The organism is Pseudomonas sp. AP3_22 TE3818, assembly GCF_053628995.1.
Genome location: NZ_JBRJHL010000001.1, coordinates 6,225,256 through 6,282,926, shown reverse-complemented (window position 1 = coordinate 6,282,926; position 57,671 = coordinate 6,225,256). Strand labels below are relative to the sequence as shown.

48 protein-coding genes and 2 pseudogenes (1 of these 50 running past the window's edge) are annotated in these 57,671 nt (G+C 61.1%); 30 read left to right on the top strand and 20 right to left on the bottom strand.

The window, feature by feature from the left end; all coding sequences use genetic code 11:
- Nucleotides 1–135: 135 nt before the first annotated feature.
- Entirely contained in the window at nucleotides 136–1,590 is a 1,455-nt protein-coding gene (thiI, locus tag AB7M25_RS28510) for a tRNA uracil 4-sulfurtransferase ThiI (protein WP_102702599.1), read from the top strand.
- 139 nt (nucleotides 1,591–1,729) lie between these two features.
- Entirely contained in the window at nucleotides 1,730–3,550 is a 1,821-nt protein-coding gene (typA, locus tag AB7M25_RS28505) for a translational GTPase TypA (RefSeq protein ID WP_007970631.1), read from the top strand.
- A gap of 218 nt (nucleotides 3,551–3,768) precedes the next feature.
- On the opposite strand, the gene AB7M25_RS28500 is transcribed toward typA, so the two are convergent.
- Entirely contained in the window at nucleotides 3,769–4,206 is a 438-nt protein-coding gene (locus AB7M25_RS28500; protein ID WP_007970630.1) for a YkgJ family cysteine cluster protein, read from the bottom strand.
- A gap of 256 nt (nucleotides 4,207–4,462) precedes the next feature.
- Here AB7M25_RS28500 and AB7M25_RS28495 point away from each other — a divergent pair, with 256 nt between their 5' ends.
- From AB7M25_RS28495 to AB7M25_RS28475, 5 genes are all read left to right on the top strand, one after another.
- Complete coding sequence (locus tag AB7M25_RS28495) at nucleotides 4,463–6,913, top strand: glycogen/starch/alpha-glucan phosphorylase (RefSeq protein ID WP_429387919.1); 2,451 nt, start codon at nucleotides 4,463–4,465, stop codon at nucleotides 6,911–6,913.
- 269 nt (nucleotides 6,914–7,182) lie between these two features.
- Nucleotides 7,183–10,389, top strand: a complete 3,207-nt coding sequence (locus tag AB7M25_RS28490; RefSeq protein WP_454238277.1) for a DUF2339 domain-containing protein — start codon at nucleotides 7,183–7,185, stop codon at nucleotides 10,387–10,389.
- Nucleotides 10,386–11,759: a DUF3999 domain-containing protein gene (locus AB7M25_RS28485; protein WP_454238276.1), complete on the top strand. Its 1,374-nt coding sequence runs from the start codon at nucleotides 10,386–10,388 to the stop codon at nucleotides 11,757–11,759. Before AB7M25_RS28490 ends, AB7M25_RS28485 begins: the two co-directional genes overlap by 4 nt.
- Nucleotides 11,760–12,035: 276 nt before the next feature.
- Entirely contained in the window at nucleotides 12,036–13,046 is a 1,011-nt protein-coding gene (locus AB7M25_RS28480; protein ID WP_057397179.1) for a class 1 fructose-bisphosphatase, read from the top strand.
- 3 nt (nucleotides 13,047–13,049) lie between these two features.
- On the top strand, nucleotides 13,050–13,652 hold the full coding sequence (locus tag AB7M25_RS28475) for a DUF924 family protein (protein WP_429387912.1): 603 nt from the start codon (nucleotides 13,050–13,052) through the stop codon (nucleotides 13,650–13,652).
- Nucleotides 13,653–13,749: 97 nt separating this feature from the next.
- On the opposite strand, the gene AB7M25_RS28470 is transcribed toward AB7M25_RS28475, so the two are convergent.
- Together AB7M25_RS28470 and AB7M25_RS28465 are read right to left on the bottom strand one after the other, a co-directional pair.
- Nucleotides 13,750–14,514, bottom strand: coding sequence for a methyl-accepting chemotaxis protein (locus AB7M25_RS28470; protein WP_371317842.1), 765 nt, complete (start codon nucleotides 14,512–14,514; stop codon nucleotides 13,750–13,752).
- A gap of 93 nt (nucleotides 14,515–14,607) precedes the next feature.
- A pseudogene (locus tag AB7M25_RS28465) lies at nucleotides 14,608–15,630 on the bottom strand (HAMP domain-containing protein); the annotation flags it as partial.
- Between the two features lie 297 nt (nucleotides 15,631–15,927).
- Between AB7M25_RS28465 and AB7M25_RS28460 the strand changes: the two are divergent.
- Nucleotides 15,928–16,182: a hypothetical protein gene (locus tag AB7M25_RS28460; RefSeq protein WP_007975531.1), complete on the top strand. Its 255-nt coding sequence runs from the start codon at nucleotides 15,928–15,930 to the stop codon at nucleotides 16,180–16,182.
- 30 nt (nucleotides 16,183–16,212) lie between these two features.
- Nucleotides 16,213–16,782, top strand: coding sequence for a lipocalin family protein (locus tag AB7M25_RS28455; RefSeq protein WP_429387910.1), 570 nt, complete (start codon nucleotides 16,213–16,215; stop codon nucleotides 16,780–16,782).
- Nucleotides 16,783–16,893: 111 nt separating this feature from the next.
- On the opposite strand, the gene AB7M25_RS28450 is transcribed toward AB7M25_RS28455, so the two are convergent.
- On the bottom strand, nucleotides 16,894–18,258 hold the full coding sequence (locus AB7M25_RS28450; protein WP_454238275.1) for a formimidoylglutamate deiminase: 1,365 nt from the start codon (nucleotides 18,256–18,258) through the stop codon (nucleotides 16,894–16,896).
- Between the two features lie 146 nt (nucleotides 18,259–18,404).
- Between AB7M25_RS28450 and hutC the strand changes: the two genes are divergently transcribed.
- The 18 genes from hutC (at nucleotide 18,405) to mdoH (ending at nucleotide 41,631) form a co-directional block, all read left to right on the top strand.
- A complete protein-coding gene (gene hutC / locus AB7M25_RS28445) occupies nucleotides 18,405–19,115 on the top strand; it encodes a histidine utilization repressor (protein WP_162135916.1) in 711 nt (236 codons plus the stop codon).
- Nucleotides 19,116–19,125: 10 nt separating this feature from the next.
- On the top strand, nucleotides 19,126–19,695 hold the full coding sequence (locus tag AB7M25_RS28440; RefSeq protein WP_454238274.1) for a HutD/Ves family protein: 570 nt from the start codon (nucleotides 19,126–19,128) through the stop codon (nucleotides 19,693–19,695).
- A 492-nt stretch (nucleotides 19,696–20,187) separates the two neighbouring features.
- A complete protein-coding gene (gene hutU / locus AB7M25_RS28435) occupies nucleotides 20,188–21,855 on the top strand; it encodes a urocanate hydratase (RefSeq protein ID WP_454238273.1) in 1,668 nt (555 codons plus the stop codon).
- A 151-nt stretch (nucleotides 21,856–22,006) separates the two neighbouring features.
- Complete coding sequence (locus AB7M25_RS28430) at nucleotides 22,007–23,476, top strand: purine-cytosine permease family protein (protein WP_429382807.1); 1,470 nt, start codon at nucleotides 22,007–22,009, stop codon at nucleotides 23,474–23,476.
- 69 nt (nucleotides 23,477–23,545) lie between these two features.
- Nucleotides 23,546–24,514 carry an ABC transporter substrate-binding protein gene (locus AB7M25_RS28425; protein ID WP_104451133.1) on the top strand — a complete coding sequence of 323 codons (969 nt, stop codon included), beginning with the start codon at nucleotides 23,546–23,548 and terminating at the stop codon, nucleotides 24,512–24,514.
- 70 nt (nucleotides 24,515–24,584) lie between these two features.
- Entirely contained in the window at nucleotides 24,585–25,436 is an 852-nt protein-coding gene (locus AB7M25_RS28420) for an ABC transporter permease (RefSeq protein WP_103396924.1), read from the top strand.
- Nucleotides 25,433–26,263, top strand: a complete 831-nt coding sequence (locus AB7M25_RS28415; RefSeq protein ID WP_007975542.1) for a quaternary amine ABC transporter ATP-binding protein — start codon at nucleotides 25,433–25,435, stop codon at nucleotides 26,261–26,263. The genes AB7M25_RS28420 and AB7M25_RS28415 overlap by 4 nt, the downstream gene beginning before the upstream one ends.
- A 167-nt stretch (nucleotides 26,264–26,430) precedes the next feature.
- Nucleotides 26,431–27,954 (top strand): histidine ammonia-lyase, encoded by a 1,524-nt coding sequence (hutH, locus tag AB7M25_RS28410; protein ID WP_429382804.1) that lies wholly within the window; start codon nucleotides 26,431–26,433, stop codon nucleotides 27,952–27,954.
- A 119-nt stretch (nucleotides 27,955–28,073) separates the two neighbouring features.
- Nucleotides 28,074–29,606 carry a histidine ammonia-lyase gene (gene hutH / locus AB7M25_RS28405; protein WP_218475800.1) on the top strand — a complete coding sequence of 511 codons (1,533 nt, stop codon included), beginning with the start codon at nucleotides 28,074–28,076 and terminating at the stop codon, nucleotides 29,604–29,606.
- 109 nt (nucleotides 29,607–29,715) lie between these two features.
- On the top strand, nucleotides 29,716–31,125 hold the full coding sequence (locus tag AB7M25_RS28400; RefSeq protein ID WP_429382800.1) for an amino acid permease: 1,410 nt from the start codon (nucleotides 29,716–29,718) through the stop codon (nucleotides 31,123–31,125).
- Between the two features lie 17 nt (nucleotides 31,126–31,142).
- Nucleotides 31,143–32,348, top strand: a complete 1,206-nt coding sequence (gene hutI / locus AB7M25_RS28395) for an imidazolonepropionase (protein WP_454238272.1) — start codon at nucleotides 31,143–31,145, stop codon at nucleotides 32,346–32,348.
- A gap of 10 nt (nucleotides 32,349–32,358) precedes the next feature.
- Entirely contained in the window at nucleotides 32,359–33,162 is an 804-nt protein-coding gene (gene hutG / locus AB7M25_RS28390) for an N-formylglutamate deformylase (RefSeq protein WP_429517904.1), read from the top strand.
- A gap of 254 nt (nucleotides 33,163–33,416) precedes the next feature.
- Complete coding sequence (locus AB7M25_RS28385) at nucleotides 33,417–34,364, top strand: choline ABC transporter substrate-binding protein (protein ID WP_454238271.1); 948 nt, start codon at nucleotides 33,417–33,419, stop codon at nucleotides 34,362–34,364.
- A 152-nt stretch (nucleotides 34,365–34,516) separates the two neighbouring features.
- On the top strand, nucleotides 34,517–35,422 hold the full coding sequence (locus tag AB7M25_RS28380; protein ID WP_454238270.1) for an alpha/beta hydrolase: 906 nt from the start codon (nucleotides 34,517–34,519) through the stop codon (nucleotides 35,420–35,422).
- Nucleotides 35,423–35,526: 104 nt separating this feature from the next.
- A complete protein-coding gene (gene pip, locus AB7M25_RS28375; RefSeq protein WP_217836944.1) occupies nucleotides 35,527–36,498 on the top strand; it encodes a prolyl aminopeptidase in 972 nt (323 codons plus the stop codon).
- Nucleotides 36,495–36,932 (top strand): D-aminoacyl-tRNA deacylase, encoded by a 438-nt coding sequence (gene dtd / locus AB7M25_RS28370; RefSeq protein WP_015093112.1) that lies wholly within the window; start codon nucleotides 36,495–36,497, stop codon nucleotides 36,930–36,932. Before pip ends, dtd begins: the two co-directional genes overlap by 4 nt.
- A 321-nt stretch (nucleotides 36,933–37,253) precedes the next feature.
- A complete protein-coding gene (locus AB7M25_RS28365) occupies nucleotides 37,254–39,068 on the top strand; it encodes a glucan biosynthesis protein G (protein WP_429382792.1) in 1,815 nt (604 codons plus the stop codon).
- Nucleotides 39,061–41,631, top strand: coding sequence for a glucans biosynthesis glucosyltransferase MdoH (gene mdoH, locus AB7M25_RS28360; RefSeq protein ID WP_104451122.1), 2,571 nt, complete (start codon nucleotides 39,061–39,063; stop codon nucleotides 41,629–41,631). Before AB7M25_RS28365 ends, mdoH begins: the two co-directional genes overlap by 8 nt.
- 213 nt (nucleotides 41,632–41,844) lie before the next feature.
- Here mdoH and AB7M25_RS28355 read toward each other — a convergent pair whose 3' ends face one another.
- From AB7M25_RS28355 to ubiE, 11 genes and pseudogenes are all read right to left on the bottom strand, one after another.
- A complete protein-coding gene (locus AB7M25_RS28355) occupies nucleotides 41,845–42,558 on the bottom strand; it encodes a methyl-accepting chemotaxis protein (protein ID WP_429382822.1) in 714 nt (237 codons plus the stop codon).
- A gap of 141 nt (nucleotides 42,559–42,699) precedes the next feature.
- A pseudogene (locus AB7M25_RS28350) lies at nucleotides 42,700–43,761 on the bottom strand (methyl-accepting chemotaxis protein); the annotation flags it as partial.
- Between the two features lie 205 nt (nucleotides 43,762–43,966).
- Complete coding sequence (locus tag AB7M25_RS28345; protein WP_015093117.1) at nucleotides 43,967–44,674, bottom strand: 16S rRNA (uracil(1498)-N(3))-methyltransferase; 708 nt, start codon at nucleotides 44,672–44,674, stop codon at nucleotides 43,967–43,969.
- Nucleotides 44,671–45,465: a twin-arginine translocase subunit TatC gene (gene tatC / locus AB7M25_RS28340; protein ID WP_057712372.1), complete on the bottom strand. Its 795-nt coding sequence runs from the start codon at nucleotides 45,463–45,465 to the stop codon at nucleotides 44,671–44,673. Before tatC ends, AB7M25_RS28345 begins: the two co-directional genes overlap by 4 nt.
- Nucleotides 45,462–45,902 (bottom strand): Sec-independent protein translocase protein TatB, encoded by a 441-nt coding sequence (gene tatB, locus AB7M25_RS28335; RefSeq protein ID WP_429382790.1) that lies wholly within the window; start codon nucleotides 45,900–45,902, stop codon nucleotides 45,462–45,464. Before tatB ends, tatC begins: the two co-directional genes overlap by 4 nt.
- A 10-nt stretch (nucleotides 45,903–45,912) precedes the next feature.
- Nucleotides 45,913–46,185: a twin-arginine translocase TatA/TatE family subunit gene (locus tag AB7M25_RS28330; protein WP_102698555.1), complete on the bottom strand. Its 273-nt coding sequence runs from the start codon at nucleotides 46,183–46,185 to the stop codon at nucleotides 45,913–45,915.
- Nucleotides 46,186–46,210: 25 nt separating this feature from the next.
- Nucleotides 46,211–46,543, bottom strand: coding sequence for a phosphoribosyl-ATP diphosphatase (locus AB7M25_RS28325; protein ID WP_007975564.1), 333 nt, complete (start codon nucleotides 46,541–46,543; stop codon nucleotides 46,211–46,213).
- Complete coding sequence (hisI, locus tag AB7M25_RS28320) at nucleotides 46,536–46,937, bottom strand: phosphoribosyl-AMP cyclohydrolase (RefSeq protein WP_108230768.1); 402 nt, start codon at nucleotides 46,935–46,937, stop codon at nucleotides 46,536–46,538. Before hisI ends, AB7M25_RS28325 begins: the two co-directional genes overlap by 8 nt.
- 80 nt (nucleotides 46,938–47,017) lie before the next feature.
- Complete coding sequence (gene ubiB / locus AB7M25_RS28315) at nucleotides 47,018–48,622, bottom strand: ubiquinone biosynthesis regulatory protein kinase UbiB (RefSeq protein WP_454238269.1); 1,605 nt, start codon at nucleotides 48,620–48,622, stop codon at nucleotides 47,018–47,020.
- The gene (locus AB7M25_RS28310; RefSeq protein ID WP_429382784.1) at nucleotides 48,619–49,242 is read right to left on the bottom strand and encodes a ubiquinone biosynthesis accessory factor UbiJ; all 624 of its coding nucleotides are present in this window, start codon (nucleotides 49,240–49,242) and stop codon (nucleotides 48,619–48,621) included. Before AB7M25_RS28310 ends, ubiB begins: the two co-directional genes overlap by 4 nt.
- Entirely contained in the window at nucleotides 49,242–50,012 is a 771-nt protein-coding gene (gene ubiE, locus AB7M25_RS28305) for a bifunctional demethylmenaquinone methyltransferase/2-methoxy-6-polyprenyl-1,4-benzoquinol methylase UbiE (protein WP_007975568.1), read from the bottom strand. The genes AB7M25_RS28310 and ubiE overlap by 1 nt, the downstream gene beginning before the upstream one ends.
- A gap of 155 nt (nucleotides 50,013–50,167) precedes the next feature.
- Here ubiE and AB7M25_RS28300 point away from each other — a divergent pair, with 155 nt between their 5' ends.
- The 3 genes from AB7M25_RS28300 to AB7M25_RS28290 all read left to right on the top strand — a co-directional run bounded on the left by AB7M25_RS28300 (nucleotide 50,168) and on the right by AB7M25_RS28290 (nucleotide 51,975).
- Nucleotides 50,168–50,443: a polyhydroxyalkanoic acid system family protein gene (locus AB7M25_RS28300; protein ID WP_429382780.1), complete on the top strand. Its 276-nt coding sequence runs from the start codon at nucleotides 50,168–50,170 to the stop codon at nucleotides 50,441–50,443.
- Nucleotides 50,444–50,687: 244 nt separating this feature from the next.
- Nucleotides 50,688–51,110, top strand: coding sequence for a phasin family protein (locus AB7M25_RS28295; protein WP_007975571.1), 423 nt, complete (start codon nucleotides 50,688–50,690; stop codon nucleotides 51,108–51,110).
- A 10-nt stretch (nucleotides 51,111–51,120) separates the two neighbouring features.
- Entirely contained in the window at nucleotides 51,121–51,975 is an 855-nt protein-coding gene (locus AB7M25_RS28290) for a phasin family protein (protein WP_429382775.1), read from the top strand.
- 186 nt (nucleotides 51,976–52,161) lie between these two features.
- Here AB7M25_RS28290 and AB7M25_RS28285 read toward each other — a convergent pair whose 3' ends face one another.
- From AB7M25_RS28285 to AB7M25_RS28265, 5 genes are all read right to left on the bottom strand, one after another.
- Nucleotides 52,162–52,782: a TetR/AcrR family transcriptional regulator gene (locus AB7M25_RS28285; protein ID WP_429382772.1), complete on the bottom strand. Its 621-nt coding sequence runs from the start codon at nucleotides 52,780–52,782 to the stop codon at nucleotides 52,162–52,164.
- 59 nt (nucleotides 52,783–52,841) lie between these two features.
- Nucleotides 52,842–54,524, bottom strand: coding sequence for a class II poly(R)-hydroxyalkanoic acid synthase (gene phaC, locus AB7M25_RS28280; RefSeq protein ID WP_454238268.1), 1,683 nt, complete (start codon nucleotides 54,522–54,524; stop codon nucleotides 52,842–52,844).
- Nucleotides 54,525–54,639: 115 nt separating this feature from the next.
- Nucleotides 54,640–55,494, bottom strand: coding sequence for a poly(3-hydroxyalkanoate) depolymerase (gene phaZ, locus AB7M25_RS28275; RefSeq protein ID WP_007975576.1), 855 nt, complete (start codon nucleotides 55,492–55,494; stop codon nucleotides 54,640–54,642).
- Between the two features lie 228 nt (nucleotides 55,495–55,722).
- Nucleotides 55,723–57,402, bottom strand: a complete 1,680-nt coding sequence (gene phaC / locus AB7M25_RS28270) for a class II poly(R)-hydroxyalkanoic acid synthase (RefSeq protein ID WP_429382767.1) — start codon at nucleotides 57,400–57,402, stop codon at nucleotides 55,723–55,725.
- Nucleotides 57,403–57,660: 258 nt separating this feature from the next.
- Nucleotides 57,661–57,671: the end of a gamma-butyrobetaine hydroxylase-like domain-containing protein gene (locus AB7M25_RS28265; protein WP_007999201.1), read on the bottom strand. Its footprint extends 367 nt past the window's final position; 11 of the gene's 378 nt are visible here — the last part of the coding sequence; the start codon falls outside the window, past its right edge; its stop codon occupies nucleotides 57,661–57,663.

Here is a 57,671-nt window from a genome sequence, read left to right as displayed (position 1 = left end):
ATGTGGCGTCAAAATGAATAAATGACCCGTTTTGGTGCGCGCAAAACCTTCTGCACATTAACTGGTTAAACCTTGAGCAATTTCCGCTATAATCCGCGCCCCCCTTTTTCGGCAGGCCCTGCGCGCGCTGTTTCCATGAAATTAATCGTAAAAGTCTTCCCCGAGATCACCATCAAGAGCCGCCCGGTACGGATGCGTTTCATCCGCCAATTGGCCAAGAACATCCGTGCCGTGCTCCGCGATCTGGACCCGGCCGTGGTGGTGAACGGCGTGTGGGACAACCTCGAGCTGGAAACCCGCGTCAGCGACCCCAAGGCCCTGAAGGAGATGGGCGAGCGCCTGAGCTGCATGCCGGGCGTCGCGCACTTCCTGCAGATCGACGAGTACCCGCTGGGTGATTTCGACGACATCGTTGAAAAGTGCAAGCAGCACTATGGCGATGCACTGGCCGGCAAGATTTTCTCGGTGCGTTGCAAGCGTGCCGGCAAGCACCCGTTCAGCTCGATCGATGTCGAGAAATATGTCGGCAGCCAGTTGCGCCGTCAGTGTGGTGCCGCCGGGATCGACCTGAAAAAGCCTGAAATCGAAGTCCGCATCGAAGTTCGCGACCAACGGTTGTTCGTGATCCACAGCCAGCACAACGGCATCGGCGGATATCCGCTGGGCGCCCTGGAGCAGACGCTGGTGCTGATGTCCGGTGGCTTCGACTCCACCGTGGCGGCCTACCAGATCATGCGCCGCGGCCTGATGGCGCATTTCTGCTTCTTCAACCTGGGCGGACGTGCCCACGAACTGGGCGTCATGGAAGTCGCGCATTTCATCTGGAAGAAGTACGGCAGCTCCCAACGCGTGCTATTTGTCAGTGTGCCGTTCGAGGAAGTGCTGGGCGAAATTCTCGGCAAAGTCGATAACAGTCATATGGGCGTAGTATTGAAGCGTATGATGTTGCGCGCTTCGTCCCAAATTGCCGATCGACTGCACATCGAGGCCCTCGTCACCGGTGAGGCGATCTCCCAGGTGTCGAGCCAGACGCTGCCAAACCTGTCAGTGATCGATTGCGTGACCGACAAACTGGTCTTGCGCCCGCTGATCGCCAGCCACAAGCAAGACATCATCGACACGGCCAACGAGATCGGCACCGCCGATTTCGCCCGGCACATGCCGGAGTACTGCGGGGTCATTTCGGTCAATCCGAAGACCGCCGCCAAGCGCTACCGTGTCGAGCACGAAGAGAAAGAATTCGATATGGCGGTGCTCGAGCGTGCGCTCGAAAACGCCAAGCTGGTGCCGATCGATCGCGTGATCGACGAATTGGGCCAGGACTTGCAGATTGAAGAAGTCAGCGAAGCGCTGGCCGGTCAGATCGTCATCGACATCCGTCACCCGGACGCCGCTGAAGACGACCCGCTGGAACTCGCTGGCATCGAGGTACAAACGATGCCGTTTTATGCAGTGAACGCTCGTTTCAAGGAACTGGACCCTACTCGCCAGTACCTGCTGTATTGCGACAAAGGCGTGATGAGTCGCCTGCATGCCCACCATTTGCTCAGTGAGGGGCATGCCAATGTGCGCGTTTATCGACCGAGCTAAGTGCCCGGGGCTGTTTGCCTGTGGCCTGCGTCACCGGCCCCCCGACGCCACCGTCAAGCTGTAACGGCTTTCACGGACGCTACTGTTAATCGCTGCCAAGACTTGTCAGCACACCGAATCCTCTGATCGAGATACACAAGTGATCGAAAATCTACGCAACATCGCCATCATTGCCCACGTTGACCATGGTAAAACCACCCTGGTAGACAAACTCCTGCGTCAATCCGGCACCCTGGAGCGCAACGAGCTCAACGACGAGCGCGTGATGGACTCCAACGACCAGGAAAAAGAGCGCGGTATTACCATTCTGGCGAAAAACACCGCCATCAACTGGAACGGCTACCACATCAACATCGTGGACACCCCGGGCCACGCCGACTTCGGCGGCGAAGTTGAACGCGTAATGTCGATGGTCGACTCCGTTCTGCTGCTGGTTGACGCTCAAGACGGCCCTATGCCGCAAACCCGTTTCGTGACCAAGAAGGCTTTCGAAGCCGGCCTGCGTCCAATCGTGTGCATCAACAAGGTTGACCGTCCAGGCGCGCGTCCGGACTGGGTTCTGGACCAGATCTTCGACCTGTTCGACAACCTGGGCGCCACCGAAGAACAGCTGGACTTCAAAGTCGTCTACGCCTCGGCCCTGAACGGTATTGCCGGTCTGGACCACACCGAAATGGCTGAAGACATGACCCCGCTGTACCAGTCGATCGTCGACAACGTACCTGCGCCGAAAGTCGACCGTGACGGTCCGTTCCAGATGCAGATCTCCGCACTGGACTACAACAGCTTCCTGGGTGTTATCGGCGTTGGCCGTATCGCTCGCGGTCGCGTCAAGCCGAACACCCCGGTTGTGGCTATCGGCGCCGACGGCAAGAAGCGTAACGGTCGTATCCTGAAGCTGATGGGTCACCACGGTCTGCACCGTGTAGACGTTGAAGAAGCTGCCGCAGGCGACATCGTGTGCATCAGCGGTATGGACTCGCTGTTCATCTCCGACACCCTGTGCCACCCGGACACCGTAGAAGCGATGAAGCCGTTGACCGTCGACGAGCCAACCGTTTCCATGACCTTCCAGGTAAACGACTCGCCATTCTGCGGTAAAGAAGGCAAGTTCGTGACGTCCCGTAACATCAAGGAACGTCTGGACAAAGAGCTGCTGTACAACGTTGCACTGCGCGTTGAAGAAGGCGACTCGGCTGACAAGTTCAAGGTTTCCGGCCGTGGCGAACTGCACCTCTCGGTACTGATCGAAACCATGCGTCGCGAAGGCTTCGAAATGGCTGTAGGCCGTCCGGAAGTGATCATCCGTCTGGTTGACGGCGTGAAGCACGAACCGTTCGAAAACGTCACCATCGACCTGCCGGAAGAATCCCAGGGCAAGGTGATGGAAGAGATGGGCCTGCGTAAGGGCGACCTGACCAACATGGTGCCGGATGGCAAGGGCCGTGTACGTCTGGAATACAACATCCCTGCTCGTGGTCTGATCGGTTTCCGTAACCAGTTCCTGACCCTGACCAACGGCGCTGGCATCCTGACCTCGATCTTCGACCGTTACGACGTGATGAAGTCCGGCGACATGTCCGGCCGTCAGAACGGCGTTCTGGTTTCGGTTGAAACCGGCAAGGCACTGACCTACTCCCTGGAAACCCTGCAGGCGCGTGGCAAGCTGTTCGTAGAACACGGTCAGGAAATCTACAACGGTCAGATCGTTGGTCTGAACAGCCGTGACAACGACCTGGGCGTGAACCCTACCAAGGGCAAGAAGCTCGACAACATGCGTGCTTCGGGTAAAGACGAAACCATCGCCCTGGTTCCACCTGTTCGCTTCACCCTGGAACAGGCTCTGGAATTCATCCAGGACGACGAGTTGTGCGAAGTGACGCCTAAGTCCATCCGTCTTCGCAAGAAGATCCTGGACGAAAGCGAGCGTACCCGCGCTGCCAAGAAAGCCAAGGCATAAGATTTAGCCCCGGCTGAACAAAAACGCCCCCGGTCGAAAGGCCGGGGGCGTTTTTGTTTGTCTGGGATTTGTGTGGTGGTTTTAAGGGCCTCTTCGCGGGCAAGCCCGCTCCCACAGGGTTTTGTGTCGTACATGAAATTTGTGTACGACAACAATCACTGTGGGAGCTGGCTTGCCAGCGATGGCGGCCTATCTGTCGCCAAATAAATCAGGAACTATCAGAACCGCTCGATCGACCGAGAATTCCGCTCGCGCTCCACTTCCTTGGGCTTGTACGCGCAATACCCCGGCCGCGGGCCGATTTTCGGGTGGTTGCGGCAAGTATCCGGGCGCTTATCATAAATAGTGCACAGACGGCTCTTACGATCCAGGTACAGGCAATCGTTGTTGCTCATGCGCTGGAGGGTGAAGATTCCCGACTTCTGGTTGAAGCGTTCGACCAGACCTTCCTTTTGCAGGCGCTTGGCGATGTTCTTCGGTGGATCGCCCAGCTCGAACTCGTCGACCACGCCGATACGGATCAGGTCCTTGATCTTGACCTCGACGGGCAGGGTGCAGCAGCTGGACATGCACGAGCCGCACATCGGGGCAGAGTACTTGGCCCAGGTATCGAGGCGGTCGATCTCGGCGGCAGCGATCAGGTTCGGCTTCATCATCGTTTGTTACCAGCGTGTGCATCAGGGCGCGCGATCATACCGGGACTGGTGGATTTTTGAACAACCTTTCGCCAGTTTTTTTCGCAGGCGGTGCAAACAACGGGAAAAACGGCACGAGCCCTGCATTCATTCAGGCACCTGACAACGCAATGTCAATCCAGCTCGTCTTCAAAGGAAAAACTGCCGAACCAGAGCCTCTACCGCCTGTCAGACCGTCTAGGCTCAGACAACTCCAAGCTCGCTCGAGGTCCTATCGATGACTCAAGAACCACTTGTTCGCGAAGCAGAGGTGGCCGCATTCCGCGACGCCGTCTTGACCAAGCTCACTTATGCAGTGGGCAAAGACCCGGATCACGCCTTCGACCATGACTGGTTCGAAGCCATTGCCCTGGCCGCGCGGGATCACATGGTCGAGCACTGGATGGACCATACGCGGCAGATCTACCGCAAAGGCCAGAAGCGCGTTTATTACCTTTCCCTCGAATTCCTCATCGGCCGGCTGCTGTTCGACAGCCTGAGCAACCTCGGCCTGCTCGACGTGGCGCGCGAAGCCCTGACCGAACTCGGCGTGGACCTTGAGCGCATCCGTCTGCTGGAACCTGATGCGGCCCTGGGCAACGGCGGCCTCGGGCGTCTGGCGGCGTGTTTCCTGGAAAGCATGTCGACCCTCGGCATCGCCGGTCATGGCTACGGCATCCGCTATGAACACGGGTTGTTCCGCCAGGCGATTGTCGACGGCTGGCAGCAGGAGCAGACCGAACACTGGCTGGATTTCGGTAACCCGTGGGAGTTCGAGCGGCCGGAAGTGGTCTACACCATCGGTTTCGGCGGCAGTGTCGAGACCCTGACCGACGACTCCGGCAAATCCCGGCAAGTCTGGTCCCCGGCGGAAACCGTGCGGGCGATTGCCTACGACACGCCGGTGGTCGGCTGGCGCGGGGCGAGCGTCAACACATTGCGCCTGTGGCGCGCCCGCGCCATGGAAGATCTGCACCTGGAGCGTTTCAACGCCGGCGACCACCTGGGCGCCGTGGCCGAAGTGGCCCGGGCCGAGAGTATCTCCCGGGTGCTGTACCCGGCGGACAGCACCGAGGCCGGCCAGGAGTTGCGCCTGCGCCAGGAGTACTTCTTCGTCGCCGCCTCGTTGCAGGACCTGCTGCGCCGCCATCGCAACATGCACACTTCGGTGCTGACCCTTGGCGATCACGCCTCGATCCAGCTCAACGACACTCACCCCTCGATTGCCGTGGCTGAACTGATGCGGCAACTGGTCGACGTCTATGACGTGGCGTGGGATGCGGCGTGGCAGGTCACCGTCGACACGCTGTCCTACACTAACCACACCTTGCTGCCCGAAGCGCTGGAAACCTGGCCGGTCGGCTTGATGGAACGCATGTTGCCGCGGCACATGCAGATCATTTACCTGATCAACGCCCACCACATCGACTCCCTGCGGGCCAAAGGCATCCATGACTTCGACGTGCTGCGCGCGGTGTCGCTGATCGAGGAAGACAACGGTCGTCGGGTGCGCATGGGCAACCTGGCGTTTCTCGGCTCCCACAGCGTCAACGGCGTGTCCGGTTTGCACACGCAACTGATGCGCAAGACGGTGTTCTCCGAACTGCACAAGCTGTACCCGGAGCGAATCAACAACAAGACCAATGGCATTACCTTCCGCCGCTGGCTGTACCAGGCCAACCCCGAGCTGACCTCGATGCTGGTCGATGCCCTGGGCCCCGAGGTGCTGGACAACCCGGAAGAGCGTTTGCTCGCCCTCGAGCCGTTTGCCGAGAAAAGCGCGTTCCGCAAGGCGTTCGCCGAGCAACGCCTGCACAGCAAAAAAGCCCTGGCGTACCTGATTCATGAGCGGCTGGGTGTCGCGGTCAACCCGGCGGCGATGTTCGACGTGCAGGTCAAGCGGATCCATGAATACAAACGCCAGTTGCTCAACCTGATGCACACCGTGGCGTTGTACCAGGCGATCCGCGCCGAACCTGAAATCGACTGGGTACCACGGGTGAAAATCTTCGCCGGTAAGGCCGCCGCGAGTTATCACCAGGCCAAACTGATCATCAAGCTGACCAACGACATCGCCCGGGTGGTGAACAACGACCCCACCGTGCGCGGCTTGCTCAAAGTGGTGTTCCTGCCCAACTACAACGTCAGCCTGGCGGAGAGCATCATTCCGGCGGCGGATTTGTCCGAGCAGATTTCCACCGCCGGTTTCGAAGCGTCGGGCACCAGCAACATGAAGTTCGGCCTCAACGGCGCGCTGACCATCGGCACCCTGGACGGGGCCAACGTGGAAATGTGCGACCGCATCGGTGCCGAGCACATGTTCATCTTCGGCCTCAGCGCGCAGCAGGTGGAGGCGCGCAAGCAGAACCATGAGTTCAGTGCCGTACCGGACATCGCCGCGTCCCATCGCCTGAACGATGTGCTGCAAGCGATTCGTGGCGGGGTGTTCTCGCCGGATGATCCGTCGCGTTACACCGGCTTGATCGATTCGCTGGTGGATTACGACCGCTTCCTGGTCTGCGCCGACTTCGATTCCTACTGGCACGCGCAGATGCGCGTCGAAGCCCATTGGCACGATTCGAAGGAGTGGTGGCGTTCAGCGGTGTTGAACACGGCGCGGATGGGCTGGTTCTCGTCGGACCGGACCATTCGCGAGTACGCCACGGAAATCTGGAAGGCGCTGGAGTAGTTTTACGCCCGTATTGCCGGGCTTGGTCGATATACTAAGCGTCATCTTCATCCCTTGTGGGAGCGGGCTTGCTCGCGAAGGGGACATCACATTCACCATTGATAGTGAATGTCAGTCCGCTTTCGCGAGCAAGCTCGCTCCCACATTGGGTTTGTGGTGCAGATGTAATCTGCTCTCACACTGGATTCCGGGTGTCTGGCCACTAGACTGAACCAGACGCTGTACCACCCGGATTTGCCCCGCGATGGGGCCGCTTAGGGATATCAACCATGCAATGGATGTTCATGCTGATCGGGCTGGTGCTCGGCTGGGTACTCGACGAGTCATTCAGTGATGCGCTGCTGGGCGCACTACTCGGATTGGGTATCGGCCAGGCGATTGGCATTGCGCGTTTGGAATCTAGAGCGGTAGAACAGCAGCGCCTGCTGGAACAGGCGCAGATAGCGCTGCATGCGTTCGAGCAACGGTTGGCGGCGCTCGAAGCGTCAGGCGTCAAGGCGCCGCAAACCCGCGAACCGCTTGTATCGCCTGAAACCATCCTTGATGAAGCACCTGCCGCAGCCACGGAATTGATCTGGGAATTGCCGCCAGAGCTCGAACCGATCGCCGCAGCGGCCAGCGAAACCAGTCCTCCACAGGCCGTCGACGCCTGGAAGCCCGAGCCGATCGCTCGCGCAGCACAACCACCTGCCCCCCCGCGTGGCCCGAACCTCATTGACCGCGCCATCAGCCGCGCCCGCGCCTGGCTGTTCGGCGGCAATACCGTGTTGCGGGTTGGCGTGGTGCTGCTGTTCCTCGGCCTGGCCTTTCTGCTGCGCTACGCCACCGAAGGCATGGTAGTGCCGATTGAGTTGCGCTATGCAGGTGTTGCGGCGGCAGCATTGGGTTTGCTTGGGCTGGGTTGGTGGTTGAGAACCCGCAACAGCAGTTATGCGTTGATCCTGCAAGGCGCCGGGATCGCCGTGTTGTACCTGACGGTGTTTGCCGCGATGCGCCTGCATCCGCTGCTTGATCCCTCGGCGGCGTTTGGCCTGCTGGTGGCGGTGACGGTCTGTTCGGCGATTCTCGCCATTGCCCAGGATTCCCTGGGGCTGGCCGCCGCGGCCGCACTGGGCGGATTCGCCGCGCCCATCCTGGCCTCCACCGGCGCCGGCAGCCATGTCGCACTGTTCAGCTACTTTACCCTGCTCAACGCCGGCATCTTCGCCATCGCCTGGTTCAAGGCCTGGCGGCTGTTGAATGTCATCGGCTTCACCGGCACCTTCGGCATCGGATTCGCCTGGGGCCTGCGCTCCTACTCGCCGGAGCTGTTGTGGAGCACCGAGCCGTTCCTGATTTTGTTTTTCCTGATGTACGTGGCCATTGGTCTGCTGTTCGCCCGGCGCCGATTGATGGAGATGGGCGATACCCCCGCAGACGGCAGTCGCGAAGCACTGCTGCGCTGGTCGGCGCGCAAGGGTGACTACGTCGACGGCACGCTGCTGTTCGGCCCGCCACTGGCGGGTTTCGGCCTGCAGTTCGCGCTGGTGCAGCATCTGGAATTCGCTGCTGCATTCAGTGCCTTGGCGCTGGGCCTGATTTACATGGGGCTTGCCCGTTGGCTGATGGCCGGGCGCACGCTGTTGTTGGGAGAAACCTGCCTGGCCCTGGGCGTGATCTTCGCCAGCCTGGCGATACCGCTGGGGCTCGACGCGCGCTGGACGACGGCGGCATGGGCGGTGGAAGGCGCGGGGATCTTCTGGCTCGGTCTGCGCCAACAAAGGCCCCTGGGCCGGGCCTTTGCCTCGCTGCTGCAATTGGGGGCGGCGCTGGCGTTTCTCAGCGAGTTGCACGACAGCGAGAGCAGCCTGCTCGGCGGTGTACCGCTAGGTGCACTGTTACTGGGCGTCGCGTTGCTGTTCAGCTTCTACCAATTGCGCAAAGCCTTGCCGGAGCAGATCAGGCCATGGGAGCGCAAAGGCCTGCCGGTATTGGCTTGTCTCGGGCTGGCGTTTCTCTATTTGCTGGCACCCTTGTTTTTCTTCAGCCACGGCACGGTGATCAGTTGGGCCTTGGCCGGGGCGCTCACGTTGTTTGTTGGCTTGCACCTGCAATCGCGCACGTTCGTGTTCACCGCGCTCGCTGTGCAATTGTTGGGTGGCGCGCTGTTCCTGACGGCCGGGCCGCAGTTCAGTGACGGTCTGCAGCCCCTGGCCCATGGCGGGTTCTGGGCGCCGCTGGCGCTGGGGCTGGCCGCGATGGTCGGGGCCTGGCGTTTGCAGATCGGCCATTCGTTCACCGCGTTCAAAGGGCTGAGTCTGTTGCGATTGTCCCAGGCGTTGCTGGTCTGGGGTGCGGGCTGGTGGGCGCTGGCCTGGGTCATCGAAGGGCTGCATTTTGCGCCGCAGTCGATGCAGGCGACGTTGTTGTTGGGCATCGCTGCCGTGAGTGTTGCACTGTGGACAGTATTGGCGCTGCGCCTGAAATGGCCGTCACTGGCGGGGCTCGGCACGGTGCTGGTTCCCGCTGCGGCGCTGGTGCTGCTCGCGGCCTGGCACTCGCGTTATCACCCGGCGGCCAACTTCGGCTGGCTGGCGTGGGCTGCCGTGTTCGTCGTGCATTTCATGTCCCTGCGACGCCTGGCGCCCATGCTGCCAGCGCCGGTGCTGAGCGTCGCCCATGTGCTCGGCTGCTGGCTGTTGATGGGCGTGCTGGCGCTGGAACTGCGTTACGCCTTGCTGGTGTTGTCCGAGCAATACAACGCCTGGCGCTGGTTGGGTTGGGCAATTCTGCCAAGCCTGTATCTGGTATTGATGGCAGCACCTCGCGCATGGCCTTGGCCGGTGTCGGCCTATCCTCGGGAATACCGCGTGTACGCCGCTGCACCGCTGGCCTTGCTGATGCTCGGCTGGTTCTGGCTGGCGAATGTCGCCAGTGAGGGCAACGCCGAGCCACTGCCTTACGTGCCATTGATCAACCCGCTGGAGCTGGGCCTGTTGTTGGCGTTGTTCGGCGTCTATGTCTGGTCCCGCAGCGCCACGCCCCAACTGGCTGTCCGCAAGGATTACGCCGCCATCGCCACGCAAGGGGTCGCAGGTGCCTCGCTGTTCGTGTTCTTTACGGCGTTGGTGATGCGCACGGCGCACCATTGGAGCGGGGTGCCGTTCGAGCTGGATCCGTTGCTGGAGTCGATGCGAGTACAAGCCGGCCTGTCCATTGTCTGGACCCTGATAGCCCTGAGCCTGATGATCGGCGGCCATTTGCATCGCCGTCGCGAAGTCTGGCTGATCGGTGCGGCCTTGATTGGCGTGGTCGTGGCCAAGCTGTTTTTTGTCGAATTGAGCAATCGCGGCGGGCTGGCGCGGATCGTTTCGTTTATCGGTGTTGGCGTGTTGCTGCTGGTGGTGGGTTATTTCGCTCCGCTACCGCCCAAGCGTGCCGAAGCCGTGCTGGATACCGGCAAACCGGTCCCGGAATCACAAGGAGTGTCGTCTTGAGTCAGAAGCTGAACCTGGGTTGGCTGGGCATTGTTGCCATGGGGGTGGTGTTGTCGGCGGTCGCCCAGGAAAAACCGGCGGACTTCACCACCCAAGTGCCTTTGTTGGTCGCAGGCGAAGGCCCTTGGTATCGCCTTGAACTGCCGTTGAGCGTGCAACTGAGTGCGCGCAAGGCCGACCTGAGCGACCTGCGGGTGTTCAATGCCGTCGGTGATGCTCAGGCGTACGCCCTGGCCCGGGAGTCTGCGCAGAGCAGTGAAACGCGCACCTTGACCGAGGTGAAGCGGTTTGCGCTGTACAACTCGCAGGACGCCACAGAAACCGCACCGAGCGTGCGGGTGCAATCGAACGCCAATGGCACCTTGGTCGAGGTGCAGCCCTCCAGTCAGCTGGAGCCGGGTGAGGAGGAGCTGCGCGGCTGGTTGCTCGACGCTTCCTCAATCAAGGCGCCATTGCAGCAATTGATTCTCGACTGGACCAGCGAGCGCGACGGCTTCCAGCGTTTCACCGTTGAAGCCAGCGATGATCTGCAACATTGGCAGTCCTGGGGTGAAGGGCAGGTGGCGCGCCTGACCTTTTCCGACGAGCGGGTCGAACAGCATGAGGTCAACCTGCCGGGCCAGTCGGCGCGCTACCTGCGGTTGCTGTGGATCACCCCGCATTCGGCGCCGACACTGACTTCGGCGCAACTGCAAAGCGCCAATACCCGCAGCCTGCCGCTGCCGTTGGTCTGGTCCCAGGCGTTGACCGGCAGCACCGAGAAGGCGGGTGTATACACCTGGCAGTTGCCGATGGGGCTGAATGTCGAGCGGGTGCAGGTCGGGTTGAGCCAACCCAACAGCCTGGCGCCGGTGAGCCTGGCCGGTCGGCGCGACAGCAGCCTGCCATGGCAGCCGTTGGGCAGTGGTTTGCTCTATCGCCTGACGCAGAATGGTCAGGACCTGGTGCAAAACCAATTGCCGTTGTCTGGGCAAATCGTCCAGCAATTGAAACTGACCGTGGACGAACGCGGCGGCGGCCTGGGTGATCAGGCGCCGACGCTGAAGTTTGCCATGCGCGCCACGCAACTGGTGTTTCTGGCACGTGGGCCGGGGCCTTACATGCTGGCGGTGGGGAACACGACGGCGAAGGCGGCGAACTTGCCGCTGTCGACGCTGATTCCGGATTACAGCCCGCAGAAACTGGCGACCCTGGGCCGGGCCATGGTGGATGTCGGGGCGGCGGCTACGCAGCCGTCGGCAGGCGCCACGTCTGCGCCGATCGACACCCACTGGAAGAAGTTCGGGTTGTGGGCGGTGTTGCTGCTCTGCGTGGTGTTCCTGGCGGCGATGGCGTTCAGTCTGCTGCGCAAGCCTTCTGCCAAATCCTGAGAATGGCTGGCGCTACGCGCCATTCGCGAGCAAGCCCGCTCCCCCAGGTACCGCGCCGTTCTTGTGGGAGCGGGCTTGCTCGCGAAAGCGGTCAGCCAGACACCAAAAATATTGAAACAAGCCACCCTTTCCAGGCTCACATCCAGCCCATTTCCATCTACGCTCAACCCCGCGCATGAACTCTCTTCGGCGGATCACGTCTGATAGGAGGAAATGCGCCCCGACTCGCGTTAAACTGCGCGGGTTTTTAGCCCCCCCATTCCACCGGAGCCTTCCATGTCCCGCGTTACCTTGAGTCGCTATTTGATTGAGCAGACCCGCAGCAACAACACTCCTGCCGATCTGCGCTTCCTGATCGAAGTGGTGGCGCGTGCCTGCAAGGAGATCAACCACGCCGTGTCCAAAGGCGCCCTGGGTGGTGTACTGGGCAGCATGGGCACTGAAAACGTCCAGGGCGAAGTGCAGAAGAAGCTCGACGTGATCTCCAACGAAATCCTGCTCGAAGCCAACGAATGGGGCGGTCACCTGGCCGGCATGGCGTCCGAAGAAATGGACAACGCCTACCAGATCCCGGGCAAATACCCGAAAGGCGCGTACCTGCTGGTATTCGACCCGCTGGACGGTTCGTCGAACATCGACATCAACGCCCCGGTCGGCACTATCTTCTCGGTACTGCGTTGCCCGAACGAATACCTGAGCCAGAACGAACCTTTGAATGAAAAGGCCTTCCTGCAGCCAGGTACCCAGCAAGTGGCCGCCGGTTACGCGATCTACGGTCCACAGACCATGCTGATCCTGACCCTGGGCGACGGCGTGAAAGGCTTCACCCTGGACCGTGAAATGGGCAGCTTCGTACTGACCCACGAGAACATCACCATTCCTGAAAGCACCCAGGAATTTGCCATCAACGCGTCCAACCAGCGTCACTGGGAAGCACCGGTACAGCGCTACGTCGGCGAATTGCTGGCAGGCGATGAAGGCCCGCTGAAAAAGAACTACAACATGCGCTGGGTTGCCGCGATGGTGGCCGACGTGCACCGCATCCTGACCCGCGGCGGTCTGTTCATGTACCCACGTGACAGCCGCGAGCCGTCCAAACCGGGCAAGCTGCGTCTGATGTACGAAGCCAACCCGATGTCGTTCCTGGTGGAGCAGGCGGGCGGCGCGTCCACCGACGGCCATCAGCGTATCCTCGACATCCAGCCGGAAGGCCTGCACCAGCGTGTAGCGGTGTTCCTCGGTTCGAAAGAAGAAGTGGCCCGCGTCACGGCTTACCACAAGGAATAAACCATGACCGCGCCCTGGCAGCCGTTGCTTGATTGGTGGTTCGGAAGTTCCGGATCAGCGAGCGAAGTGGCGGCGCAGAAGGGCAGGTTATGGTTCGGCAAGCGTGACAGCCAGGACCTCGAAGCGCGTGAGCGTTTCGGGGACTGGGTCGAGCAGGCACTGGCCGGCGGATTGACCGAGTGGATGCAACGTCCCGAAGGTTGGCTGGCCCTGGTGCTGTTGCTCGATCAACTCCCGCGAATGATCTTTCGCGATTCTCCCAAGGCTTTTTCCGGTGACATCAGGGCTCAGACACTGGTGGCGCAAGGCATTGCCGCGGATTTCGACCGGCAGTTGCAGCCGATTCAGCGGGTGTTCATCTACCTGGTGTTCGAGCACAGCGAGAACCTGGCGGTGCAGAACGAAGGCGTCTCGCGCTATATAGAATTGGTGGCGCAGCAGCCGGAGAGCGATCGGGCACTGTTCAGCGATTACCTGGACTATGCCGAGCGGCATCAGAAAGTGATTGCGCAGTTTGGGCGGTTTCCGCATCGCAATGCGGTGTTGGGAAGGGCGTCTACGGCTGAGGAATTGGTGTTTCTGTCCAAGCCAGGGTCACGGTTCTAGCGGTTCGGATTGGCGGTGTTGCTATCGCTGGCAAGCCAGCTCCTACAGGGGGGGTCGTTGCGCAAAACCTGTAGGAGCTGGCTTGCCAGCGATGCTTTTAAATCCTGAAACTCCCCACCAATTGCTTCAACCGCGCCGCCTGTTGCTCAAGATCGGCACACGCACGCAAGGTCGCCTGCAGGTTCTCCACGCCTTCCTGATTCAGCGTGTTGATTTCGGTGATGTCGACGTTGATCGACTCCACCACGGCGGTCTGCTCTTCGGTCGCTGTCGCCACGGACTGGTTCATGCCGTCGATTTCACCAATGCGCTGGGTCACGCTGCCCAGGCGTTCGCCGGCCTGGTTGGCGATGCCGACGCTGCTTTCGCTCTGGCGCTGACTGTCGGTCATGATGCCCACCGCTGCGCGGGCGCCGACTTGCAGCTCTTCAATCATCGTCTGCACTTGCTGCGCTGAGTCCTGGGTGCGGTGAGCGAGGTTGCGTACCTCATCGGCCACCACGGCAAAACCGCGACCGGCCTCACCGGCGCGGGCCGCTTCGATGGCGGCGTTGAGCGCCAGCAGGTTGGTCTGTTGGGAGATGCTGGTGATCACTTCCAGGATCTGCCCGATGTTGACCGTGTTGCTGTTGAGGGTTTCGATGTTGCCGCACGAGTCGCTGATCTTCGCCGACAACTGCTGCATCGCCGCGATGGTTTTATCCACCACCTGCTGACCGTCTTCGGCCAGGCTGCGGGCGTCGCTGGAGTGCTGCGAGGCGAGGGCGGCATTCTGCGCGATTTCCTGGGCGGCGGCGCCGAGCTGGTTGATCGCCGCGGCCACGCTGCTGGTGCGCGAGGCTTGCTGGTCGGAGTTGTACATCGACGAGTTCGACGCGGCCACTACCCGTAGCGCTACTTCGTTGACCTGCCCGGTGGCCGAGGCCACTTCGATGATCGAGGTGTGAATGCGTTCGACGAAGCGGTTGAACGACAGCCCCAGCGCGCCGAATTCGTCGTGACCGTGAATGGTCAGGCGTTTGGTCAGGTCACCTTCGCCTTCGGCGATGTCGTGCATGGCGCGACCCATGGTCAGCAGCGGCTGCATCAGCAGGCTGATCAGCATGCCCAGCAGGGCGATGATTATCACTACGGCGATCACCATGGCGATGATCGCCGAGGTGCGGAATTCGCTTAGCATCGAGAACGCCGTTTCCTGGTCGAGCACCAGTGCCACGTACCAGTCCGCCGATGGCACGCCGTTGACGTGGGTGAAGGAGATGAACTGGCGCTTGCCGTCGATCTCGACTTCTTTCAGGCCCGGGCTGACTTTCGGCGTGTCGCTCGGATAGGCTTCGGCCAGGCTCTTGAGCACCAGCTTGCTGTCCGGGTGAATCAGGATCTTGCCGTCGGCACCGACGATGAACGCATGGCCGTGGCCGCCGAAGTTCAGCGAGTTGATGATCGCGCTGACGCTGGACAGATCGATGTCGGCGCCAGCGACGCCGATCATCTGACCCTGGTGCTGCACCGGGGTGGCCACGGTGATCACCAGTTTGCCGGAGGAGGCGGCGATGTAGGGTTCGGTGACGATGGTTTGTTGTGCGCTATTGGCCGCCTTGTACCAGCCGCGGGCGCGTGGGTCGTAGTCCGCCGCGCGGTTGCCGGCCGGGACCGAGAACATCACGCCATCGGCGCCACCGAAGTAGCTCAGCTGGAAGTTGCCGGTGTAGGCAGGCAGGTCGATGATCCGTTTCAGACTGGCGGGTGCATTGCCATCGGCGCTGACCTGTTGGGCCATCGACTGCAGCAATTGCATGCGACTTTCCAGCCAGGTCTGGATGTTGCTGGTGGTCAAGCTGCCGAGTTCCTGCATCGAGGCCTCGGTACTGTTGCGCAGGGTTTCGCGCTGGCGATAGTCGTTGAACAGGATGAAACAAGCGAATGCGACGGCCACCACGAGGGCGGCAGCCAGCAAGATCTTGTGGCTGAACTTCATGTTTCTGGTCATGGGATGAGCTACCGCAGAGGGGCTGTTCTACAAAATGGGGGAGCAAATGCCACCGACGTGGCATTGCGTTGCATTTATGTCGACTGAGCGGCGCCAAAGATTAGGCGGATTTTCCTGAAAAACGACGAAATGCCCGGTGAACGAGGAAAGTGAATGATTTTCGGCAAAAGGCAGACGAATGGCCCGATAAATAGCCTGCCGGGCAGGGAACCAGACAGGGGTTTTCTCTTCTAAGCTTCAGCTTGGCAGCCATGCCAATCCCCTACGCCCCCCCGGAGTTTCACCATGTCGCTGCGTTCCATCGCCCTGCTTTCTTTCTGCGTATTGCTCGCTGCCTGCAGCAAGGTCAATCAGGAAAACTACTCGAAGCTCTCGGCCGGCATGGCCAAGGCCGATGTGGAAACCCTGTTGGGCAAACCCGCCGATTGTTCAGGCGCGCTCGGCATGTCCAGTTGCACCTGGGGCGACAAGAACAGCTTTATCAGCGTGCAGTTCGCCGGTGACAAAGTGCTGATGTTTTCCGGCCAAGGCCTGAAGTAAACCGGGGCGATCGCCCACGGGAGAAAAATAATGAAGCGGTTATTGATCATCCTTTTTGCCGGCCTGGTGTTGGCTGGCTGTGCCACGTCTGGCCAGGACGCCTTGGCGCCCAAGACGGCCAAAAGCGTCAACCTCAAGCGCTACCAGGGCACCTGGTACGAGTTGGCCCGTCTGCCAATGTACTTCCAGCGCGACTGCGCGCAATCCGAAGCCCATTACACGCTTAAACCCGACGGCAACGTCGCGGTATTGAACCGCTGCCTGACAGCGCAGTGGCAGTGGGAAGAGGTCAAGGGCACGGCTTATCCGGAGGTGCCCGGCAAGAACGACAAGCTGCGGGTCGAGTTCGATACCTGGTTTTCCAGGCTGATCCCGGGTACGGCGAAGGGCGAGTACTGGGTGCTGTACGTCAGCGATGACTACAAGACCGCCATCGTCGGTGATCCGAGCCGCAAATATTTGTGGCTGTTGTCGCGCACGCCGACCGTGAACGGAGTGGTGCGTGAGGAACTGCTGAGCAAGGCGCGTCAGCAGGGTTACGACACCACCCGGTTGATCTGGCGGGCGTCGGAACAGCAGATGGCCAAGACCTCGGACTGATCGCAATACATTTGTAGGAGCTGGCTTGCCAGCGATAGCGGACTGTCAGGCAACATTGATGTTGAATCTGATGGCCCTATCGCTGGCAAGCCAGCTCCTACGGGTTTTGTATCAGCCCAGGAGTTCGCGCAGGACTTGGGTGAAGGCCCGATTGCTTTCCTCTTCGCCGGCATGGCGCCCGTCACGCACCACCCACTGGCCATTGACCAGCACATCCCGCACCTGACGATCGCCACCGGCAAACAACCAACGGTTGAGAATCCCGTCGCCGCTGGCCGTTGCCAGGTACGGATCGTTGCCGTCGAGCACCAGCCAGTCGGCGCGCTTGCCGACTTCCAGCGCGCCAATCGGCTGGCCCAGTGCCTGGGCGCCGCCATCCAGCGCGGCATCAAACAGCGTGCGCCCGACCATCGGCTGCTCCGCGCCATACAAACGATTACGCCGTTGGTCACGCAGCCGCTGGCCGTATTCCAGCCAGCGCAATTCTTCCACCACGCTCAACGACACATGGCTGTCGGAACCGATGCCCATGCGGCCGCCCTGGGCGAGGAAGTCCACCGCCGGGAAGATCCCGTCGCCGAGGTTGGCTTCGGTGGTCAGGCACAGGCCGGCGATGGCGCGACTCTTGGCCATCGACGTGACTTCTTCCGGGTTGGCGTGGGTCGCGTGGACCAGGCACCAGCGTTGATCGACGTCGACGTTCTCGTACAGCCATTGCAGCGGACGACGGCCACTCCAGGTCAGGCAGTCGTCAACTTCTTTCTGCTGCTCGGCGATGTGGATGTGCACTGGGCACTGCTTGTCGCTGGCTGCCAGCACTTCACTGATCTGCTGCGGTGTGACCGCGCGCAACGAGTGGAAACACAGGCCCAGGGCTTGCGCCGGTTGCTGCGCCAGGACCGGTTGCAGGCGTGACTGCAGCTTGAGGTAGTTTTCGGTGCTGTTGATGAAGCGGCGCTGGCCTTCGTTCGGGGTCTGTCCGCCGAAGCCGGAGTGGCTGTAGAGCACCGGCAGCAGGGTCAAGCCGATACCCGCAGAACCTGCGGCCTGGCTGATGCGCAGGGCCAGTTCAGCCGGGTCGGCATAAGGTTGGCCGCTGATGTCGTGGTGTACGTAATGAAATTCCGCCACCGAGGTGTAACCGGCCTTGAGCATTTCGATGTACAGCTGACGGGCGATGACGCCGAGTTGCTCCGGGCTGATTTTTCCGACGAGGCGGTACATCAGATCGCGCCACGTCCAGAAACTGTCGTTCGGATTGCCCGCCACTTCCGCCAGCCCGGCCATGGCCCGCTGGAAGGCGTGGGAGTGCAGATTCGGCATGCCAGGCAGCAGCGGACCGCTCAACCGCTCGGCGCCATCTGCATGAGAATCGGCCTGGATATGGGTCAATACGCCATCGGCGCTGACCTCAAGACGTACATTGTTGGCCCATCCACTAGGCAGCAGCGCGCGTTCGGCAAAGAAGGCGGACATGGTTCAGCACCCCATCGTGTGTTATTTGTATATACATATACAGACGTTTGCCTGCCCGGTAAACTCCGGCAAGCTAGCGACATCAACTAAACGACCAAGGATTAACCGTGCCGACTCCGCCTCCAGTCTCTCCGTTGGCCGCGAACATGGGCGACAGTCCGGCGCCCTTGTACGCCCGCGTCAAACAAATGATCACCCAGCAAATCGACAGTGGAAACTGGCCGCCGCACTACCGCGTTCCGTCGGAAAGTGAGCTGGTCAGCCAGTTGGGCTTCAGCCGCATGACCATCAACCGTGCCCTGCGCGAGATGACTGCCGACGGTCTGCTGGTGCGCATGCAAGGCGTCGGCACCTTCGTCGCCGAGCCGAAAAGCCAGTCTGCGCTGTTCGAAGTGCACAACATCGCCGACGAAATCGCCTCCCGCGGTCATCGCCACACCTGCAAGGTCATCACCCTTGAAGAAGAGGCCGCCGGCTCCGAGCGCGCCCTTGCCCTGGACATGCGCGAAGGGCAGAAGGTGTTCCACTCGCTGATCGTGCATTTCGAAAACGATATTCCGGTGCAAATCGAAGACCGTTTCGTCAACGCGCTGGTGGCGCCGGATTACCTCAAGCAGGACTTCACCCTGCAAACGCCCTATGCCTATCTGAACCAGGTCGCGCCGCTGACCGAAGGCGAGCACGTGGTCGAGGCGATCCTGGCCGAGCCGTCCGAATGCAAATTGCTACAGATTGAAAAAGGCGAGCCGTGCCTGCTGATCCGTCGCCGCACCTGGTCCGGCCGCCAGCCGGTGACCGCCGCTCGCTTGATCCACCCCGGTTCCCGTCATCGTCTGGAAGGTCGGTTTCATAAATAGAGAGCCATAAATGAGCAGTCTGAAAGTTTTACGTGCGGTCGATTACCCGCGCATGCCATGGAAAAACGGCGGCGGCAGCACCGAAGAAATCACCCGCGATGCCGGCACCGGCCTGGATGGGTTTGGCTGGCGTCTGTCGATTGCCGACATTGGCGAATCGGGCGGGTTTTCCACTTTTGCTGGTTACGAGCGGATCATCACCGTGTTGCAGGGCGACGGCATGACCCTGACGGTGGATGGCCAGAACACACGGCCACTGTTACCGCTGGACCCGTTTGCCTTCAATGGTGAGAGCAAGGTGTCCTGCACATTGCTCGGTGGTCCGATCCGCGATTTCAACCTGATTTACGCGCCGCTGCGTTATAGCGCGCGGTTGCAGTGGTTGAGCGGCGAGCAGCGGCTCTTCAGCTCGGCGGGCACGGTGTTGGTGTTCAGCATCAGCGATGCGTTGGAAGTAGTGGTCGGTAACAGCACTTCGAAGCTCGGTCGCCATGACTGTCTGCAACTCGACGGTAACACTGGCCTGCTGGAAATCTCCAGCAATGGCGCCTGCTGCGTGATCGAACTGACAGCGCACTGAACTCCTGTAGGAGCGAGCTTGCTCGCGAAAAACACATAGGCGCCGCAGGGCATCTGGTTTTACGCGTTATCGTTCACGACCATCGCGAGCAAGCTCGCTCCTACAGGGGTTGGGTTTGCTCGCGATGTCGTTTCTCCTCCCAAATTACGTTTCCCACAGCGCACCATGTTGTTACCGAACGCCCCAGCGTGGCGCAAAACCCCGCTCAAGTAACAAAGTCCCCTCGCCACAAAAATCCCTCGAAAAAAAATTCATCTTCCCCGGAACCCTTGTTCCAGGCGCTCTCCAGCCGTTTCAGAATTTTTCTTGAATGCTCATCCAATAAGTTGGCCGCTTGATTGCATATGCTTGTATGTACAAGTAAAGACGTATGCGTATGAGTCACGAGGACTCAACCATCGTCCACTGATTCGCCGGTGTGCACTGATGCCCACTGGCTTGCTCGCCCACTGCCTGGGTTGGTTTTGGATTGATTGCTGAGGAGTTCTTTTCGTGACTAAATTTCGTGACGTTGAAATCCGCGCTGCCCGCGGTAACAAGCTGACCGCCAAGAGCTGGCTGACCGAAGCGCCGCTGCGCATGCTGATGAACAACCTCGACCCGGAAGTCGCCGAGAACCCTAAGGAACTGGTGGTTTACGGTGGTATCGGTCGCGCTGCCCGTAACTGGGAGTGCTACGACAAGATCGTCGAAAGCCTGACCCACCTCAACGAAGACGAAACCCTGCTGGTGCAATCCGGCAAGCCGGTCGGCGTGTTCAAGACTCACGCCAACGCCCCGCGCGTGCTGATCGCCAACTCCAACCTGGTGCCGCACTGGGCGAGCTGGGAGCACTTCAACGAACTGGACGCCAAAGGCCTGGCCATGTACGGCCAGATGACCGCCGGCAGCTGGATCTACATCGGCAGCCAGGGCATCGTCCAGGGCACCTACGAAACCTTCGTCGAAGCCGGTCGCCAGCACTACAACGACAACCTCAAAGGCAAGTGGGTCCTGACCGCAGGTCTGGGCGGCATGGGCGGTGCCCAGCCTCTGGCGGCAACCCTGGCCGGTGCCTGCTCGCTGAACATCGAATGCCAGCAGGTCAGCATCGATTTCCGTCTGAAAAGCCGTTATGTCGATGAGCAAGCCAAAGACCTCGACGACGCGTTGGCGCGTATCGACAAGTACACCAAAGAAGGCAAGGCGATCTCCATCGCGCTGCTGGGTAACGCCGCTGAAATCCTGCCGGAACTGGTCAAGCGTGGCGTGCGCCCGGACATGGTCACCGACCAGACCAGCGCCCACGACCCGCTCAACGGTTACCTGCCGGCCGGCTGGACCTGGGACCAGTACCGCGCTCGCGCCAAGACTGAACCTGCCGCTGTGATCAAGGCCGCCAAGCAATCGATGGCCGTGCACGTCAAGGCGATGCTGGACTTCCAGAAAATGGGCGTGCCGACCTTCGACTACGGCAACAACATCCGTCAGATGGCCCAGGAAGAAGGCGTGGAAAACGCATTCGACTTCCCAGGCTTCGTACCGGCCTACATCCGTCCGCTGTTCTGCCGCGGTATCGGCCCGTTCCGTTGGGCTGCGCTGTCGGGCAACGCAGAAGACATCTACAAGACCGACGCTAAAGTAAAAGAGCTGATCCCGGACGACGCCCACCTGCACAACTGGCTGGACATGGCGCGCGAGCGCATCAGCTTCCAGGGCCTGCCGGCACGTATCTGCTGGGTTGGCCTGGGCCTGCGCGCCAAGCTGGGCCTGGCGTTCAACGAAATGGTGCGCAGCGGTGAGCTGTCCGCGCCAATCGTGATCGGCCGCGACCACCTGGACTCCGGTTCGGTGTCGAGTCCGAACCGCGAAACCGAATCGATGCAAGACGGTTCCGACGCCGTGTCCGACTGGCCGCTGCTCAACGCCCTGCTCAACACCGCGAGCGGTGCGACCTGGGTTTCCCTGCACCACGGCGGCGGCGTCGGCATGGGCTTCTCCCAGCACTCGGGCATGGTGATCGTCTGCGACGGTACTGACGAAGCGGCCGAGCGTATCGCTCGCGTGCTGCACAACGACCCGGCCACTGGCGTTATGCGTCATGCCGATGCCGGTTACCAGATCGCCATCGACTGCGCCAAGGAACAAGGGCTGAACCTGCCGATGATTACCGGTAAATAAAACAGCCTTCGGCATAACGCAAAAAAACCTGTAGGAGCCGGCTTGCTGGCGATTCAGACACCGCAAGGTGTCAGGCAAACCGCCATCGCCAGCAAGCCGGCTCCTACAGGGGTTGTCCCAACCCAGAATAACAATCCACAGAGGTTGAACCATGGCTGTCACTGACGAACGTGCAGGCAACAAACCGTTGATCGAGAAACGCTCGATCGACTACATCCCGGAAGCGGAAAGACACGGTCGTCTGTTTAGCCAGTTCACCCTGTGGATGGGTGCCAACCTGCAGATCACCGCGATTGTCACCGGGGCTTTGGCCGTGGTGCTGGGCGGTGATGTGTTCTGGTCGTTGATCGGTCTGTTGATCGGTCAACTGCTCGGCGGCGGCGTCATGGCGCTGCATGCCGCACAAGGCCCCAAGCTTGGCTTGCCGCAGATGATCTCCAGCCGTGTGCAGTTCGGCGTGTACGGCGCGGCCATCCCAATCGTGCTGGTGTGCTTGATGTACCTCGGTTTCACCGCAACCGGAACCGTGCTTTCCGGCCAGGCGCTGGGCCAGTTGTTTGGCGTTAGCGACACCGTCGGTATCCTTCTTTTCGCCAGTGTCATCGTGCTGGTCACGGTGCTCGGTTATCGAGTGATCCATTGGATCGGCCGTGTTGCCAGTGTCATTGGCGTGATTGCCTTCGTTTATCTGTTCAGCCGTCTGATGAGTCAGGTTGACGTTGGCGCTCTGTTGCAGATCCGTCACTTCAGCTGGAGCAGCTTCCTGCTCGCCGTGTCGCTCGCGGCGTCCTGGCAGATCGCCTTCGGCCCGTATGTGGCTGACTATTCTCGCTACCTGCCGAGCAAGGTTTCCTCGGTGAAAACTTTTTTTGCCGCTGGCGCAGGTTCGGTCATTGGTGCACAGGTGGCGATGGTCCTTGGTGTGTTCGCTGCCGCTTCGGCCAACGGGCAATTCGCCGGCCACGAAGTGGCGTACATCGTGGGTCTGGGCGGGACCGGTGCCACCGCTGCGCTGCTGTACTTCAGCATCGCGTTCGGCAAGGTCACCATTTCCACGCTGAACTCCTACGGCAGCTTCATGTGCATCGCGACCATCATCAGCGGTTTCCGTGGTGACCTGAAAGTCACGCGCTTGCAGCGTCTGGTCTTCGTGCTGGTCATCGTCGGTGCCGCGACCCTGATGGCGTTGCTCGGTCAGCACTCGTTCCTCGGTGCGTTCAAGTCGTTCATCCTGTTCTTGCTGGCGTTCTTCACGCCATGGAGTGCGATCAACCTGGTGGACTACTACTGCATCACTCGCGAGCGCTATGACGTGCCGGCGCTGGCCGATCCGAAAGGTCGCTACGGTCGTTGGAACCTTCTCGGTATCAGCGTCTATGTGTTCGGCGTGTTGGTGCAGCTGCCGTTCATCTCCACCAAGTTCTATACCGGTCCGCTGGTGGCGGCCCTGGGTGATGTGGATATTTCCTGGATCATCGGTCTGGTGATTCCCGCAGTCCTGTATTACCTGTGTGCGAAAAAATGGCACGGCACAGTGCCTGATCGTTTGATCCTGCCGGTCGAGCAGGACGCGATCACCGAACAAAAGCTGAATGTCGGTCGCGCTGCGGCGCAGGCCTGATTGGACGTGGACAGGGCTGGATGCCTCTTGACTGCCGTAAGCCAATTCATGATTAGGAGCGTCACAACAATGAAATCGAACAAGACCCTGCTGACCACATTGCTTTCCATGGGCCTGCTGGCCAGCGCTGGCGCCACTCAGGCGGCGGGCTGGTGCGAGTCGGGCAAACCGGTGAAATTCGCCGGCTTGAACTGGGAAAGCGCCATGCTGCTGACCGACGTGATGCAAGTCGTGTTGGAGAAAGGCTACGACTGCAAGACCGACAGCCTGCCGGGCAACTCCATCACCATGGAAAACGCCTTGAGCAGCAACGATATTCAAGTGTTTGCCGAAGAATGGGTCGGCCGCAGCGAAGTCTGGAACAAGGCTGAGAAGGCCGGCAAGGTCGTCGGTGTCGGCGCGCCGGTGGTGGGTGCGATCGAAGGCTGGTACGTGCCGCGCTACGTGATCGAAGGCGACGCCAAGCGCAAGCTGGAAGCCAAGGCGCCGGACCTGAAGAACATTGCTGACCTGGGCAAATACTCGGCGATCTTCAAGGACGCCGAAGAACCGTCCAAGGGGCGTTTCTACAACTGCCCGGCCGGTTGGACCTGTGAGCTGGACAACAGCGAAATGCTGAAGAGCTATGGCCTGGAAAGCACCTACACCAACTTCCGCCCAGGCACCGGCCCGGCGCTGGATGCCGCCGTGCTGTCGAGCTACAAGCGTGGCGAGCCGATCCTGTTCTACTACTGGTCGCCAACCCCGCTGATGGGCCAGGTCGACGTGGTGAAACTCGAAGAAAAACCAGGCGTGAACAAGACCGTGACCATCAAGGTCGGCCTGTCCAAGACCTTCCACGACGAAGCCCCGGAACTGGTGGCCGTGCTGGAAAAGGTCAACGTGCCGATCGACCTGCTGAACCAGAACCTGGGACGCATGACCAAAGAGCGGATCGAGTCGCCAAAACTGGCCAAGATCTTCTTGAAGGAACATCCTGAAGTCTGGCACGCGTGGGTGAGCGAAGACGCAGCCAAGAAAATCGACGCGGCCTTGTAGGTTGGGCTTCTCCGGCTGTCGGCAACGGCAGTCGGACGCTTGATCGCAACCCCTTGATTGAGAGTCTCTTATGTTTCCCGAAAGCTTTACCTTTTCCATCGCCGACTGGGTCAACGGTTGGGTCGATTCGCTGGTCACCAACTACGGCGACGTGTTCCGGCACATCTCCGATACGCTGTTGTGGGCCATCGTCAATCTTGAAAGCCTGCTGCGTGCAGCGCCCTGGTGGCTGATGCTGGCGATCGTGGCGGGCGTGGCCTGGCACGCTACCCGTAAAGTCGTGACCACGGCGGTAATCGTCGGCCTGCTGTTCCTGGTGGGTGCGGTCGGCCTCTGGGACAAGCTGATGCAGACCCTGGCGCTGATGATGGTGGCGACGATCATTTCGGTGTTGATCGGCATTCCGCTGGGCATTCTCTCGGCACGCAGCAATCGCCTGCGTTCGGTGCTGATGCCGTTGCTGGACATCATGCAGACCATGCCGAGCTTCGTGTACCTGATCCCGGTGCTGATGCTGTTCGGCCTGGGCAAGGTCCCGGCGATTTTCGCCACCGTGATCTACGCCGCGCCACCGCTGATCCGCCTCACCGATCTGGGCATTCGCCAGGTCGACGGCGAAGTGATGGAAGCGATCAACGCCTTCGGTGCCAACCGCTGGCAGCAACTGTTCGGCGTGCAACTGCCGCTGGCCCTGCCGAGCATCATGGCGGGCATCAACCAGACCACCATGATGGCCCTGTCGATGGTAGTGATCGCCTCGATGATCGGTGCCCGTGGCCTGGGTGAAGACGTGCTGGTGGGGATTCAGACCCTGAACGTCGGACGTGGCCTCGAAGCCGGTCTGGCGATCGTGATTCTGGCTGTGGTGATCGACCGCATTACTCAGGCGTACGGTCGTGCACGGCATGAGGTGAGCAAATGAACAACGCAACCGTGAGCAAGATCGAAGTCAAAAACGTCTTCAAGATTTTCGGCAACCGTGCCAAGGACGCGCTGGCCATGGTCGGCCAGGGCAAGACCAAGGATCAGGTGCTGGCCGAAACCGGCTGCGTGGTCGGCGTGAACGACCTGTCGCTGAGCATCGGCAGCGGCGAGATTTTCGTGATCATGGGCCTGTCGGGTTCCGGCAAGTCGACTCTGGTACGCCACTTCAACCGCCTGATCGATCCGACCAGCGGCGCGATCCTGGTGGACGGCGTGGACATCCTGCAATACGACATGGAAGCCCTGCGCGAGTTTCGCCGGCGCAAGATCAGCATGGTGTTCCAGAGCTTCGGCCTGTTGCCGCACAAGAGCGTGCTGGACAACGTCGCCTACGGCTTGAAAATCCGTGGCGAAAGCAAAGCCATGTGCGCCGAGCGTGCGCTGCACTGGATCAACACCGTGGGCCTCAAGGGCTACGAAAACAAATACCCGCATCAGCTTTCCGGCGGCATGCGCCAGCGTGTGGGCCTGGCCCGCGCCTTGGCGGCGGACACCGACATCATCCTGATGGACGAAGCCTTCAGTGCCCTCGATCCGCTGATTCGTGCGGAGATGCAGGACCAGTTGCTGGAACTGCAAAAGACCCTGCACAAGACCATCGTCTTCATCACCCACGACCTCGACGAGGCCGTGCGCATCGGCAACCGCATCGCGATCCTCAAGGACGGCCGCCTGATCCAGGTCGGCACCCCGAGAGAGATCCTGCACTCGCCGGCGGATGAGTATGTTGACCGCTTTGTGCAGCGTCGGGCGGCGGTGGTCTGAGAGAGTTGTGGTAGCTGGGCCGGCCCCTTCGCGGGCAAGCCCGCTCTCACAAGGATCGGTGTCGAACACCAGTTTTGATTACACCAGCAACCACTGTGGGAGCGGGCTTGCCCGCGAAGGCGTCAGTGAAGCTGTATCAATATTCAGGTTGTACGCAGAGGTTGAAGATGTCCCGGGCTGAAAAAATCGTTATCACCGAAGCGCAGGTGACCTGGCAGGATGTGGTCGCCGTCGCTCGTCATGGCGCGCAGCTTGAGCTGTCGGCGCCGATCTGGGCGCGCATCGAAAACGCCCAGGCCATCGTCCAGCGCATCGTCACCAGCGGCGAACGTGCCTACGGCATCAACACCGGCCTGGGCGCGCTGTGCAACGTCTCGCTGCAGGACGAGCAACTCAGCCAATTGTCGCGCAATACCTTGCTCAGCCATGCCTGCGGCGTTGGTGCACCACTGGCCGACGAGCAGACCCGTTCGATCATGTGTGCCGCCATCGTCAACTACAGCCACGGCAAATCCGGCCTGCACCGTCAGGTCGTCGAAGCGCTGCTGGCGCTGCTCAACCGCGGCATCACCCCGCAGGTGCCGTCCCAGGGTTCCGTGGGCTACCTGACCCACATGGCCCACATCGGCATCGCGCTGTTGGGCGTGGGCAATGTCAGCTATCGCGGGCAGATCGTTGCCGCGCAACAGGCGCTGGCCGAAGAAGGCCTGCAACCGGTCAAGCTCGGCGCCAAGGACGGTTTGTGCCTGGTCAACGGCACGCCGTGCATGACCGGCCTGAGCTGCCTGGCCATTGCCGACGCTACGCGCCTGCTGGAGTGGGCCGACGTGATCGGCGCCATGAGCTTCGAAGCCCAGCGCGGGCAGATCGACGCGTTCGATGCCGAGATCATCGCGCTCAAGCCGCACCCTGGCATGCAACAGGTCGGGATCAACCTGCGCGCCTTGCTCGACGGCAGCGAAGTGATTGCCCAGAGCAAAGGCATTCGCACGCAAGATGCCCTGAGCATTCGCTCTATCCCGCAAGTGCACGGCGCTGCGCGCGATCAACTGGTGCACGCGACCCGACAGATCGAAACCGAACTCAACGGCGCCACCGACAACCCACTGGTGCTGGGCACTGCGGACAACTATCGCGTGGTGTCCCAGGCCAACCCCCACGGCCAGTCCGTGGCCATGGCCGCGGACCTGCTGGCGATTGCCATGGCGGAAATCGGCTCCATTGCCGAACGTCGCCTGGACCGCTTGATCAACCCGCACGTCAGCGGCTTGCCAGCGTTCCTGGTGGCCAACCCGGGGGTGAACTCCGGGATGATGATCGTGCAATACGTGGCCGCTTCCCTGTGTGCGGAAAACCGTCAGCTGGCGCAACCGGCGGTGCTGGATAACTACGTGACTTCCGGTCTGCAGGAAGATCACCTGAGCCTGGGCACCAACGCCGCGCTGAAGCTGCATCGCGCCCTGGAAAACTGCACGCAGATCCTCGCCATCGAGTACCTGTTGGCGGCCCAGGCGTTTGAATTCTTGAAAGAACAACGCTTCGGCGCGGGCACCGATGCCGCTTGGCGTCTGCTGCGTGAGCACGTTCCTGCCTATGACCAGGATCGCTGGCTGGCGCCGGACATTGCTGCCGCTGCCGACATTCTGAAAGACCCTGTTTTGCTGCAAAAAACCTTACCGAATTTGAACTGATTTCCAAACAAGACCAGCGTGCCAAGGCGCCAGCCCCCTCAAGAAGGGGGAAGCGACGGACAACGGATATTTCCGGAGCGTCTGGTAGTTAATAACAAGCTCTCAAAAGGAGAATGAACATGACTGCGCTTAATTTGATTCCCGGCCAACTGAGCCTCGCCCAACTGCGTGATGTCTATCAGCAACCGGTCAAACTGACCCTCGACCACAGCGCTGCAGCCCAGATCGAAGCCAGCGTGGCCTGCGTGGAGCAGATCCTCGCCGAGAACCGCACCGCCTACGGCATCAACACCGGTTTCGGCCTGCTGGCGTCGACCCGCATCGCCAGCGAAGACCTGGAAAACCTGCAGCGCTCGCTGGTGCTGTCCCACGCCGCTGGTGTCGGCCAGCCGATCAGCGATGAACTGGTGCGCCTGATCATGGTGCTCAAGGTCAACAGCCTGAGCCGTGGTTTCTCCGGCATCCGCCGCGTGGTGATCGACGCGCTGATCGCCCTGATCAACGCCGAGGTGTACCCGCACATTCCACTGAAAGGTTCGGTCGGTGCTTCCGGTGACCTCGCGCCTCTGGCCCACATGTCGCTGGTGCTGCTGGGCGAAGGCAAGGCACGCTACAAAGGCGAGTGGATGGAAGCCACCGAAGCGCTGAAAGTCGCCGGCCTGACCCCGCTGACCCTGGCCGCGAAAGAAGGCCTGGCGCTGCTCAACGGCACTCAGGTGTCCACCGCGTTTGCCCTGCGTGGCCTGTTCGAAGGTGAAGACCTGTTCGCCGGTGCCCTGGCACTGGGCGGCCTCACCGTTGAAGCGGTACTGGGCTCGCGCTCGCCGTTCGACGCCCGCATCCACGCGGCCCGTGGCCAGAAAGGCCAGATCGACGCGGCGGCGGCCTATCGCGATCTGCTGGGCGAGCGCAGCGAAGTCTCCGACTCCCACGAGAACTGCGAGAAGGTCCAGGACCCGTACTCCCTGCGTTGCCAGCCGCAAGTCATGGGCGCCTGCTTGACCCAGTTCCGTCAGGCCGCCGAAGTGCTGGCCATCGAAGCCAACGCCGTATCCGACAACCCGCTGGTGTTCGCCGCAGAAGGTGACGTGATCTCCGGCGGCAACTTCCACGCCGAACCGGTGGCCATGGCCGCCGACAACATGGCCCTGGCCATCGCTGAAATCGGCTCGCTGAGCGAACGCCGCATCTCGCTGATGATGGACAAGCACATGTCGCAACTGCCGCCGTTCCTGGTGGCCAACGGCGGCGTGAACTCCGGCTTCATGATCGCCCAGGTGACCGCCGCGGCACTGGCCAGCGAAAACAAGGCGCTGTCCCATCCGCACTCGGTGGACAGCCTGCCGACTTCCGCCAACCAGGAAGACCACGTGTCGATGGCGCCGGCGGCCGGCAAGCGTCTGTGGGAAATGGCCGAGAACACTCGCGGGATTCTCGCCGTAGAATGGCTGGCCGCGGCTCAGGGCCTGGACCTGCGCAACGGCCTGAAGACTTCGCCGAAGCTGGAAAAGGCCCGCGCCATCCTGCGTAACGAAGTGCCGTTCTATGAGAAGGACCGCTTCTTCGCGCCGGACATCAATGCTGCGACCGAGTTGTTGGCTTCGCGCTGCCTGAACGAGCTGGTTTCTGCGAAGTTGCTGCCGAGCCTGTGATGGCCCCTTCGCGAGCAAGCCCGCTCCCACATGGATCGCGTTGAACCTGTAGGAGCTGGCTTGCCAGCGATTCGATTTTGCGTCGAATAACAATAATTAAGGACGAGCAATGCAACAGCCAGCAAAGGGTTTGAAACGCGGGCTCTCTGCCCGACATATTCGCTTCATGGCGCTGGGGTCGGCAATCGGCACCGGGCTGTTTTACGGTTCTGCCTCGGCCATTCAAATGGCCGGGCCTGCGGTGCTGCTCGCGTACCTGATTGGTGGCGCGGCGGTGTTCATGGTCATGCGCGCCCTCGGTGAGATGGCGGTGCACAATCCGGTGGCCGGCTCTTTCGGCCAGTACGCCAGCACCTATCTCGGGCCGATGGCGGGCTTCATCCTCGGTTGGACCTACGCATTCGAAATGGTCATCGTCGGCATGGCCGACGTCACGGCATTCGGTATCTACATGGGCTTCTGGTTCCCGGAGGTTTCCCGCTGGATCTGGGTGCTGGGCATCGTCTCGGTGGTAGGCGGCCTGAACCTGTGCAACGTCAAGGTCTTCGGTGAAATGGAGTTCTGGCTGTCGCTGCTCAAGGTCGGGGCCATTGTCGCGATGATCCTGGGTGGCTTCGGCATCATGTTGTTCGGCATCAGCACGGCGCCCGGCGCCCAGGCGACCGACATCAGCAATCTCTGGAGCCATGGCGGCTTCATGCCCAATGGCGTGGGCGGTCTGATCGCTTCGTTCGCGGTGGTGATGTTCGCGTTCGGCGGGATTGAAATCATCGGTGTGACCGCCGGTGAAGCCAAAGACCCGCAGCATGTGCTGCCCCGGGCGATCAATGCCGTGCCGTTGCGCATCCTGTTGTTCTACGTCCTGACGATGCTGGTGCTGATGTCGATCTTTCCATGGCAGCAGATCGGCAGCCAGGGCAGCCCGTTCGTGCAGATTTTCGACAATCTGGGCATCAGCTCGGCGGCGACCATCCTCAATATCGTGGTGATCTCGGCGGCGATTTCGGCCATCAACAGTGACATCTTCGGTGCTGGCCGCATGATGTACGGCCTGGCTCAGCAGGGCCACGCACCCAAGGGCTTCGCGCGGTTGTCGCGCAACGGCGTGCCATGGATGACCGTTGTGGTGATGAGCGCCGCGCTGTTGCTGGGCGTGTTGCTGAACTACCTGATCCCGGAAAACGTGTTTCTGCTGATCGCCTCCATCGCGACCTTTGCCACGGTTTGGGTCTGGCTGATGATCCTGTTTACCCAGGTGGCCATGCGTCGTTCCATGAACGCTGAGCAGGTCGCACAATTGAAATTCCCGGTACCGTTCTGGCCCTATGCACCGATAGCGGCGATTGCCTTCATGCTGTTCGTCTTTGGCGTGTTGGGCTACTTCCCGGACACCCAGGCGGCCTTGATAGTCGGCGTGGTGTGGATCGTGCTGCTGGTGCTGGCCTACCTGACCTGGGTGAAACCGGCGGCGGGCCAGGCAGCCCTGGTGACACCGGACCCGACTTTTTCTCATCGATAACCTAACGGAGGCCAAGGATGAAAACGCTCTGGCAACACTGTCACGTCGCAACCATGGCGCAAGGCGTCTACTCGATCATCGAGGATGCGGCCATCGTGACGTCAGGCGCGCTCATTGAGTGGATCGGCCCGCGCGCTGAACTGCCGGCGGGGGATTACCCGGCCGTCAACGATCTTGAAGGCGCCTGGGTCACCCCGGGACTGATCGACTGCCACACCCACACGGTGTTCGGCGGTAACCGCAGCGGTGAATTCGAAAAGCGCCTGCAAGGCGTCAGCTACGCGGAAATCGCCGCCAGCGGTGGTGGCATCGCCAGCACCGTGCGCGCCACCCGCGCGGCCAGCGAAGACGAACTGTTCGCCAGTGCCGCCAAGCGCCTGAAAAGCCTGATGCGCGATGGCGTCACCAGCATCGAAATCAAGTCCGGCTACGGCCTGGACCTGGCCAACGAGCGCAAGATGCTGCGCGTGGCCCGTCGCCTCGGTGCCGAATTGCCCGTCAGCGTGCGCAGCACTTGTCTGGCCGCTCACGCCTTGCCGCCGGAATACACCGATCGCGCCGACGACTACATCGATCACATCTGCGCTGACATGCTCCCGGCCCTGGCGGCCGAAGGGCTGGTCGACGCGGTGGATGCATTCTGTGAATACCTGGCGTTCTCGCCAGCGCAGGTCGAGCGCGTATTCATCACCGCCCGGGCACTGGGCTTGCCGGTGAAGCTGCACGCCGAGCAATTGTCCTCGCTGCACGGCTCGAGCCTGGCGGCGCGTTACCACGCGTTGTCCGCCGATCACCTGGAGTTCATGACCGAAGACGACGCCATCGCCATGGCTGAGTCCGGTACCGTCGCGGTGTTGTTGCCCGGGGCCTTTTACTTCCTGCGCGAAACCCAATTGCCGCCGATGGATGCCCTGCGCAAGCACGGCGTGAAAATCGCCATCGCCAGCGACCTCAACCCGGGCACCTCACCGGGACTGTCGTTGCGCCTGATGCTGAACATGGCCTGCACCTGCTTCCGCATGACCCCGGAAGAAGCCTTGGCGGGTGCCACGATTCACGCCGCTACCGCGCTGGGCATGGCCGATACCCACGGTTCGCTGGAGGCCGGCAAGGTCGCGGATTTCGTCGCCTGGCAAATCGATCGTCCGGCCGACCTGTCGTACTGGCTGGGCGGCGACCTCGAAAAACGCGTCGTGCGCCACGGCGTCGAGACACATTTGTAGGAGAGCCGTTGTGGATAAGGTACTTAATTTCAAACAAGGCCGCGTACCGCTGCTGATCAGCATGCCTCACGCTGGCGTACGTCTGACGCCTGCGGTCGAGGCTGGATTGATCCCCGACGCGAAAAGCCTGCCGGACACCGACTGGCACATTCCGCAGTTGTATGACTTCGCCGCTGAACTGGGCGCCAGCACCCTGGCCGCCGAATACTCGCGCTTCGTCATCGACCTGAACCGGCCGTCCGACGACAAACCTTTGTACGTCGGCGCCACCACGGGCCTGTACCCGGCGACGCTGTTCGACGGTATCCCGTTATTCCGTGAAGGGCTGGAGCCTTCGAAAGAGGAGCGCGCAACCTATCTGGAACAGATCTGGACGCCGTACCACAGCACCCTGCAGCAGGAACTGGCGCGACTGAAGGCCGAGTTCGGCTACGCGCTGCTGTTCGACGCGCACTCGATCCGCTCGATCATCCCGCACCTGTTCGACGGCAAGCTGCCGGACTTCAACCTCGGCACCTTCAATGGCGCCAGTTGCGATCCACAGTTGGCCAGTCAGCTGGAAGCGATCTGCGCGCGCCACGACAATTACACCCATGTGCTGAACGGACGCTTCAAGGGCGGTCACATCACCCGCCATTACGGCAATCCGAGCGAGAACATCCATGCTGTGCAGCTGGAACTCGGGCAGTGCACGTACATGGAAGAGTTCGAGCCGTTCCGTTATCGCGCCGACCTGGCGGAGCCGACGCAGGTGGTGTTGAAGGAGTTGCTGCAAGGCTTGTTGGCCTGGGGCGAGAAGCACTACGGCCATTAAGGCTGGTGCAGTCTCTGTAGGAGCGAGCTTGCTCGCGAAAAACGTCAGGTCAACGTGTGCATTCAGACAGCCCGCGTCATCGTTGTCCTCCATCGCGAGCAAGCTCGCTCCTACAGGCCAGGCTGCTAGTCGCCACCGTGCAAAACACGGTCGCCACAGGTCGCTTTTACCGCTCGTCTGCTGCGTATTGTTCTGGCCACGGTGCACAAAGACACCGGCCCGACAATAATCCGCTGCCGCACGAGATCATCCTGATGAAAAGACTGTTCGCCCGCTGTCTCTCAATCCTCTGCGGCACCGCTCTCCTGAGCACCAGCGTCCTGGCCGCTGACGATCCCTCCTGCAAGACCGTGCGCATGGGCGTGGTCAACTGGACCGACGTGATCGCCACCAGCGGCATGGCCGATGTGCTGCTCAACGGTCTGGGCTACGAAAGCAAGCAAACCAGCGCCGTGCAGCAAATCATCTTTGCCGGCATCCGCGACAAGCGCCTCGACATCTTCCTCGGTTACTGGAAACCGGCGATGGATAAAAACATCGCACCCTTCGTGGCTGCCAATCAGGTCAAGGTCATGGACAAACCGAGCCTGGCCGATGCCCAGGCGACTCTCGCTGTGCCTGACTACGTCGCGGCTGCGGGCCTGAAAACCTTCGCCGACATCGCCAGGTTCAAAGACCAGCTCGGCGGCAAGATCTACGGCATCGAGCCGGGCAGCGGTGCCAACACCACGATCAAGACGATGATCGAGACCAATCACTTCGGCCTGAAGGACTTCAAACTGATCGAGTCCGGAGAGGCCGGGATGCTGGCGGCCGTGCAGCGGGCGGTGAATCGCAAGGAGTTCGTGGTATTCGTCGGCTGGACCCCGCACCCGATGAACATCAACATGAAGATCGACTACCTGACCGGCAGCGAAGACGTGTACGGGCCGAACGAAGGTGCGGCGACCGTATCCACCGTCACCGCCCCGGATTACGCCGAGCGCTGCCCGAACATCAATCGGTTGCTGGAGAACCTGACGTTCACCGCTGCCCAGGAAAGCCAGTTGATGGTACCGATCATGGAGCGCCAAACGGCTCAGGATGTGGCCAGAAAATGGCTGCGCGAACATCCCGAGGACCTGCAGCGCTGGCTGGCGGGTGTCAGCAGTTTCGATGGCAAGGACGGCGTGGCGACGGTTCAGTCCAGCCTGAAGAACTGACCCCAAAACCTGTAGGAGCGAGCTTGCTCGCGATAAACCTGAGAGCGCCGCGGGATATCAGGCTTACCGCGTTATCGTTGACGATCATCGCGAGCAAGCTCGCTCCTACAAGGGGTGGGCGCCACACATACCTCTGAACGGGCACCCGGCTCATGGCTTCTTACCCGCTTTCCAGGCAGATGACGGCATTCGTCGAGAAAACCGTCAGTTTCAACAGCACCGACAGCAGTCTCGCCGGATTGCGCCAGGCCTACAGCGAGATGTGCCGGGCGTTTACTCCGGCACGTCCGGCCGGGTTGTATGTGGTCGACTTCGTGTTGTCCGGCGTTGCTGTCCGTTCCTATCAGCCCCCTGTCAGCGGTACGTCGTGCATCGTTTACCTGCATGGCGGCGGCTGGGTGGTGGGGGACCTGGACTCCCACGATTTCATCTGCGCCGAATTGGCATCGGCTCTCGGTGTGCTGGTGATCGCCGTTGATTATCGCCGGGCACCGGAGCATCCGTTTCCCGCTGCGTTCGATGATTGCCTGAAGGTCTGGCGAGCGCTGCGCACCGGGCCGTTTCAACTCGATCCGGAGCGCATGCTGGTGGCCGGTGACAGTGCCGGTGGCAATCTCGCAGCCGCGTTGTGCCTGGCATTGCGCGATGCCGGCGAGCCGCTGCCGTGTGCGCAGGTTCTGATCTATCCGGGGTTGGGCGGCGATCACCGGCTGCCATCGCGCAGTGAGTGCGTCGACGCGCCGTTACTCAGCAGCAGTGACGTCGATTGCTATCACGCCCTTTACCTGCGGGGCACCCGACATCCGAGCGCCTACGCCATGCCATTGCTTGCCACGGATTTCAGGGGATTGCCACCGGCCTGGATCGCCGTGGCACAGTTCGACCCGTTGCGTGATGACGGCGTGCGCTATGCCGAGCGACTGAACGCTGCGGGCGGGGCTGCCACGCTGTATGTCGGCGAGGGCCTGGTTCATGGCTGTTTGCGGGCCCGCGGGCAGGTGGCCGAGGTCGACGAGCTGTACCAGACCCTGTTCGGATACCTGGCGGCAAAACTCTGACTCCGCACGGGCATGCTCATTGACGTAATTCGGGTTTATGATGCCGGACGGCAGAATAATAGAAGTCCCCCCAGGGATGACCTCGACCCCTTACGGAGTGCGCAATGCAGACTTTGTACCCGCAGATCAAACCCTACGCCCGGCACGATCTGGCCGTCGACGAGACCCACACGCTGTATGTCGACGAAAGCGGTTCACCGGAAGGTTTACCGGTGGTGTTCATCCACGGCGGCCCCGGTGCCGGATGTGATGCCCAGAGTCGTTGCTTCTTCGATCCCAACCTGTATCGCATTGTCACTTTCGACCAGCGCGGCTGTGGTCGCTCCACCCCCCACGCCAGCCTGGAAAACAACACCACCTGGGATCTGGTCGCCGACCTTGAGCGAATTCGCCAGCACCTGGGCATCGACAAATGGGTGCTGTTTGGCGGCTCCTGGGGTTCGACCCTGGCGCTGGCCTACGCGCAAACCCATCCCGAGCGGGTACACGGTCTGATCCTGCGCGGTATCTTTCTTTGCCGTCCGCAGGAAATCGAATGGTTCTACCAGGCTGGTGCGAGCCGTCTGTTCCCCGATTACTGGCAGGACTACATCGCGCCGATCCCGCTGGATGAGCGTGATGACTTGCTTACCGCATTCCACAAGCGTCTGGTCGGCAACGACCAGATTGCCCAGATGCACGCGGCCAAGGCCTGGTCAACCTGGGAGGGCCGTACGGCGACCCTGCGTCCGAACCCGCTGGTGGTCGATCGCTTCTCCGAGCCACAGCGTGCCTTGTCGATTGCCCGCATCGAATGCCACTACTTCAGCAACCACGCCTTCCTGGAACCGAACCAGTTGATTCGCGACATGGGCAAGATCGCCCATTTGCCCGGCGTGATCATCCATGGCCGCTATGACGTGATCTGCCCGCTGGATAACGCCTGGGAATTGCATCAAGCCTGGCCGAACAGCGAACTGCAGGTCATCCGCGATGCCGGTCATGCGGCTTCCGAACCGGGCATCACCGACGCGCTGGTCCGCGCCGCCGATCAGATGGCCCGGCGTCTGCTCGACCTGGCGCCTGACGAGGCATGAAGGGCCTGCTGCAACGGGTGCGTGGCGCGCGAGTCGAAGTTGCCGGCGAAGTTGTAGGTGCCGTTGATCAGGGATTGCTGGTCCTGGTGGCCGTTGAGCCAGACGATACGCGGGCCAGCGCCGACAAACTTCTTAATAAGCTGCTTAACTATCGGGTGTTCAGTGACGCTGAGGGCAAGATGAATCTATCCCTGGCGGATGTGGGCGGCGGGCTGCTGCTGGTCTCTCAGTTCACCCTGGCTGCCGATACCCGAAGCGGGCTGCGTCCGGGTTTCTCGACTGCGGCCCCTCCGGCCCTGGGTGAGGAGTTGTTCGACTATCTATTAAGCAAAGCGAAACAGGTGCATGGCACTGTGGCATCAGGTAGATTCGGCGCGGATATGCAGGTGCACCTGGTCAATGATGGCCCGGTAACCTTCCTGTTACAGACCTGAAAGCGCTTGAAACAAGTTTTTAAGCTCATTTCGACTGAAAACAGGGCTTTATCGCGATAAATACTTTGTTACCCCTGATGCGTTGTAACGCGGCCTACTAGATAATCGCGCGCTACGGGGATCAGCGTTCGTTGGTCCATTTTGACTTAGGTAGAGACTTGTCTGGATCCGATTGGGGAATCATTTCGCCCCAGCGGAGTCGGAACAATGCTCGCCAACTTGGCAAGAGTGGTTTGCAAGGGCGGTTTTTTCATACCGTACACCGTGCAGACCCTTTAACTGGCCGTTGGTTTTTTGATCTGTTTTCGGCGAGGGTTGCTCGTGATTGTTAGTCCCTGTAACGCACCAAAATTGTCTGCCAAACGGTTACGCAGCGCCCTGGTAGTGGGCTCTGCACTGCTCTGCCTGCTCAGCGCCGGCCAGCTTTGGGCATTCAGTCTGGACGATGTATCGGCCAAGGCAAAAGAGCTGGCCGCGCAGAAATACGAAGCGCCGCGCAGTAACCTGCCGAACGAGTTCCGCGACATGAAGTTCGCGGACTATCAGAAAATTCGTTTTCTGACGGAAAAAGCCGAATGGGCGGATCAGAAGACGCCGTTCAAGCTGTCCTTCTATCACCAGGGCATGCATTTCGATACGCCGGTGAAAATCAACGAAATCACCGCGAACACCGTCGAAGAGATCAAATACGACCCGAGTCGTTTCGACTTCGGCGATATGCAGTTCGATCCGAAGGCCACCGAACAGCTGGGTTATGCCGGTTTCCGTGTGCTGTACCCGATCAACAAGGCCGACAAGCAAGACGAAATCATGACCATGCTCGGCGCGAGCTACTTCCGCGTCGTCGGCAAGGGCCACGTCTATGGCTTGTCCGCTCGCGGCATGGCCATCGATACCGCCTTGCCGTCCGGTGAAGAATTCCCGCGTTTTCGCGAATTCTGGATTCAACAGCCCAAGCCGGGCGACAAGCACCTGGTGATCTTCGCCCTGCTGGACTCTCCGCGTGCCACCGGTGCCTATCGCCTGACCCTGCGTCCGGGCAGCGACACCATCGTCGACGTCAAGGCGCAGATGTTCCTGCGCGACAAGGTCGGCAAACTGGGCATTGCCCCGTTGACCAGCATGTTCCTGTTCGGCGCCAACCAGCCGTCGAAAGTACTGAACTACCGCCGCGAACTGCACGACTCCAGCGGCCTGGCGATCCATGCCGGCAACGGCGAGTGGATCTGGCGTCCGCTGAACAACCCGAAACACCTTGCCGTGAGCAACTTCAGCGTGGAAAACCCGCGCGGCTTCGGTCTGCTGCAACGTGGCCGCGACTTCAGCCACTACGAAGACCTCGACGACCGCTACGACAAGCGTCCAAGCGCCTGGATCGAGCCGAAGGGTGACTGGGGCAAGGGCACCGTCGACCTGGTCGAGATTCCGACTGCCGACGAAACCAACGACAACATCGTGGCCTTCTGGAACCCGGAAAAATTGCCGGAACCTGGTCAGCCGCTCGATGTCGCTTATCGTATGCACTGGACCATGGACGAAGCGGCGATTCACGCGCCGGACAGCGCCTGGGTCAAGCAGACCCTGCGTTCGACCGGTGACGTCAAGCAGTCCAACCTGATTCGTCAGCCCGATGGCAGTGTTGCCTATCTGGTGGACTTCGAAGGTCCGTCCCTGGCGGCGTTGCCGGCCGATACCGAAGTTCGCAGCCAGGTCAGCGTCGGCGACAACGCCGAGCTGGTGGAAAACAGCGTGCGCTACAACCCTGAAACCAAGGGCTGGCGCCTGACCCTGCGGATGAAGATCAAGGATCCGGGCAAGGCTACCGAGATGCGCGCCGCGCTGGTACAGAACATCGTGCCGGCGGACCTGGCCAAGACCTCGATTCCGTCGTCCAGCTCGTCGGTTGCCAAGGCCGACAAGGTTGCCGCCAAGCAACAAGAGAAAGCGGACAAGGAAGCCAAGCAAGCGGAGGCCAAGCAGGCTGAAGCGAAGCCTGTTGCAGACGCCAAGGACAAGGCCAATAAAGACGCCAAGCAGCCTGTTGCTGCCGACGCGGCCCCAGCCACACCGGAATCGGCCCCGACTGAAGAAGTCCTGACCGAGACCTGGAGCTATCAGTTGCCTGCCGATGAGTAACTCTCAAGTACGGCCAGAAACTCTTTCCGAGTATCTGGCGCATCTGCCGATGACCGACGAGCAGCGCGCGGAACTCGCGGGCTGCCAGTCTTTCAGCGAATTGCACGAACGCCTGTCGTCTTCGACGTTCGACGCCCCGACCGAAGCCGCCCAGGCTTCGGTCGGCAAACGCCTGACCCTGAGCACCGCCGAAGAGCTGCAGGACGCGGAAATGCTGGTGCTCGACGCCAACGGCCGGGTCTGCCTCAAGGCGACCCCGCCGATCCGGCGGACCAAGGTCGTGCCGGAGCCGTGGCGCACCAACATTCTGGTGCGTGGCTGGCGGCGGATGACCGGTCGTACCAACCCGCCGAAGCCGCCGAAGGACGAACGTGTGCTACCGGCTGCGCGCTGGCGGACCGTCGGTTCGATCCGTCGCTACATTCTGTTGCTGCTGATGCTCGGCCAGACCATCGTGGCCGGCTGGTACATGAAAGGCATCATGCCGTACCAGGGCTGGTCGTTCGTCGACCTCAACGAAGTGCTGCACCAACCGCTGCTGCAAACCGCCACGCAAGTGCTGCCGTACGCCTTGCAGACCAGCATCCTGATCCTGTTCGGGATTCTGTTCTGCTGGGTATCGGCCGGTTTCTGGACCGCCCTGATGGGCTTCCTCGAATTGCTGACCGGCCATGATAAATACCGTATCTCCGGTAAAAGTGCCGGTAACGAGCCGATTCCAAAGGATGCGCGCACCGCCCTGGTGATGCCGATCTGCAACGAAGACGTGCCTCGGGTATTCGCCGGCCTGCGGGCAACCTTCGAGTCGGTCGCGGCCACGGGTGACCTGGACCGCTTCGATTTCTTCGTCCTCAGCGACAGTAACGACGCCGATATCTGTGTGGCCGAGCAACAGGCCTGGCTGGACGTCTGCCGCGAAGCCGGTGGCTTCGGCAAGATCTTCTATCGCCGCCGTCGTCGTCGCGTAAAACGCAAGAGCGGCAACCTCGACGACTTCTGCCGTCGCTGGGGCGGTGACTACAAGTACATGGTCGTACTCGATGCCGACTCGGTGATGAGCGGTGAGTGCCTGACCAGTCTGGTACGCCTGATGGAAGCCACGCCGGATGCCGGGATCATCCAGACCGCGCCACGTGCGTCGGGCATGGACACCCTGTATGCGCGCATGCAGCAGTTCGCCACTCGCGTGTATGGTCCGCTGTTCACCGCCGGCCTGCACTTCTGGCAACTGGGCGAGTCGCACTACTGGGGTCACAACGCGATCATCCGCATGAAGCCGTTCATCGACCACTGCGCCCTGGCGCCGTTGCCCGGTAAAGGCGCGTTCTCCGGCTCGATCCTGTCCCACGACTTCGTTGAAGCCGCGCTGATGCGCCGTGCCGGTTGGGGCGTGTGGATTGCCTACGACTTGCCGGGCAGCTATGAAGAACTGCCGCCGAACCTGCTGGACGAACTCAAGCGTGACCGTCGCTGGTGCCACGGCAACCTGATGAACTTCCGCCTGTTCCTGGTAAAAGGCATGCACCCGGTGCACCGCGCGGTGTTCCTGACCGGCGTGATGTCTTACCTGTCGGCGCCGTTGTGGTTCTTCTTCCTGGTGCTGTCGACCGCGCTGCTGGCGGTCAACACGCTGATGGAGCCGCAGTACTTCCTTGAGCCGCGCCAACTCTATCCGCTGTGGCCACAATGGCACCCGGACAAGGCGATTGCGCTGTTCTCGACCACCATCGTGCTGCTGTTCCTGCCGAAGCTGCTGAGCATCATCCTGATCTGGGCCAAGGGCGCGAAAGAGTTCGGCGGCAAGTTCAAGGTGACCCTGTCGATGCTGCTGGAGATGCTGTTCTCCATGCTGCTGGCACCGGTGCGGATGATCTTCCACACCCGTTTCGTCCTCGCCGCGTTCCTCGGCTGGGCCGCGACCTGGAACTCGCCGCAGCGTGACGACGACTCCACGCCGTGGAGCGAAGCGATCAAGCGCCACGGTCCGCAAACCCTGCTGGGCTTCTTCTGGGCCATGCTGGTGATCTGGCTGAACCCGAGCTTCCTGTGGTGGCTGGTGCCGATCGTCGGTTCGTTGATGCTGTCGATTCCGGTGTCGGTGATCTCCAGTCGCGTCGGCCTGGGCCTGAAGTCCCGCGACGAGAGCCTGTTCCTGATTCCCGAGGAATACAATCCGCCGCAGGCCTTGCTGGCGACCGACCAGTACACCCATGAAAACCGCTGGCACGCGCTGAACGACGGCTTCGTCCGTTCGGTGGTCGATCCACAGCAGAACGCCCTGGCGTGCTCGCTGGCGACCTCGCGGCACAATCAGGCTGAGCCGATTGAGTGGTTGCGGATCGAGCGGGTGCGGCACGCGATGAAGGTAGGTCCTGAAGGCCTGACCAACAACGAGCGAGTGCAGTTGTTGAGCGACCCGGTAGCCTTGGCCCGCTTGCACGAGCAGGTCTGGAGCGAAGGGCATGCCGAGTGGCTGGGCGCATGGCGCAAGTCGGTCCAGGCCGACCCCCATGCACCGTTGCTGCCGCTCAAGCCGATGAGCGAACAGCCTCAGTTGGCATGATAAAAAAACCCGCGAAAGCGGGTTTTTTTATGGCTTGAAGTCTGTTCTTGGGCTGTAACGGCAGTGTCTGGTCGAACGCTTTCGCGGGCAAGCCCGCTCCCACAGGGTTCAGGGTGAGGCACACATTGTGTGAACACCGAAATACCTGTGGGAGCGGGCTTGCCCGCGAAGGCATCACCTCGGTCCTGAGTGAACCGAGGTATGCAGATCACCTCAAACCTTGAACTTGCCCACCAGCATCTGCAAATGCGTCCCCAGTCGTGCCAGCTCAACGCTGGAGGCTGCGGTTTCTTCACTGGCTGCCGAGGTCTGATCCGACACATCCCGCACATTCAGCACGCTGCGGTTGATCTCTTCGGCTACGGCGCTTTGCTGTTCGGCGGCAGCGGCGATCTGCTGGTTCATCGCCTGAATCGCCGAGACGGTGCGAGTGATGCTTTCCAGTGAGCCACCGGCGCGGCGGGTCAGTTCGACACTGCTGTCGGTCAGGGTGCGGCTGTTGTCCATGATGGTCGCCACTTGCTGCGTGCCGCTTTGCAGGCCGACGATCAGCTCTTCGATCTCTTCGGTGGATTTCTGGGTGCGCTGGGCCAGGCTGCGGACTTCGTCTGCGACCACGGCAAACCCACGTCCGGCTTCACCGGCTCGGGCGGCTTCAATCGCGGCGTTGAGCGCCAGCAGGTTGGTTTGCTGGGCCACGGACTTGATCACATCGAGCACGCTGCCGATCTTGTCGCTTTCGCGCTTGAGTTCGCCCATGGCCTCGGTGGAGTGGCCGACTTCCGCGGCCAGGCGCTCGATCTGGGCGATGGCTTCGCCCACCACTTTGTCGCCCTCACGGGCCTGCTGGTCGGCGGCGACGGCGGCTTCTGAGGCTTCTTCGGCGTTGCGCGCCACTTCCTGCACGGTGGCGGCCATTTCATTCATGGCGGTGGCGACCTGATCGGTCTCGACTTTCTGGCTGTTGACCCCGGCGCTGGTCTGCTCGGTGACCGCGGACAGCTCTTCAGCGGCGCTGGCGATCTGCGTGACGCCATCGCTGATGCCGCCGATCAGTTCGCGCAGGCCCTGGGTCATGCTCTGCATGGCGCGCTGCAACTGGCCGAGTTCGTCGCGCCGCTGCGACGTCAGGTTGTGGGTCAGGTCGCCGCTGGCAACGCGTTCAGCGACGGCCAGGGTCTGGTTCAGCGGAATGATGATCTGCCGGGTGATTGCCCAGGCAGCCAGCAGGCCGAAGGCGATGGCCAGAACGGTGGCGAGGGTCAGCATGTTCTTGGCATGGGCGGCCTCGCTGTCACGCACGACGGTTTGCGAGACGGTGAGTTTCTGGCTCATGTCCAGCAGGATGTCGCCTTGGGCGGACATGCGTACCAGGGCCTTGGCGCTGGCCACCTGGGAGTCGCGGAACTGGCTGACAGCGGTGCGGTAGGCCTTCAGTGAATCAGTCGCCTGTTGCAGGTTGGCGATGTGCTCTTCAGGCAGTTTGGCTGGCAGGCTCTGGAGGTTCTTCAGGGCGTTGTCGATCGCGTCGAGGGCTGGCTGTTCGGCTTCGCTCTTGCCGCTGTAGGTGTAGCCGCGAACCTGGAAGCGCGCCTGCTGGATCAGTTTGCTCAGGTCGATCACGTTATTGAATGCTGCGACGCTGTCACCTTGCAGCATGGATTTTTCCACTTCGGCGACGCGGGCCACGGCGTTGTCGGCGGTGGCGCCGAGTTTGCTGCGGGCATCTTCACGCTGGGCACCCGCTTGGGTCATGTCGTTGAAGGCACGACGGTATTCGGCGACAGCGGCCAGTTGTTGATCGACCATGGCCGTGTCAGCCGGTTGTTCGATCAGGCCGCGGGCGGTCTGCAGGCCGCTTTCGAGTTTGCCCAGCAGATCGTTGACGATGCCGGGGCCTTGTTCACCGCGACGCATCTCGTAATCCAGGCGTGCAATGCGCAGGTCCTTGGTCAGGTCGTTGAGGCTGGCGATAAAACCCAGTTTATCGCCACGGCTGGTGACGCCGCTCAGGCCGCTCCAGCCGGTGAAGGTGATCAGCAGGGTCAGTAACAGCACCAGACCGAAGCCGATCCCCAGTTTGCGTTTGACGCTGACGTTTCCCAGATTCTCGGCTAGCCATTGGTACATGCTGAATCTCCCCGGACCACAATTTGGTTTTATGGGGGCTGTATCGGCAGGGGAACCTGAATCTGTAGGCGCTGCCCGATGTACGGACGGATGATGACTTGTGGGAGCGGGCTTGCTCGCGAAAGCGGAGTGTCAGTCACTTCAATGCCGACTGATACACCGCCTTCGCGAGCAAGCCCGCTCCCACAGGGAATTGTGTCCGGGATTAGAAAAGGCGGGCCAGCAGCGCGGTTACGGCGGTTTCGACGCGCAGGATGCGCTCGCCCAGTTGCACCGGTTGCAGGCCGGATTTGCCGAGCAGGTCGATCTCGTAGGGAATCCAGCCACCCTCGGGGCCGATGGCCAGGGTCACCGGTTCGCTGAGTGCGCGAGGGCAGGGCGGGTAATTGCCGGGATGCCCCACCAGGCCGAGGGTGCCGTCGGTGATCGCCGGCAAACGGTCCTCGACGAACGGCTTGAAACGCTTCTCGATGACGACTTCCGGCAGCACGCTGTCCCGGGCCTGTTCGAGGCCGAGGATCAATTGCTCGCGAATGGCCTCGGGCTCCAGGAAGGGGGTCTGCCAGAAGCTCTTCTCGACGCGATAGCTGTTGACCAGCACGATGCGTGGCACTCCCATGGCCGCCACGGTCTGGAACACCCTGCGCAGCATCTTGGGGCGTGGCAGGGCCAATACCAGGGTCAATGGCAGCTTGGCCGGTGGCGGCTGGTCCAGGGTGACGCGCAATTCCGCTTCGTCGGCGTCCAGGCGCAGCACTTCGGCCGAGCCCATCAGCCCGCCGATCCGCCCGACGCGCATGCTGTCGCCCACTTCACAGCGGTGGACTTCCTGCATGTGGGTCAACCGGCGATCACGCAGGATCGCCCGGTCGGCCGCAATGAAATCGGCCTCTTCAAGGAGCAGCAGGTTCACGCTTGGGTCGCTGGCGGCTGGTCGTTGTGATCGTCAGCCGGTTGGTCTTCCGGATGGTCGCCACGCTTGCTGATCAGGCTGCCGAACAGGATGCCGATCTCGAACAACAGCCACATCGGCACGGCCAGCAGGGTCTGCGAGAAGATGTCCGGCGGCGTCAGGATCATGCCGACCACGAAGCAGCCGATGATCACGTACGGGCGGATCTTCTTCAGGTACTTGACGTCGACCACGCCGATCCACACCAGCAGCACCACGGCCACCGGAATTTCGAACGCCACGCCAAAGGCGAAGAACAGCGTCATGACGAAATCGAGGTAGCTGGTGATGTCGGTCATCATTTCCACACCGGCCGGGGTGGCGGCGGCGAAGAACTTGAAGATCAGCGGGAACACCAGGAAGTAGGCGAAGGCCATGCCGGCGTAGAACAGAAAGATGCTGGAGACCAGCAAGGGCACGGCAATACGCTTTTCATGCTTGTACAGGCCGGGGGCGATGAAGCCCCAGATCTGGTGCAGGATCACCGGGATCGCCAGGAACAGCGAGACCATCATCGTCAGCTTCAGCGGCGTCAGGAACGGCGACGACACGTCGGTGGCAATCATCGTCGCGCCGGCGGGCAGGTACGCACGCAATGGCGTGGAGACGAAGGTATAGATCTGCTGGGTAAAGGCAAACAGGCCGGCGAAGATGATGAAAATCGCCGCTACGCAGCGCAGCAGTCGGGTACGCAACTCGGTGAGGTGCGAAACCAGCGGCATGTGCTGGTCGTTTTCTGGGAGATCGCTCATGGGGCTCGCGGCGGCAGTGTTGGGTCATGAGGGGCCGGCGCAACAGGCGCACCGGGTTCAACCGGAGCGGCTGCAACAACGGGCGCAGGTTCGACAGGCGCTACAACGGGAGCAGGTGTCGAGTCGACAGTAGCGGCAGGCGCTTGAATCGTCTGCGCACCCACATGCTCAACCGGCGTCGGCTCCTGCTGGGTCGGTGTGAAGATTTTCCGCGCCTCCTGCTCAAGCGACAGGATGTGTTCGTTGTGCAGTTGCCGACGAATCTCGTCGGCACCGATTTCACGCTCAACTTCCTGTTTGATTGCGTTGAAGCTGCGCTTCAGACGCCCGACCCACAGGCCAGCGGTGCGCGCAGCGCCCGGCAAGCGCTCGGGACCCAGCACCAGCAGGGCAACGAGGCCGACGAGCAGCAGTTCAGAGAAGCTGATACCAAACATTAGTCTGCGCTCACACGTCTTTGCGGATCGGCTCTTCGACTTTCTGTGCCTGCACGTCGATGGTGTGCGGCTGGTTCACAGTGGTCTGTGGCTGGACCGGTGGAACCGGTTGGGCCGGGGTCGCATTCGGGTCGGCCGGTTTTTCGTCGTCGTTCATGGCTTTCTTGAAGCCCTTGATCGATTCGCCGACGTCAGTGCCGAGGTTTTTCAGTTTCTTGGTGCCGAATACCAGTACCACGACAACCAGGATGACGATCCAGTGTTTCCAGTCAAAAATGCCCATGCTGCTGCTCCTCTCTAATAGTTATTCAGGCGGACGGGCGCGAGGCTTTCTCGGCGTGTCCGGAGAGACCGAAACGACGGTCCAGTTCATCGAGTACAGCCTGTGGATGCTGCCCCAATTGGGCGAGCATGACCATGCTGTGGAACCACAAATCAGCGGTTTCGTAGATCACATCGCTGCAGTCGCCGCTGACGGCGGCGTCCTTGGCAGCAATGATGGTCTCGACCGACTCTTCGCCGACTTTTTCCAGAATCTTGTTCAAACCCTTGTGATACAGGCTGGCGACATACGAGCTGTCGGCAGCGGCGCCTTTGCGCTCTTCCAGCACCTCGGCCAGACGGGTCAGTGTGTCACTCATGTTTGTGCCCTGCGCAATAGATGGCATGCGGATCTTTAAGGACCGGGTCGACCGTTGTCCAGTCGCCGTTCTCGTAGACGCGGTAGAAGCAGCTCTGGCGGCCGGTATGACAGGCGATGTCGCCGATCTGCTCGACCATCAGGATGATGACGTCGGCGTCGCAGTCCAGGCGCATCTCATGCAGGGTCTGCACGTGGCCGGACTCTTCGCCCTTGCGCCACAGCTTGCCACGCGAGCGCGACCAGTAGATGGCGCGGTTTTCGGCCGCCGTCAGTTCCAGTGCTTCGCGGTTCATCCAGGCCATCATCAGGACGCGCCCGGTCTTGTAGTCCTGGGCAATCGCCGGCACCAGGCCGTCGGCATCCCATTTGATCTCGTCCAGCCAGTTTTTCATCTTCGACTCCGACAGCGAGCCCGACACTTCATTAGTCAGGCTCAACGTTGAAACAGTGTGCCAGTGCGCAGCACAACTGGCTATCGGCGCACGACCAGATACAAACCGACGGCCATCATGATGCCGGCCGGCCAATAGGCCAACTGGTTCAGCGGTCCGCCCGCGGCGAGGATCGCTCCACCGGCCAGGTGCGCCGTGCCGAGCAGGCGCAGGAACCAGTCGTCGCGGCGTCGATGCCACGCTGGCGGCGGGTCGTAGGCGTGGGGTTGGGACATGCGTTCGAGCAGGTCGCGGGCCATGTTGGCCAGGTGCGGGATCTGTTCGAACTGGCTCTGCACGTTGCCGAGCAGGGCTTTGGGGCTGACCCGCTCGCGCATCCAGCGTTCGAGGAACGGCTGCGCGGTGTTCCACAGGTCGAGGTCCGGGTACAGCTGGCGGCCCAGGCCTTCGATGTTCAACAAGGTTTTTTGCAGCAGGACCAACTGCGGTTGAACCTCCATGTTGAAGCGCCGAGCGGTCTGGAACAGGCGCATCAGCACCTGACCGAAGGAAATATCTTTTAACGGTTTTTCGAAGATCGGCTCGCACACGGTACGGATCGCCGCTTCGAATTCGTTGAGCTTGGTTTCCGCCGGCACCCAGCCCGAATCGATGTGCAACTGCGCCACGCGACGGTAATCGCGCTTGAAGAAGGCGAACAGGTTGCGCGCCAGGTAATCCTGGTCTTCCGGGGTCAGGCTGCCGACGATGCCGCAGTCGATGGCAATGTACTGCGGGCTCCACGGATTCACGGTGCTGACGAAGATGTTGCCGGGGTGCATGTCGGCGTGGAAGAAGCTGTCGCGGAACACCTGGGTGAAGAAAATCTCCACGCCACGCTCCGCGAGCATTTTCATGTCGGTGCGCTGGTCGGCCAGGGTCGCCAGATCGGTGACCTGGATCCCGTAGATGCGCTCCATCACCAGTACTTTCGGCCGGCACCAGTCCCAATAGACTTGCGGCACATACAGCAGCGGCGAGCCGTCGAAGTTGCGCTTCAACTGGCTGGCATTGGCCGCCTCGCGCAGCAGGTCGAGTTCGTCGTAGATGGTTTTTTCATAATCGCTGACCACGTCCACCGGGTGCAGCAGGCGCGCATCGGCAGAGAGCTTTTCGGCGGCGCGGGCGAGGATGAACAGCCACGCAAGGTCTTGGGCGATCACCGGTTTGAGACCGGGGCGGATCACCTTGACCACTACTTCTTCGCCGGTTTTCAGTTGCGCGGCATGCACCTGCGCCACCGAAGCCGAGGCCAGCGGTTCGACATCGAAACGGCTGAACACGTCGCTGATTTTCTTGCCCAGCTGTTCTTCGATCAGCTTGATCGACACTTGCGAGTCAAACGGCGGCACGCGGTCCTGCAGTTTCATCAGCTCATCGGCGATGTCTTCTGGCAGCAGGTCGCGGCGAGTGGACAGGATCTGCCCGAACTTGATGAAGATCGGCCCCAGGTCCTGCAATGCCAGGCGCAGTCGCGCGCCACGGCTCAGGTCCAGGGTCTTGCGCGGGAACCAGCGCCACGGCAACGCGTAACGCAGCGCCCGCAGAAACCACGGCAGTGGCAGGGCGAACAGCAGGTCATCGAGGCGGTAGCGGATCACGACGCGCTGGATGCGCAACAAACGGCGGACGGCAAGCAGCTTCATGCGTTATCGCTTGGGTCGAGGGATCGGGAAAGGCGCTCGAAACGCGCCTCGAGACGTTCCAGATCGAGCTTGATCTGGTCCAGTTCACTGAATCGGGCTTCGGCTTCGCGCAGACCGACAAGGGTGCGCGATTCTTCGGCCAGGTATTCGCCCAGGTTCTGGCCCAGGCTGGCGAAGCCTTGCTGGTACCAGCGGGCGCGACTGCGCAGGTGGCCGCCGACCAGTTGTGTGGCGACCGGGCCGAGCCAGCGCGAGAGCTCGTACTCCCAGTCCAGCTCCAGGTCCTGGAGGATCGCCGCCAGTTCCAGCAGCACGCCGCTGTCGCCGTCGAGTTCGACTTCAGGGCTGTGCAGGATCGAGGTCTTGTCCTTGCTCATGGCCAGTTTCAACAGGCTCGAAGCCGGTGCACGCAAGGTGCAGTCGGCGCCGGTTTCCCACTGGGAGGCGAGCATCAGGCCTTCGTCGCTGGGCAGGATGAACAGGTGCAGCGCCGGGCTGCGGCAATCGACGGCAATCACTTTGCCGGTCAGATGCGCCAGCCGCGGCAGCGCCGTGCTGTCGAGACGCAGCACCCGGTTCAGGCCGAGTTCAACGCTGGCGAGCAGGCCGGCGAGCAGCATCAGGGCTTGATGCCGCGGTGCAGGGCAACGATGCCTGCGGTCATGTTGTGATAGGTCACGCGGTCGAAACCGGCCTCGACCATCATCGACTTCAGGGTTTCCTGGTTCGGGTGCATGCGGATCGATTCGGCCAGGTAGCGATAGCTTTCCGAGTCGTTGGTGATCAGCTTGCCCATCAACGGCATGAAGGCGAACGAGTAGGCGTCGTAGGCCTTGGACATCAGCGCGTTGGTCGGCTTGGAGAATTCCAGCACCAGCAAACGGCCACCCGGCTTGAGCACGCGCAGCATCGAGCGCAGGGCGTCTTCCTTGTGGGTCACGTTGCGCAGGCCGAAGGCGATGGTCACGCAGTCGAAATGGTTGTCCGGGAACGGCAGTTTTTCCGCATCGGCCTGGACGAACTCGACGTTGCCGGCCACACCCAGGTCCAGCAGGCGGTCACGGCCGACCTTGAGCATGGACTCGTTGATGTCGGCCAGTACGACCTGACCGGTCGGGCCTACCAGGTGCGAGAACTTCCTGGTCAGGTCGCCGGTGCCACCGGCGATGTCGAGCACGCGATTGCCGGCACGAACGCCCGACAGTTCGATCGCAAAACGCTTCCACAAACGGTGCATGCCGCCCGACAGAAGGTCGTTCATCAGGTCGTACTTGGCGGCTACCGAGTGGAAAACCTCAGCGACTTTTTCCGCTTTCTGGCTTTCCGGAACGTTTTTGAAGCCGAAGTGAGTGGTGGGTTCGGCATCGCTGCCTTTGCGCTGATCAGTCATATCGCTGTCACCAAAAGAGAATGCGCGACATTCTAATCCCCAAGGCATGCTTTGTCTTGGCAAGGCTGAAGGTAAGATGGGCAACCATCGGGACGTTTTGACGCAGCAGAGGTCAAGATGTCCCGGGAAAGCATCCATAAAGCAGGAGTCATTCAATGGCCCGTATTAGTGTTGAACGTGCCCATGGCCTGGGTAAGGAAGCGGCTCGCGATAAGGCCGACAAGCTGGCGCAGAAACTTTCCGATCAGTATGGCCTGGAGCCGCAGTGGTCCGGCGACACCCTGAACCTCAAGCGCTCGGGTGTGAAGGGGGCGGTGCATGTCAGTGAAGATTCGATCAAGGTCGATGTGGAGTTGGGCCTGATGATGTCGGCCATGAGCGGCATGATCAAAGCGGAAATCGAAAAGGCCCTGGACAAGGTCCTGGTCTGATTTTCTGGTTGAAATGAGATCCCCTGTGGGAGCGGGCTTGCTCGCGAAGGCGGTGTGTCAGTGAAATTTTTATCAACTGACCCACCGCCTTCGCGAGCAAGCCCGCTCCCACATTTGTTTTGTGGTGCGCCCGGCCTTTTATGTCAGTTGTTAGGGTGCCGTTTCTAATTTTTCTCCCTACTTTGTGCCAGAGCCCGACACTTATCCGGGCAGTTCCTCAAACCTTCTGCGCGTGAGGTGCACCATGGCCAAAGTTATTTTGAAGAAAAAAATCGACGCATCGACCAGCACGCTGGGCGACGTCAAATCCTATGCCCGCAAGATCTGGCTGGCAGGCCTGGGCGCCTACGCCAAGGTCGGCCAAGAGGGCAGCGAATACTTTCAAGAGCTGATCAAGGCTGGTCAGGTTGTTGAAAAGAAAGGCAAAAAAGTAGTCGCTGAGAAACTTGAAGCGGCCAATGCCGAGATCGATGACGTCAAGAGTGAAGTCAGCACTTTCAAAGGCCGTGTCGAAGTTCAACTCGACAAGGTCGAGAAGGCGTTCGACACGCGTGTCGCAAGTGCCTTGAATCGTATCGGCATTCCGTCTAAACATGACGTTGAGACACTCTCTGCTAAGCTCGATGAGCTGACGGCATTGCTCGAACGTGTCGCGCGTAAATCTTAAGGAGAACGGGATGGCTGTTAAAAAGAAAACCGAAAAAGAAGGCAGCTCGTGGATCGGGAAGGTTGAAGATTACTCCCGAAAAATCTGGCTGGCTGGTTTAGGCGTGTACTCGAAGATCGACACTGACGGCAGCAAACTCTTCGATGCATTGGTTAAGGACGGCGAGAAAGCCGAGAAGCTCACCAAGAGCGCTGTTGGCAAGACAGTCGACGCCGCCAAGGACTCCGCTTCTTCGGCCAAATCGCGCATCAGCGGCGTGAAAGATCGCGCACTGGGCAAGTGGGATGAGCTCGAAGGTGCTTTCGACAAGCGTCTGAACAGCGCCATCTCGCGTCTGGGCGTACCGAGCCGCAACGAAGTCAAGGCGCTGCACAGCAAGGTCGAGACCCTGACCAAGCAAATCGAAAAACTGACCGGTGCCAAGGTTGCGCCTGTTGCGGCGAAAACCGCGGCAGCCAAGCCTGCTGCCAAGACTGCCGCCGCCAAGCCAGCCGCGAAAACTGCTGCCAAGCCACTGGCAAAAGCAGCGGCTAAACCTGCTGCCAAGCCTGCCGCTAAAACTGCAGCCGCTAAACCTGCAGCGGCCAAACCGGCTGCCGCCAAACCGGCTGCCAAGCCAGCGGCTAAAACGGCTGCAGCAAAACCCGCCGCCAAGCCGGCAGCCAAACCTGCTGCTGCGAAAAAACCTGCAGTGAAGAAGCCGGCAGCTCCAAAAGCCGCCGCGCCAAAACCAGCAGTGGCAGCTGCCAAGCCGGCAACCCCGGCAGCCGCTCCGGTCAGCGCCTCGAACTCCGCGACCGCGCCAACCCCTGCTGTCACCCCGACTGCCGCGCCAGCTCCATCGACGCCAACCAGTCAGTCCTGATTTTCAGGGCTCAAAACAACGCCCGGCCTGCCAAGGTCGGGCGTTTTTGTTTGTGCGCGATTTGAGAGCGTCACAGACCTACTGTAGGAGCGAGCTTGCTCGCGATGGTATTGCAGGCGCTGAGTAGCGTCGGCTGTACCTTTTTCGCGAGCAAGCTCGCTCCTACAGGGTTAACGGTGGTTATGACTACTCGTGGTCTTCCAGATACTCCATCGCCATCTGTTCGGTCGCAGCCTTCATCGCTGGCAGCAAGTGCGGCGCCACCAGCATCATGATCTGGTAAACCACCAGCCGAACCTCGCCTTCGCGATCGAGAATCCGCTGGTAATCCAGTGAAAACAGCAGGGTCATGGTGATCTGTTCCACCAGTTGCCCTAACGCCTGGGTGTCGCTGACCAATTGCCCTTGAGCCTTCAATCGTGCGAGCAACGAAGCCAGCGTGCGCTTGAGTGCATTGAGCAGATTGCGAATGCCCTTGGCCAGTTTCGGCAGGCGTCCGGCGAGGTTCGACAGGTCCTGGAACAGAAACCGGTAGTGGGACAGGCGCTCGACGATCAAATGCAGGAACAACCAGTAATCTTCGGGGCCCAATTCGACGTCGGACGGTGGGTCGAGCAGCGGTTGCAGTTCACATTGAAAGCGCTCGAACAGCCCGAGTATCAGCGGTTCCTTGCCGTGAAAGTGGTAGTAGAGGTTGCCCGGGCTGATGCCCATTTCATTGGCAACTTCCATGGTGGAGACATTCGGTTCGCCCTTCTGATTGAACAACTGCAGGGCACATTCGAGGATCCGGTCGCGGGTTTTCATCCAGTCTTCTTAATGATCGGGTCTTGCCACGGCCGGCAGCGGCCGTGGCGCGTTGAACGTCAGCGCACGCGCACGTAAGTACCGGGTGCTGCCTCCATCGGTGGGTAGTTCTGGTTGCCGAGGACCATGTGTGTTTCCTTCTGCGCGCCGGAGCGTTCCTGAATCCAGCTCAGCCATTGGGTCCACCAACTGCCGTCGACATGCCTGGCGTCGTAATACCAGGCGCGAGGGTCGCTGCTCAGTTTGCCGTTCTCGACGTAGTTGGCTTTTGGGTTGCTCGGCGGGTTGAGGATGCTCTGCACATGACCGCTGTTGGACAGCACGAAGCGCCGTTCGCCACCGAGCAACAGCGTCGAGCGATACACCGCGTCCCACGGTGTGATGTGATCGTTGATGCCGGCGACGCTGAAGCTGTCGACGGTGACCTTCTGCAAATCGATCGGCGTGCCACACACTTCCAGCCCGCCCGGGTGGGTCAGCGGGTTGTGCTTGAAGAAGTCCAGCAGGTCGCCATGCAGGGCCGCCGGCAGGCGCGTGTTGTCGTTGTTCCAGTAGAGGATATCGAACGCCGGTGGCTCCTTGCCCAACAGGTAGTTGTTGACGAAGTAGCTCCAGATCAAATCGTTGGGGCGCATCCAGGCGAAGACCTTGGCCATGTCACGGCCGTCCAGCACACCTTTCTGATAGGAGCGGCGCTTGGCAGCCTCTAGCGTCTGCTCATCGGCGAACAGCGTAGCGGGGCTGTCCAGCTGACTGTCGAGCAGGCTCACCAGGTAAGTCGCGCTGGACACCCTGCGCAGCTGTCGCTTGGCCTGCAAGTGACCTTGCAGCGCGGCAATGGTCAGCCCGCCGGCGCAGGCGCCCATCAGGTTGACTTCGCGTGCGCCGGTGATCGCCCGGCAGACATTCATCGCTTCTTCCACGGCCTCGACGTAGGTCGAGAGCCCCCATTCGCGGTGACGCACATCCGGGTTGCGCCAGCTGATCATGAAGGTTTGCAGGCCGTTTTTCAGGGCGTACTGGACGAAGCTGTTGTGCGGGCTCAGGTCGAAAATGTAGTACTTGTTGATTTGCGGCGGCACCACCAGCAGGGGCTTGGAATACTGCTTTTCGCTCATCGGCTTGTACTGGATCAACTCCAGCAGCTCGTTGCGAAACACCACGGCTCCGGTGGTAGTGGCGACCGTCCTGCCGACCTCGAACGCTTGCTTGGTGACTTGCCGGGGCAGGCCGTCGTTGTGCAGCAGATCGTCCACCAGATGGCTGATGCCCCGCACCAGGCTGTTACCGCCGGAATTGAATAGCTCCTTGACCGCCAGTGGGTTGAGCAGGGTGTTGGAGGGCGATACGGCGTCGTTGAGCAAGGTGAAGGCGAAGTGGGCGCGGGCGCGGTCGTCCGGGCTCATGTTGCTCTCGTCGATCCAGCTTTTGACCTGCTTCTGCCAGCTCAGGTAGGCCTGCAGGCTACGGCGATAAAACGGGTTGAGGCTCCACGCCGGGTCGGCGAAGCGAGCGTCCTGCGGGTTGGTCGGGTGCAGGGTCTCACCCAGCAGCACGCGGCCAAGCTGACCGCCGAGTTTGAGGGCATGTCGGGCGCTGTGCAGTGGGTTGCGCAAGCCATGGGCGGCCACACTGCGCAGGGTCGACAGCAGATCCCGGCCGCGCAGGCCGGTAATCGCACTCTGTGCATTGATGAACGCGGCAGGAGTCGCTAAGGATTCCCTCGCTGGTTTCTCGCGCATGATTCAACACTCCTTCGTCTTCAGGCCAAAAACAAACACACTGAACCAGAACACCATAGACGCTGTAACGGGTTGTTGCGCGGCGTGGCGTCCTGCCGACCGCTGATGCAGCGCTTTAACTGCCCAATGGCGCCGGACGCGGATGCATCACCGCGCGCTGGCGCTCCTCCTCGAGGAATTTCATGATGATCGGGGCCACCGCTTCGGCCCGGGTAATCAGGAACAGATGACCGTCATCGATGATGTGCAACTGGGCGTTGGGAATCCGCCAGGCCAGCAAGCGCATGTTGACCAACGGGATCAACGGGTCATCGTCGCCGGCCAGCACCAGGGTCGGCTGGCGGATCTTGTGCAACCAGTGGATGCTGGTCCAGCCGAGGCCAGCGAACAGCTGCCAGTAGTAACCGAGCTTGCCCGCCGAACGCACCTTGGCCGCATGGCTGGCGGCCAGCGTCGGGTCGCGACGGAACGCACCACCGTAGATCATCGGCGCAATGCGGATCACGTGGGACGGCTGGATGTAGCGTCGCGGGCTGGCCATCATCCACAGCACTTTCGGCTTGCCCGGTACCATCACCGCACCCGCCGCCGTGGCGGCCAGCACGAGTTTCTTGCAGCGCTCCGGATAGTCATAAGCGAACTGCTGGGCCAGGGCGCCACCCCAGGACACGCCGATGACGTTGACCTGCCCGTAGTCGAGATAGTCGAGCATCCGCGCCGTGAGCTTGGCCAACCCCGGAAAACGATACGGCCGGTTTGGCGTCGACGAACCGCCGACACCGGGGACGTCGAAGGCGATGACTTCCAGGTCCGGGTCCAGGGCCGCAATGAACGGGAACACCAGCTCCAGGTTGGCGCCGATACCGTTGAAAATCAGCAGGGGCGTCAAGTGAGGCTTGCCGGGGCGTACCGCCGTGCGGAGCGTCTGGCCATCCAGGTCGACGGTACGGAATATGAAGGGTTGCGGCATGCTTCAGGCCCTGTGGGTCGTTCTTTCGAATTCTTCCCGATCCCCTTGTGGGCGCGGGCTTTGTGGCGAGGGGGCTTGCCCCCGTTGGTGCGCGAAGCTCACCTGAAACCAATCAGCGCGGTCTGGTATCAGAGCGCGGTGACTGATTGACGACTGCTTCGCAGTCATACGGGGGCAAGCCCCCTCGCCACAAAAGCTCGCGCCCACAGTGTGGGGCGGGTGTGTCAGTCAGCGCTCATGTACATAAGTGCCCGGTGCAGCTTCGCCCGCCGGGTACGCCTTGTTGCCCAGTTTCAGCGGAGCTTTTTTCAGGTTGCCCGAGCGCTGTGCCTGCCAGGCCTGCCAATGCAGCCACCACGAATCGGCGTGCTTGGTCGACTCTTCCTGCCAATCATCGGCATTGGCGGGCATTTCAGTGCTGGTCATGTAGCGCGATTTCGGATTGCCCGGCGGGTTCAGAATGCTCTGGATATGCCCGCTGCTGGACAGCACGAATTCAACATTGCCGCCGAACAGTTGCGCCGACTTGTAGCAGGAGCGCCACGGGGTGATGTGGTCGCTGGTCCCGGCCAGGGAAAAGATATCGGCGGTGACCTGCTTCAGGTCGATCGGTGTGCCGCACACTTCCAGTGCATTCGGACGAATCAATGGATTGCTTTTGAACATTTCGATCAGGTCGCCGTGGAACGCGGCCGGTAAGCGGGTGGTGTCGTTGTTCCAGAACAGGATGTCGAACACCGGTGGCTCGTTGCCCAGCAGGTAGTTGTTGACCCAGTAGTTCCAGATCAGGTCGTTGGGGCGCATCCAGGCAAAGACTTTTGCCATGTCGCGGCCTTCCAGCACGCCGGCCTGATAGGAGTGGCGCTTGGCGCTTTCGAGGGTTTGTTCATCGACGAACAGCGCCACATCGCTGTCCAGGGTGGTGTCGAGCACACTGACCAGCAGGGTGAGGGCGTTGACCTTGTTCTCGCCAATCGCTGCGTAATGGCCCAGCAGCGCGGTGCAGGTGATGCCACCGGAGCAGGCGCCGAGCATGTTCACGTCCTTGCTGCCGGTGATCGCGGTGACCACGTCGACCGCTTCCTTGAGCGCCTCGATGTAAGTCGACAGGCCCCACTCACGCTGCTCCTTGGTCGGATTGCGCCAGCTGACGATAAAGGTTTGCACGTTGCTGCGCAGGCAGAACCGCGCCAGGCTTTTCTCCGGGCTGAGGTCGAAAACGTAGAATTTGTTGATTTGCGGTGGCACCACCAGCAACGGGCGCTCGTGCACCTGTTCGGTGGTGGGCCTGTACTGGATCAGCTCCAGCACGTCGTTGCGAAACACCACTGCACCTTCGGTCACGGCCAGGGTCTTGCCGACCTCGAATGCTCCCATGTTGACCTGGCTCGGCATGCCGCCGTTGTGTACCAGGTCCTTGGCCAGATGCGAGAGGCCGTCGAGCAGGCTTTTACCGCCGGTCTCGAAGAAACGCTTGACCGCCGCCGGGTTGGCCGCCGTGTTGGTCGGGGCGAAGGCCTCGGTCATGAGGTTGATCACGAAGTGCCCGCGGCTGACGTCCTTGGCCGGCAGGTTGCTGTCATCGATCCAGTCGTGGAGTTCCTTGCGCCACGCCAGGTAGGTTTGCAAATAACGTTTGTAGAGCGGGTTCTGGCTCCAGGCCGGATCGGCGAAGCGACGGTCATCGCCATTCGGAAGAAGCTCGGATTTACCTAGCAACACGTTCTTGAGTTCAAGACCGAAATGGGCGACATGCTTGGCGCTGTGAATCGGTTGTTTGATGGCCTGCCTGAGCACCATGCGAGCAGAAGCCAGTAGATCTTTTCCACGCAATCCAACGACAGGATTCAGCCCCAAGGTGTTTTCAGAGGCTTGCTGCTTCAAGTCATCGTTATTCTTGTTACTCATCTACGACGCTCCAATGTCCTGAGACGAGTACCCGGGGCCTGCTGTGCAGTCACACAACCAATGCCAGGTACTGCTGCTCGGGTGACCGTTAATACTGCATCGCTGCTTTTGTTCGCAGTGAGCACTGCAGGGAACTTGCCAGTTCCATTGGTTACCCGAGTTTAATTTTTTTCGCAAGCAGGCCAATCGACGGCCCTGAAGCGGAGCATTCAAACAGATGAAATTAGAAAATGCCCTCTAAAGAGCAAGAGGCTCGGATTAGAGCATCA

Coding starts and splice junctions, on each gene's coding strand:
- AB7M25_RS28310 (WP_429382784.1), bottom strand. CDS start 49,242: ATGCTGCTCGCCGGCCTGCTCGCCAGCGTTGAACTCGGCCTGAACCGG.
- AB7M25_RS28470 (WP_371317842.1), bottom strand. CDS start 14,514: ATGTACAACTCCGACCAGCAAGCCTCGCGCACCAGCAGCGTGGCCGCG.
- AB7M25_RS28460 (WP_007975531.1), top strand. CDS start 15,928: ATGTCGCTGCGTTCCATCGCCCTGCTTTCTTTCTGCGTATTGCTCGCT.
- hutH (WP_429382804.1), top strand. CDS start 26,431: ATGTCCCGGGCTGAAAAAATCGTTATCACCGAAGCGCAGGTGACCTGG.
- AB7M25_RS28490 (WP_454238277.1), top strand. CDS start 7,183: ATGCAATGGATGTTCATGCTGATCGGGCTGGTGCTCGGCTGGGTACTC.
- AB7M25_RS28480 (WP_057397179.1), top strand. CDS start 12,036: ATGTCCCGCGTTACCTTGAGTCGCTATTTGATTGAGCAGACCCGCAGC.
- mdoH (WP_104451122.1), top strand. CDS start 39,061: ATGAGTAACTCTCAAGTACGGCCAGAAACTCTTTCCGAGTATCTGGCG.
- tatB (WP_429382790.1), bottom strand. CDS start 45,902: ATGTTTGGTATCAGCTTCTCTGAACTGCTGCTCGTCGGCCTCGTTGCC.
- phaZ (WP_007975576.1), bottom strand. CDS start 55,494: ATGCCGCAACCCTTCATATTCCGTACCGTCGACCTGGATGGCCAGACG.
- AB7M25_RS28415 (WP_007975542.1), top strand. CDS start 25,433: ATGAACAACGCAACCGTGAGCAAGATCGAAGTCAAAAACGTCTTCAAG.
- hisI (WP_108230768.1), bottom strand. CDS start 46,937: ATGAAAAACTGGCTGGACGAGATCAAATGGGATGCCGACGGCCTGGTG.
- AB7M25_RS28420 (WP_103396924.1), top strand. CDS start 24,585: ATGTTTCCCGAAAGCTTTACCTTTTCCATCGCCGACTGGGTCAACGGT.
- phaC (WP_454238268.1), bottom strand. CDS start 54,524: ATGCGCGAGAAACCAGCGAGGGAATCCTTAGCGACTCCTGCCGCGTTC.
- AB7M25_RS28455 (WP_429387910.1), top strand. CDS start 16,213: ATGAAGCGGTTATTGATCATCCTTTTTGCCGGCCTGGTGTTGGCTGGC.
- AB7M25_RS28500 (WP_007970630.1), bottom strand. CDS start 4,206: ATGATGAAGCCGAACCTGATCGCTGCCGCCGAGATCGACCGCCTCGAT.
- AB7M25_RS28285 (WP_429382772.1), bottom strand. CDS start 52,782: ATGAAAACCCGCGACCGGATCCTCGAATGTGCCCTGCAGTTGTTCAAT.
- dtd (WP_015093112.1), top strand. CDS start 36,495: ATGAAGGGCCTGCTGCAACGGGTGCGTGGCGCGCGAGTCGAAGTTGCC.
- AB7M25_RS28440 (WP_454238274.1), top strand. CDS start 19,126: ATGAGCAGTCTGAAAGTTTTACGTGCGGTCGATTACCCGCGCATGCCA.
- AB7M25_RS28425 (WP_104451133.1), top strand. CDS start 23,546: ATGAAATCGAACAAGACCCTGCTGACCACATTGCTTTCCATGGGCCTG.
- AB7M25_RS28290 (WP_429382775.1), top strand. CDS start 51,121: ATGGCTGTTAAAAAGAAAACCGAAAAAGAAGGCAGCTCGTGGATCGGG.
- hutI (WP_454238272.1), top strand. CDS start 31,143: ATGAAAACGCTCTGGCAACACTGTCACGTCGCAACCATGGCGCAAGGC.
- AB7M25_RS28450 (WP_454238275.1), bottom strand. CDS start 18,258: ATGTCCGCCTTCTTTGCCGAACGCGCGCTGCTGCCTAGTGGATGGGCC.
- tatC (WP_057712372.1), bottom strand. CDS start 45,465: ATGAGCGATCTCCCAGAAAACGACCAGCACATGCCGCTGGTTTCGCAC.
- AB7M25_RS28495 (WP_429387919.1), top strand. CDS start 4,463: ATGACTCAAGAACCACTTGTTCGCGAAGCAGAGGTGGCCGCATTCCGC.
- AB7M25_RS28400 (WP_429382800.1), top strand. CDS start 29,716: ATGCAACAGCCAGCAAAGGGTTTGAAACGCGGGCTCTCTGCCCGACAT.
- AB7M25_RS28355 (WP_429382822.1), bottom strand. CDS start 42,558: ATGAATGAAATGGCCGCCACCGTGCAGGAAGTGGCGCGCAACGCCGAA.
- AB7M25_RS28300 (WP_429382780.1), top strand. CDS start 50,168: ATGGCCCGTATTAGTGTTGAACGTGCCCATGGCCTGGGTAAGGAAGCG.
- ubiB (WP_454238269.1), bottom strand. CDS start 48,622: ATGAAGCTGCTTGCCGTCCGCCGTTTGTTGCGCATCCAGCGCGTCGTG.
- AB7M25_RS28430 (WP_429382807.1), top strand. CDS start 22,007: ATGGCTGTCACTGACGAACGTGCAGGCAACAAACCGTTGATCGAGAAA.
- ubiE (WP_007975568.1), bottom strand. CDS start 50,012: ATGACTGATCAGCGCAAAGGCAGCGATGCCGAACCCACCACTCACTTC.
- AB7M25_RS28325 (WP_007975564.1), bottom strand. CDS start 46,543: ATGAGTGACACACTGACCCGTCTGGCCGAGGTGCTGGAAGAGCGCAAA.
- AB7M25_RS28380 (WP_454238270.1), top strand. CDS start 34,517: ATGGCTTCTTACCCGCTTTCCAGGCAGATGACGGCATTCGTCGAGAAA.
- hutC (WP_162135916.1), top strand. CDS start 18,405: ATGGGCGACAGTCCGGCGCCCTTGTACGCCCGCGTCAAACAAATGATC.
- phaC (WP_429382767.1), bottom strand. CDS start 57,402: ATGAGTAACAAGAATAACGATGACTTGAAGCAGCAAGCCTCTGAAAAC.
- AB7M25_RS28475 (WP_429387912.1), top strand. CDS start 13,050: ATGACCGCGCCCTGGCAGCCGTTGCTTGATTGGTGGTTCGGAAGTTCC.
- hutH (WP_218475800.1), top strand. CDS start 28,074: ATGACTGCGCTTAATTTGATTCCCGGCCAACTGAGCCTCGCCCAACTG.
- pip (WP_217836944.1), top strand. CDS start 35,527: ATGCAGACTTTGTACCCGCAGATCAAACCCTACGCCCGGCACGATCTG.
- thiI (WP_102702599.1), top strand. CDS start 136: ATGAAATTAATCGTAAAAGTCTTCCCCGAGATCACCATCAAGAGCCGC.
- AB7M25_RS28295 (WP_007975571.1), top strand. CDS start 50,688: ATGGCCAAAGTTATTTTGAAGAAAAAAATCGACGCATCGACCAGCACG.
- AB7M25_RS28385 (WP_454238271.1), top strand. CDS start 33,417: ATGAAAAGACTGTTCGCCCGCTGTCTCTCAATCCTCTGCGGCACCGCT.
- AB7M25_RS28330 (WP_102698555.1), bottom strand. CDS start 46,185: ATGGGCATTTTTGACTGGAAACACTGGATCGTCATCCTGGTTGTCGTG.